The sequence below is a fragment of the Mycolicibacterium sphagni genome, assembly GCF_002250655.1.
GTDB lineage: Bacteria > Actinomycetota > Actinomycetes > Mycobacteriales > Mycobacteriaceae > Mycobacterium > Mycobacterium sphagni.
In genome coordinates, this window is the sequence record NZ_NOZR01000003.1 from 55,852 (window position 1) to 111,103 (window position 55,252).

The 55,252-nt window shown below is 65.8% G+C and carries 62 protein-coding genes and 1 tRNA gene (2 of these 63 running past the window's edge); 28 read left to right on the forward strand and 35 right to left on the reverse strand.

Annotated features, from left to right (window positions below; translation table 11 throughout):
• Window positions 1-190 carry the 3' portion of an NAD(P)H-dependent flavin oxidoreductase gene (locus CG716_RS04140; protein ID WP_094476761.1) on the forward strand. It extends 941 nt beyond the left edge of the window, so only the last 190 of its 1,131 coding nucleotides appear in the window; the start codon falls outside the window, past its left edge; the stop codon is at window positions 188-190.
• A 34-nt stretch (window positions 191-224) separates the two neighbouring features.
• Window positions 225-1,781 carry an acetolactate synthase large subunit gene (locus CG716_RS04145; protein ID WP_094476763.1) on the forward strand — a complete coding sequence of 519 codons (1,557 nt, stop codon included), beginning with the start codon at window positions 225-227 and terminating at the stop codon, window positions 1,779-1,781.
• Window positions 1,782-1,787: 6 nt separating this feature from the next.
• On the opposite strand, the gene fadD17 is transcribed toward CG716_RS04145, so the two are convergent.
• Genes fadD17 through CG716_RS04160 form a run of 3 tightly spaced genes read right to left on the reverse strand, consistent with a single transcriptional unit; the run spans window position 1,788 to window position 5,645 of the window.
• Window positions 1,788-3,320, reverse strand: coding sequence for a long-chain-fatty-acid--CoA ligase FadD17 (gene fadD17, locus CG716_RS04150; RefSeq protein ID WP_094476765.1), 1,533 nt, complete (start codon window positions 3,318-3,320; stop codon window positions 1,788-1,790).
• Between the two features lie 8 nt (window positions 3,321-3,328).
• A complete protein-coding gene (locus CG716_RS04155) occupies window positions 3,329-4,426 on the reverse strand; it encodes an acyl-CoA dehydrogenase family protein (protein WP_094476767.1) in 1,098 nt (365 codons plus the stop codon).
• A 34-nt stretch (window positions 4,427-4,460) separates the two neighbouring features.
• Complete coding sequence (locus CG716_RS04160) at window positions 4,461-5,645, reverse strand: acyl-CoA dehydrogenase family protein (protein WP_094476769.1); 1,185 nt, start codon at window positions 5,643-5,645, stop codon at window positions 4,461-4,463.
• A gap of 174 nt (window positions 5,646-5,819) precedes the next feature.
• On the opposite strand from CG716_RS04160, the gene CG716_RS04165 reads away from it, so the two are divergent.
• A complete protein-coding gene (locus CG716_RS04165; RefSeq protein ID WP_094477331.1) occupies window positions 5,820-6,011 on the forward strand; it encodes a ferredoxin in 192 nt (63 codons plus the stop codon).
• Between the two features lie 13 nt (window positions 6,012-6,024).
• Window positions 6,025-6,936: a 3-oxoacyl-ACP reductase gene (locus CG716_RS04170; RefSeq protein WP_094476771.1), complete on the forward strand. Its 912-nt coding sequence runs from the start codon at window positions 6,025-6,027 to the stop codon at window positions 6,934-6,936.
• Window positions 6,937-6,941: 5 nt separating this feature from the next.
• Here the strand turns inward: CG716_RS04170 and CG716_RS04175 are convergent, their stop codons facing one another.
• The 5 genes from CG716_RS04175 to CG716_RS04195 are packed head-to-tail and all read right to left on the reverse strand — an operon-like array spanning window position 6,942 to window position 9,846.
• Complete coding sequence (locus CG716_RS04175) at window positions 6,942-8,402, reverse strand: alpha,alpha-trehalose-phosphate synthase (UDP-forming) (RefSeq protein ID WP_094476773.1); 1,461 nt, start codon at window positions 8,400-8,402, stop codon at window positions 6,942-6,944.
• A 3-nt stretch (window positions 8,403-8,405) separates the two neighbouring features.
• Window positions 8,406-8,570: a hypothetical protein gene (locus tag CG716_RS30070; protein WP_094476775.1), complete on the reverse strand. Its 165-nt coding sequence runs from the start codon at window positions 8,568-8,570 to the stop codon at window positions 8,406-8,408.
• Window positions 8,571-8,601: 31 nt separating this feature from the next.
• Entirely contained in the window at window positions 8,602-9,036 is a 435-nt protein-coding gene (locus CG716_RS04185; RefSeq protein WP_094476777.1) for a hypothetical protein, read from the reverse strand.
• A 26-nt stretch (window positions 9,037-9,062) separates the two neighbouring features.
• The gene (locus CG716_RS04190) at window positions 9,063-9,449 is read right to left on the reverse strand and encodes an intersectin-EH binding protein Ibp1 (protein ID WP_094476779.1); all 387 of its coding nucleotides are present in this window, start codon (window positions 9,447-9,449) and stop codon (window positions 9,063-9,065) included.
• Window positions 9,450-9,501: 52 nt separating this feature from the next.
• Window positions 9,502-9,846, reverse strand: coding sequence for a hypothetical protein (locus CG716_RS04195; protein WP_094476781.1), 345 nt, complete (start codon window positions 9,844-9,846; stop codon window positions 9,502-9,504).
• Between the two features lie 511 nt (window positions 9,847-10,357).
• Here CG716_RS04195 and CG716_RS04200 point away from each other — a divergent pair.
• On the forward strand, window positions 10,358-11,188 hold the full coding sequence (locus CG716_RS04200) for an SDR family oxidoreductase (protein ID WP_094476783.1): 831 nt from the start codon (window positions 10,358-10,360) through the stop codon (window positions 11,186-11,188).
• On the opposite strand, the gene CG716_RS04205 is transcribed toward CG716_RS04200, so the two are convergent.
• Both CG716_RS04205 and CG716_RS04210 read right to left on the reverse strand, forming a co-directional pair.
• A complete protein-coding gene (locus tag CG716_RS04205; protein WP_094477333.1) occupies window positions 11,171-12,061 on the reverse strand; it encodes an NAD(P)-dependent oxidoreductase in 891 nt (296 codons plus the stop codon). The genes CG716_RS04200 and CG716_RS04205 overlap by 18 nt on opposite strands.
• A gap of 59 nt (window positions 12,062-12,120) precedes the next feature.
• The gene (locus CG716_RS04210; protein WP_094476785.1) at window positions 12,121-13,695 is read right to left on the reverse strand and encodes an LCP family protein; all 1,575 of its coding nucleotides are present in this window, start codon (window positions 13,693-13,695) and stop codon (window positions 12,121-12,123) included.
• 120 nt (window positions 13,696-13,815) lie between these two features.
• Here CG716_RS04210 and CG716_RS04215 point away from each other — a divergent pair, with 120 nt between their 5' ends.
• Both CG716_RS04215 and CG716_RS04220 read left to right on the forward strand, forming a co-directional pair.
• Complete coding sequence (locus CG716_RS04215) at window positions 13,816-14,691, forward strand: FAD binding domain-containing protein (protein WP_094476787.1); 876 nt, start codon at window positions 13,816-13,818, stop codon at window positions 14,689-14,691.
• A complete protein-coding gene (locus CG716_RS04220; RefSeq protein WP_094476789.1) occupies window positions 14,684-15,166 on the forward strand; it encodes a (2Fe-2S)-binding protein in 483 nt (160 codons plus the stop codon). The genes CG716_RS04215 and CG716_RS04220 overlap by 8 nt, the downstream gene beginning before the upstream one ends.
• Here the strand turns inward: CG716_RS04220 and CG716_RS04225 are convergent.
• Window positions 15,163-17,481 carry a xanthine dehydrogenase family protein molybdopterin-binding subunit gene (locus CG716_RS04225; protein WP_094476791.1) on the reverse strand — a complete coding sequence of 773 codons (2,319 nt, stop codon included), beginning with the start codon at window positions 17,479-17,481 and terminating at the stop codon, window positions 15,163-15,165. The genes CG716_RS04220 and CG716_RS04225 overlap by 4 nt on opposite strands.
• 170 nt (window positions 17,482-17,651) lie before the next feature.
• Between CG716_RS04225 and CG716_RS04230 the strand changes: the two genes are divergently transcribed.
• The 4 genes from CG716_RS04230 to CG716_RS04245 all read left to right on the forward strand — a co-directional run bounded on the left by CG716_RS04230 (window position 17,652) and on the right by CG716_RS04245 (window position 22,187).
• Window positions 17,652-18,152: a DUF427 domain-containing protein gene (locus CG716_RS04230; protein WP_094476793.1), complete on the forward strand. Its 501-nt coding sequence runs from the start codon at window positions 17,652-17,654 to the stop codon at window positions 18,150-18,152.
• A 122-nt stretch (window positions 18,153-18,274) separates the two neighbouring features.
• The gene (locus tag CG716_RS04235) at window positions 18,275-19,576 is read left to right on the forward strand and encodes an ammonium transporter (protein WP_094476795.1); all 1,302 of its coding nucleotides are present in this window, start codon (window positions 18,275-18,277) and stop codon (window positions 19,574-19,576) included.
• A gap of 84 nt (window positions 19,577-19,660) precedes the next feature.
• Window positions 19,661-20,335: a GAP family protein gene (locus CG716_RS04240; protein ID WP_094477335.1), complete on the forward strand. Its 675-nt coding sequence runs from the start codon at window positions 19,661-19,663 to the stop codon at window positions 20,333-20,335.
• A 76-nt stretch (window positions 20,336-20,411) separates the two neighbouring features.
• Window positions 20,412-22,187, forward strand: coding sequence for a molybdopterin-dependent oxidoreductase (locus tag CG716_RS04245; RefSeq protein ID WP_094476797.1), 1,776 nt, complete (start codon window positions 20,412-20,414; stop codon window positions 22,185-22,187).
• On the opposite strand, the gene CG716_RS04250 is transcribed toward CG716_RS04245, so the two are convergent.
• Genes CG716_RS04250 through CG716_RS04260 form a run of 3 tightly spaced genes read right to left on the reverse strand, consistent with a single transcriptional unit; the run spans window position 22,169 to window position 23,754 of the window.
• Entirely contained in the window at window positions 22,169-22,609 is a 441-nt protein-coding gene (locus CG716_RS04250; protein WP_094476799.1) for an arsenate reductase ArsC, read from the reverse strand. The genes CG716_RS04245 and CG716_RS04250 overlap by 19 nt on opposite strands.
• Before the next feature lies 1 nt (window position 22,610).
• Entirely contained in the window at window positions 22,611-23,336 is a 726-nt protein-coding gene (locus tag CG716_RS04255; protein WP_234817709.1) for an aquaporin, read from the reverse strand.
• On the reverse strand, window positions 23,317-23,754 hold the full coding sequence (locus CG716_RS04260; RefSeq protein WP_094476803.1) for an ArsI/CadI family heavy metal resistance metalloenzyme: 438 nt from the start codon (window positions 23,752-23,754) through the stop codon (window positions 23,317-23,319). The genes CG716_RS04255 and CG716_RS04260 overlap by 20 nt, the downstream gene beginning before the upstream one ends.
• Window positions 23,755-23,848: 94 nt before the next feature.
• Between CG716_RS04260 and CG716_RS04265 the strand changes: the two genes are divergently transcribed.
• Entirely contained in the window at window positions 23,849-24,208 is a 360-nt protein-coding gene (locus CG716_RS04265; RefSeq protein ID WP_094476805.1) for an Rv2640c family ArsR-like transcriptional regulator, read from the forward strand.
• Here the strand turns inward: CG716_RS04265 and CG716_RS04270 are convergent.
• Window positions 24,205-25,440, reverse strand: a complete 1,236-nt coding sequence (locus CG716_RS04270; protein WP_207760568.1) for a cadherin-like domain-containing protein — start codon at window positions 25,438-25,440, stop codon at window positions 24,205-24,207. The two genes, CG716_RS04265 and CG716_RS04270, sit on opposite strands and share 4 nt — an antisense overlap.
• On the opposite strand from CG716_RS04270, the gene CG716_RS04275 reads away from it, so the two are divergent.
• The 5 genes from CG716_RS04275 to CG716_RS04295 all read left to right on the forward strand — a co-directional run bounded on the left by CG716_RS04275 (window position 25,433) and on the right by CG716_RS04295 (window position 30,137).
• Window positions 25,433-26,038: a hypothetical protein gene (locus CG716_RS04275; protein ID WP_133066863.1), complete on the forward strand. Its 606-nt coding sequence runs from the start codon at window positions 25,433-25,435 to the stop codon at window positions 26,036-26,038. The genes CG716_RS04270 and CG716_RS04275 overlap by 8 nt on opposite strands.
• A 307-nt stretch (window positions 26,039-26,345) precedes the next feature.
• Window positions 26,346-27,143, forward strand: coding sequence for a DUF2127 domain-containing protein (locus tag CG716_RS04280; protein WP_094476811.1), 798 nt, complete (start codon window positions 26,346-26,348; stop codon window positions 27,141-27,143).
• Between the two features lie 93 nt (window positions 27,144-27,236).
• Entirely contained in the window at window positions 27,237-28,532 is a 1,296-nt protein-coding gene (locus tag CG716_RS04285) for an acyl-CoA dehydrogenase family protein (protein ID WP_094476813.1), read from the forward strand.
• Window positions 28,529-29,548, forward strand: coding sequence for a zinc-dependent alcohol dehydrogenase family protein (locus tag CG716_RS04290; RefSeq protein ID WP_165774018.1), 1,020 nt, complete (start codon window positions 28,529-28,531; stop codon window positions 29,546-29,548). Before CG716_RS04285 ends, CG716_RS04290 begins: the two co-directional genes overlap by 4 nt.
• Window positions 29,549-29,558: 10 nt before the next feature.
• Window positions 29,559-30,137 carry a TetR/AcrR family transcriptional regulator gene (locus tag CG716_RS04295; RefSeq protein WP_094476817.1) on the forward strand — a complete coding sequence of 193 codons (579 nt, stop codon included), beginning with the start codon at window positions 29,559-29,561 and terminating at the stop codon, window positions 30,135-30,137.
• A 3-nt stretch (window positions 30,138-30,140) separates the two neighbouring features.
• On the opposite strand, the gene CG716_RS04300 is transcribed toward CG716_RS04295, so the two are convergent.
• The 5 genes from CG716_RS04300 to CG716_RS04320 form a co-directional block, all read right to left on the reverse strand.
• Window positions 30,141-30,905 carry an SDR family NAD(P)-dependent oxidoreductase gene (locus CG716_RS04300; RefSeq protein WP_094476819.1) on the reverse strand — a complete coding sequence of 255 codons (765 nt, stop codon included), beginning with the start codon at window positions 30,903-30,905 and terminating at the stop codon, window positions 30,141-30,143.
• Window positions 30,902-31,921: a phosphotransferase family protein gene (locus CG716_RS04305; RefSeq protein WP_133066864.1), complete on the reverse strand. Its 1,020-nt coding sequence runs from the start codon at window positions 31,919-31,921 to the stop codon at window positions 30,902-30,904. Before CG716_RS04305 ends, CG716_RS04300 begins: the two co-directional genes overlap by 4 nt.
• Window positions 31,922-31,975: 54 nt before the next feature.
• Complete coding sequence (locus CG716_RS04310; protein WP_094476823.1) at window positions 31,976-32,296, reverse strand: EthD family reductase; 321 nt, start codon at window positions 32,294-32,296, stop codon at window positions 31,976-31,978.
• Between the two features lie 43 nt (window positions 32,297-32,339).
• Complete coding sequence (locus CG716_RS04315; RefSeq protein ID WP_133066865.1) at window positions 32,340-32,648, reverse strand: helix-turn-helix transcriptional regulator; 309 nt, start codon at window positions 32,646-32,648, stop codon at window positions 32,340-32,342.
• Between the two features lie 344 nt (window positions 32,649-32,992).
• Entirely contained in the window at window positions 32,993-33,595 is a 603-nt protein-coding gene (locus CG716_RS04320; RefSeq protein WP_165774019.1) for a TetR/AcrR family transcriptional regulator, read from the reverse strand.
• 79 nt (window positions 33,596-33,674) lie between these two features.
• Between CG716_RS04320 and CG716_RS04325 the strand changes: the two genes are divergently transcribed.
• The gene (locus CG716_RS04325) at window positions 33,675-34,424 is read left to right on the forward strand and encodes an MBL fold metallo-hydrolase (protein ID WP_094476829.1); all 750 of its coding nucleotides are present in this window, start codon (window positions 33,675-33,677) and stop codon (window positions 34,422-34,424) included.
• Window positions 34,425-34,435: 11 nt separating this feature from the next.
• Entirely contained in the window at window positions 34,436-34,903 is a 468-nt protein-coding gene (locus CG716_RS04330) for a cupin domain-containing protein (RefSeq protein ID WP_094476831.1), read from the forward strand.
• Window positions 34,904-35,746: 843 nt separating this feature from the next.
• Here CG716_RS04330 and CG716_RS04340 read toward each other — a convergent pair.
• Together CG716_RS04340 and CG716_RS04345 are read right to left on the reverse strand one after the other, a co-directional pair.
• Window positions 35,747-35,818: transfer RNA gene (locus CG716_RS04340), tRNA-Thr, on the reverse strand.
• Window positions 35,819-35,863: 45 nt separating this feature from the next.
• Window positions 35,864-36,610, reverse strand: coding sequence for a hypothetical protein (locus tag CG716_RS04345; RefSeq protein ID WP_094476833.1), 747 nt, complete (start codon window positions 36,608-36,610; stop codon window positions 35,864-35,866).
• A 128-nt stretch (window positions 36,611-36,738) separates the two neighbouring features.
• Here CG716_RS04345 and phoP point away from each other — a divergent pair, with 128 nt between their 5' ends.
• Both phoP and CG716_RS04355 read left to right on the forward strand, forming a co-directional pair.
• The gene (phoP, locus tag CG716_RS04350; protein ID WP_094476835.1) at window positions 36,739-37,458 is read left to right on the forward strand and encodes a two-component system response regulator PhoP; all 720 of its coding nucleotides are present in this window, start codon (window positions 36,739-36,741) and stop codon (window positions 37,456-37,458) included.
• A 38-nt stretch (window positions 37,459-37,496) separates the two neighbouring features.
• Complete coding sequence (locus CG716_RS04355) at window positions 37,497-38,933, forward strand: sensor histidine kinase (protein ID WP_094476837.1); 1,437 nt, start codon at window positions 37,497-37,499, stop codon at window positions 38,931-38,933.
• Here the strand turns inward: CG716_RS04355 and CG716_RS04360 are convergent.
• A complete protein-coding gene (locus CG716_RS04360; RefSeq protein ID WP_165774020.1) occupies window positions 38,926-39,330 on the reverse strand; it encodes an HIT family protein in 405 nt (134 codons plus the stop codon). The genes CG716_RS04355 and CG716_RS04360 overlap by 8 nt on opposite strands.
• A gap of 109 nt (window positions 39,331-39,439) precedes the next feature.
• On the opposite strand from CG716_RS04360, the gene CG716_RS04365 reads away from it, so the two are divergent.
• Both CG716_RS04365 and CG716_RS04370 read left to right on the forward strand, forming a co-directional pair.
• A complete protein-coding gene (locus CG716_RS04365; RefSeq protein ID WP_094477337.1) occupies window positions 39,440-40,660 on the forward strand; it encodes a bifunctional glycosyltransferase family 2/GtrA family protein in 1,221 nt (406 codons plus the stop codon).
• 5 nt (window positions 40,661-40,665) lie between these two features.
• The gene (locus CG716_RS04370) at window positions 40,666-42,648 is read left to right on the forward strand and encodes a glycosyltransferase family 39 protein (RefSeq protein ID WP_094476841.1); all 1,983 of its coding nucleotides are present in this window, start codon (window positions 40,666-40,668) and stop codon (window positions 42,646-42,648) included.
• Window position 42,649: 1 nt separating this feature from the next.
• Here the strand turns inward: CG716_RS04370 and CG716_RS04375 are convergent, their stop codons facing one another.
• The 9 genes from CG716_RS04375 to CG716_RS04415 all read right to left on the reverse strand — a co-directional run bounded on the left by CG716_RS04375 (window position 42,650) and on the right by CG716_RS04415 (window position 50,157).
• Window positions 42,650-43,525, reverse strand: coding sequence for an SDR family NAD(P)-dependent oxidoreductase (locus CG716_RS04375; protein ID WP_094476843.1), 876 nt, complete (start codon window positions 43,523-43,525; stop codon window positions 42,650-42,652).
• Complete coding sequence (locus tag CG716_RS04380) at window positions 43,518-43,949, reverse strand: nuclear transport factor 2 family protein (RefSeq protein ID WP_094476845.1); 432 nt, start codon at window positions 43,947-43,949, stop codon at window positions 43,518-43,520. The genes CG716_RS04375 and CG716_RS04380 overlap by 8 nt, the downstream gene beginning before the upstream one ends.
• A gap of 90 nt (window positions 43,950-44,039) precedes the next feature.
• The gene (locus CG716_RS04385) at window positions 44,040-45,167 is read right to left on the reverse strand and encodes an NDMA-dependent alcohol dehydrogenase (RefSeq protein WP_094476847.1); all 1,128 of its coding nucleotides are present in this window, start codon (window positions 45,165-45,167) and stop codon (window positions 44,040-44,042) included.
• A 171-nt stretch (window positions 45,168-45,338) separates the two neighbouring features.
• Window positions 45,339-45,887 carry a nuclear transport factor 2 family protein gene (locus tag CG716_RS04390; RefSeq protein WP_094476849.1) on the reverse strand — a complete coding sequence of 183 codons (549 nt, stop codon included), beginning with the start codon at window positions 45,885-45,887 and terminating at the stop codon, window positions 45,339-45,341.
• A gap of 11 nt (window positions 45,888-45,898) precedes the next feature.
• Window positions 45,899-46,102: a ferredoxin gene (locus CG716_RS04395; RefSeq protein WP_094476851.1), complete on the reverse strand. Its 204-nt coding sequence runs from the start codon at window positions 46,100-46,102 to the stop codon at window positions 45,899-45,901.
• A gap of 5 nt (window positions 46,103-46,107) precedes the next feature.
• Entirely contained in the window at window positions 46,108-47,466 is a 1,359-nt protein-coding gene (locus CG716_RS04400) for a lanosterol 14-alpha demethylase (protein WP_094476853.1), read from the reverse strand.
• Window positions 47,466-48,326, reverse strand: coding sequence for an SDR family oxidoreductase (locus CG716_RS04405; RefSeq protein ID WP_094476855.1), 861 nt, complete (start codon window positions 48,324-48,326; stop codon window positions 47,466-47,468). Before CG716_RS04405 ends, CG716_RS04400 begins: the two co-directional genes overlap by 1 nt.
• A gap of 14 nt (window positions 48,327-48,340) precedes the next feature.
• Complete coding sequence (locus CG716_RS04410) at window positions 48,341-49,555, reverse strand: cytochrome P450 (protein ID WP_094476857.1); 1,215 nt, start codon at window positions 49,553-49,555, stop codon at window positions 48,341-48,343.
• Window positions 49,552-50,157, reverse strand: coding sequence for a TetR family transcriptional regulator (locus CG716_RS04415; RefSeq protein ID WP_094476859.1), 606 nt, complete (start codon window positions 50,155-50,157; stop codon window positions 49,552-49,554). The genes CG716_RS04410 and CG716_RS04415 overlap by 4 nt, the downstream gene beginning before the upstream one ends.
• Before the next feature lie 175 nt (window positions 50,158-50,332).
• Between CG716_RS04415 and CG716_RS04420 the strand changes: the two genes are divergently transcribed.
• Genes CG716_RS04420 through CG716_RS04435 form a run of 4 tightly spaced genes read left to right on the forward strand, consistent with a single transcriptional unit; the run spans window position 50,333 to window position 53,882 of the window.
• Window positions 50,333-51,799, forward strand: a complete 1,467-nt coding sequence (locus CG716_RS04420) for an aldehyde dehydrogenase (RefSeq protein WP_094476861.1) — start codon at window positions 50,333-50,335, stop codon at window positions 51,797-51,799.
• A 33-nt stretch (window positions 51,800-51,832) separates the two neighbouring features.
• Entirely contained in the window at window positions 51,833-52,585 is a 753-nt protein-coding gene (locus CG716_RS04425; RefSeq protein ID WP_094477339.1) for an SDR family oxidoreductase, read from the forward strand.
• Window positions 52,582-53,442, forward strand: coding sequence for an NAD(P)-dependent oxidoreductase (locus CG716_RS04430; protein WP_094476863.1), 861 nt, complete (start codon window positions 52,582-52,584; stop codon window positions 53,440-53,442). Before CG716_RS04425 ends, CG716_RS04430 begins: the two co-directional genes overlap by 4 nt.
• A 2-nt stretch (window positions 53,443-53,444) precedes the next feature.
• On the forward strand, window positions 53,445-53,882 hold the full coding sequence (locus CG716_RS04435) for a carboxymuconolactone decarboxylase family protein (protein ID WP_094476865.1): 438 nt from the start codon (window positions 53,445-53,447) through the stop codon (window positions 53,880-53,882).
• Between the two features lie 14 nt (window positions 53,883-53,896).
• On the opposite strand, the gene CG716_RS04440 is transcribed toward CG716_RS04435, so the two are convergent.
• Together CG716_RS04440 and CG716_RS04445 are read right to left on the reverse strand one after the other, a co-directional pair.
• On the reverse strand, window positions 53,897-54,121 hold the full coding sequence (locus CG716_RS04440; RefSeq protein ID WP_094476867.1) for a hypothetical protein: 225 nt from the start codon (window positions 54,119-54,121) through the stop codon (window positions 53,897-53,899).
• A 68-nt stretch (window positions 54,122-54,189) separates the two neighbouring features.
• Window positions 54,190-54,576 (reverse strand): hemophore-related protein, encoded by a 387-nt coding sequence (locus CG716_RS04445; RefSeq protein WP_234817710.1) that lies wholly within the window; start codon window positions 54,574-54,576, stop codon window positions 54,190-54,192.
• Window positions 54,577-54,877: 301 nt separating this feature from the next.
• On the opposite strand from CG716_RS04445, the gene CG716_RS04450 reads away from it, so the two are divergent.
• Window positions 54,878-55,084 carry a hypothetical protein gene (locus CG716_RS04450; protein ID WP_133066866.1) on the forward strand — a complete coding sequence of 69 codons (207 nt, stop codon included), beginning with the start codon at window positions 54,878-54,880 and terminating at the stop codon, window positions 55,082-55,084.
• A 79-nt stretch (window positions 55,085-55,163) separates the two neighbouring features.
• Here CG716_RS04450 and CG716_RS04455 read toward each other — a convergent pair whose 3' ends face one another.
• Window positions 55,164-55,252, reverse strand: the 3' portion of a protein-coding gene (locus tag CG716_RS04455) for a response regulator transcription factor (protein ID WP_094476871.1). Its footprint extends 568 nt past the window's final position; the window shows 89 of its 657 coding nt (coding positions 569-657); its start codon lies off the right edge, out of view; the stop codon is at window positions 55,164-55,166.

A 55,252-nucleotide genomic window follows, 5' to 3' on the forward strand; every position in this document is an offset into this window, starting at 1 on the left:
GCAGAACGTGTTGGTCAGCGAGGCGCATCAGCGGATGAGTGAATCCTCGGACCCGACCACCGTCGCCATGCCGGTCGGCCAGATCGTCGGCCGGATGAACGAGATCCGCCCGGTCGCCGACATCATCGCCGAACTGGTCGCCGGCTTCGAGGACGCATCCCGGAAACTGGACACGATCCGCGACAGCTAGCTTGCGACCCAGCCGATCTGGCTATGCTCGGTCGGTGAACGGCGCACAGGCACTGATCACCGCGCTCGTCGACAACGGGGTGCGGGTCTGTTTCGCCAACCCCGGCACATCGGAGATGCACTTCGTCGCCGCGCTGGACACCGTGCCGGAGATGCGCGGCGTGCTCACCCTTTTCGAAGGGGTGGCCACCGGTGCAGCCGACGGCTATGCCCGGATCTCGGGCGACCCGGCCGCGGTCCTGCTGCACTTGGGTCCCGGGCTGGGCAACGGCCTGGCCAACCTGCACAATGCCCGCCGCGCCGTGGTTCCCGTGGTCGTCGTGGTCGGTGACCACGCCACCTATCACAAGAAGTACGACGCACCGCTGGAGTCCGACATCGACTCCGTTGCCGGCACCGTATCCGGCTGGGTACGGCGCAGCCTCTCGGTCGCCGATGTGGCTGCCGATGCCGGCGAGGCCATTGCCACCGCCCGCGCCAAACGGCACATCTCCACGCTGATCCTGCCCGCCGACGTCTCCTGGGACGAGGGCGCGACGCCACTGGAAAGTGCTGTGGTGCATCTGGATCCGCCTGAGGTCGATCTCGGGCAGGCTGAGGCCGCGCTGCAGTCGGGGGAGTCGACGGTGATCATGGTCGGCGGTGACGCCACCGGTGCGGCCGGTCTGTCCGCGGCGGTCAGGCTCGCGCAGGCGTGTGGTGCGCGCGTGCTGTGTGAGACCTTCCCGACCCGGCTGGAACGCGGGGCGGGCCTGCCCGCGGTGGAGCGGCTGGCCTATTTCGCGGAGGCGGCCGTCGCGCAGCTCGCCGGTGCACGGCACCTGGTGTTGGCGGGCGCGCCCCATCCGGTGTCGTTCTTCGCCTACCCCGGCAAGGCGAGCGACCTGGTGCCCGAGGGCTGTGCCGTGCACACGCTGGCAGGCCCGGTCGGTGCCGCCGCGGCAATCGAGGTGCTGGCAGACCGGATCGCACCGTCCGAGATCGCCGCCACCGCGGAGCCGGCGCGGCCTGCGCTGCCGCACGGGCCGCTCACCGCGGCGACCTCAGCCGACGTGATCGGGGCGCTGCTGCCGGAGCGGGCCATTGTCGTGGACGAGTCGAACACGTCGGGAGTCCTTCTGCCACAAGCGACGGCGGGCGCCCCGGCACACGATTGGCTCACGCTCACCGGAGGGGCGATCGGCTTCGCACTGCCGGTGTCCGTCGGTGCCGCGATCGCCGCACCGGACCGTCCGGTGCTGTGCCTGGAGTCCGACGGCTCGGCGATGTACACCATTTCGGCGCTGTGGACCCAAGCCCGCGAACGGCTCGACATCACCACCGTCGTCTATGCCAACCGCGCCTACGACATCCTGCGGATCGAACTGCAGCGGGTCGGTGCCGAGGCCGCGGGGTCCAGGCCAGGCCCAAAGGCCGAGTCGCTACTCGATTTGACCAGTCCCACACTGGATTTCGTCCGGATCGCCAAGGGTATGGGCGTACCCGCGCGCCGGGTCGGCACCGCCGAAGAACTTGCCGACGCCCTGCAATGGGCGTTCGATGAAACCGGACCGCATCTGATCGAGGCGGTCATGCCGTCGATGGTGGGTTAACGCGATTCAGCGCGCGATCTCAAACACTTGGTCGGTGCAGTCCAGCGCCTCGGCAGACAGCTGGCGCTTGATGATCTTGAACGTCTCGGTGCTCGGCAGTCCGGTACTCACCCGCACGAACGCCGGCCACTGCTTGGGGCCGAGATCGTCTTGGGCGGTGAGGAATTCGCGGAAGGCGGCCGGGTCGAACTCCGCGCCTTCCGGGAGCACCAGTGCGGCCATCACCCGATCCCCGACCGCAGGGTCGGGGATGGGGTAGACCACGGCCTCGGTGACGTCGGGGTAGCGCATCAACACCCGCTCGATTGGCGCGGTGCCAAGGTTCTCGCCATCGACCCGCATCCAGTCGCCCAGCCGGCCGGCGAAGTGCACGAACCCGTCGCCGTCCCGGTAGGCCAGATCGCCGCTGTGGTAGATCCCGCCGGTCATGCGCTCGGATTCGGCGTCGGGTGCGTTGTAGTAGCCGCGGAAGTTGCCGGGACCGGTGAGGTTCACCAGCTCGCCGATCACTCCGGGCGGGCACGGCTCTCCGGTGTCGACGTCGACGATCTCGAGGCCCTCGGGCAGCGGGCCGAGCGCACCCTCGGGGGTGTCCGGGGTGCGGGCGATGTTCACCCCGCCCTCGGTGGAGCCGAACCCGTCGACGACTGTCACGCCGAAACGCTCGGCGAAGCGGTCGATATCGCGCGGCGCGGCCTCGTTGCCGTAGACGATGCGCAACGGGTTGTCGGCGTCGTCCGGCCGCGCCGGAGTGGCCAGGATGTAGGACATCGGCTTACCGACGTAGTTGGCGTAGGTGGCATTGAACCGGCGCGCGTCAGGGATGAACTGTGAAGCGGAGAATTTGCGGCGCAACGCAATCGATGCTCCGGCAGCGACAGCCGGCGCCCAGCCGGCCATCACCGCGTTCGAGTGGAACAGCGGCATCGACAGGTAGCACGTGTCGGTCGGTCCCAGCCCGAATCGCTCGGCCAGCATCACTCCGGGAAACGCCACCTTCTCATGCGTGCACCGCACCGCCTTCGGGTCACCGCTGGTGCCCGAGGTGAAGATCAGCATGAAGAGGTCGTCGAAGGCGCTGGGCGCGAACGTGATCGGCGACCCACGGAACTGCCCGAGCTCGTGCGCCCATCCGGCTGTCCCCACGTCGATGACGGCCATGCCCTCGGGGGCGAACCCGGCGCCGTAGGCCTGCGGGCCCACGTCGTCGCCATCGGCGAGGACTAGCTGGCAGTCAGCCCGCTGGATGTCGCGCGCGAGCGCTTCACCGCGGCGGGTGGGATTCAGCCCCACCGGAACCACCCCGGACAGTGCGGCTGCCACCAGCAGCGACGAGAAGAACGGGGTGTTGCCCAGCAGCACGCCGACATGGGGCGGCTTGGCCGGATCGAGCCGGGCCTTCAAAGCGGACGCCAGGTCGGCGGCGTCCTGAATATGTTGGCGCCACGTCGAATACGAGCCGTCGTCGCCGTGGATTCCGCGATCGTCGACGTCAGCCAGCCGCACCAGCAGATCGGTGACGGTCGGCTGGTCGCTCACGGGTCCGGTCAAGCCGGCGTGTCGGCCAGCTCGCGGCCGATCTGCCGCAGCTGGGCGGTGGCGCCACCGAGCGCGAACTCGATCTGCTTGGCGGTGATGAAGTAGCGGTGCACCGGGTGGTCCATGTCGATTCCGACACCACCATGCACGTGCACAGTGGTGTGGGCGACGCGGTGGCCGGCCTCTGCCGCCCAGAACGCCGCGGTGGCCACTTCGACGTCGGCCGGCAGGTCTTCGGACAGCCGCCACGACGCCTGCACGAGTGCCAGGCCGAGGCCCTTGATCTCGATGTAGTCGTCCGCCAGCCGAGCGGAGACAGCCTGGAAGCTGCCGATCGGCCTGTCGAACTGCTCTCGGGTGCGGGCATATTCAGCCGTCAGCTCGAGCGCGCGCTCGAGCACACCAAGCTGGAAAGCCGTCTGGCCCAGTGTCTTGTGGGTGGTCAACCAGGCCAGGGCGTCGGCGTCGCCGACGATCCGGTCGGCGCCGACCTCGACACCGGCGAGGTCGAGCTCACCGGCACTGCTCAGGCCGGTGGTCAGCAGCGGCGTCACGGAGACGCCGGCGTCGGCTGCGGTCACCAGGAAGACCTTTGTGCCGGAATCGGTTTCGGCCGGAACCAGGAATGCGTCCGCGACCGGGCCGAACTCGACCTGGGTGCGGGTTCCGGTCAGCTTGAAGCCGGTGCCGGAGGTGGTGGCCTGCACCGGGCCCTGGCCGAGTTCCCCGTCGAGGGCCACGGTCAGGATTTTCTCGCCGGTCACCGCGGGGGCGGCCCACTGCTCACTCAGTTCCGGCGTGCCGAATCGGGCCACTGCCCCTGCTCCGAGGATCACCGACTGCAGGTACGGCACCGCGGACAGCTGGCGGCCCAGCGCGGTCAGGATCGCGGTCTGCTCCAAGACACCGAACCCGCCGCCGCCCACGGATTCCGGTGCGGCAGTGGACAGGATGTCGGAGTCGATGAGCTTGCGCCACAACTCCGTGTCGAAGCGCTGATCGAGATCATCGAGCGCGCGCTGGTGCTGGGGGGTGCACACCGCATCGACGATGGTGCCGACCAGCCCCGAGAGATCCTGCGCGGCTTCTGTTCTGGTGAAATCCATGTCAGTCCTATGTCTTTCAGGTCGCTGGTCGTCGTTAGCGGTTGACTCGGGGCAGGCCCAGCGCGACCATACCGATGATGTCGCGCTGGATCTCGTTTGTGCCGCCACCGAAAGTGAGGATGAGGGCGGCGCGGTGCATACGTTCGACGCGACCGCGCAGAAGTGCGCCGTGCGAATCCTGGCGCAGCGTGGCGGACGGTCCGAGGATCTCCATCAGCAGCCGGTAGGCCTCGGTGGCCAGCTCCGTGCCGAAGACCTTGGCGGCCGAGGCATCCGCGGGGTTGAGAGTGCCGCTCTTGGCGGAGGCCAGCTCCCAGTTGATCAGCTTGAGGTACTCAGCCTTGGCCAGTACGCGGGCGAGGTTGAGCTGCACCCACTCGGAGTCGATCAGGCGGTTGCCGTGGACATCCTTGGTGTTCTGCGCCCACTCGCGAACCTGGTTGAGCGCCAGGAAGATCGGCTGGGCGGACACCAGGGCGACGCGCTCGTGGTTGAGCTGGTTGGTGACCAGCTTCCATCCGCCGTTCTCTTCGCCGACGCGGCTGGACACCGGCACGCGCAGATCCTGGTAGTAGGTGGCGCTGGTGCCGACACCTGCCATCGTGCGCACCGGGGTCCACGAGAAGCCCTCCGCGGTGGTCGGGACGATCAGCACCGAGATGCCGCGATGCTTCTTGGCCTCGGTGTTGGTGCGCACCGCGAGCCAGACGTAATCGGCGTACTGGATCAGGCTGGTCCACATCTTCTGACCGTTGACCACGTAGTCGTCGCCGTCGCGAACCGCGGTGGTGCGCAGGCCCGCCAGGTCGGTGCCGGCGCCGGGCTCGGAGTAGCCGATCGCGAAGTGCAGATCCCCGGAGGCGATCTTGGGCAGGTAGAAGCTCTTCTGCTCGTCGGTTCCGTACGCCATAATCGTCGGCGCGACGCTGTTGATGGTCAGGAACGGCACCGGCGCCCCGGCGATGGCCGCCTCGTCGGTGAAGATCAGGGAGTCCATCGGGGCTCGGTTCTGGCCGCCGTACTCCGTCGGCCAGTTCAGGGTGAGCCAGCCGTCCTTGCCCATCTGGGACACGGTCTCGCGGTAGACGTTGCCGGTGCCGATCTCGCCGCCGGTGGTCGACATGAGCGCTTCCTGGCGCTCCGGGGTCATCAGCTTGCCGAAGTACGTCCGGAGTTCGCGGCGAAGCTCCTCTTGTTCAGGCGTGTAACTGATCCGCATCGGTTCGATCCTTCGCTGAGTTGGCAAGCTGGCGGCGACCCGCCGACACTCCTGGTTGTAACACGTTCTAGTCTTGTGGTCCAGCGCCGGTTCAGGCCAGCTATTGAATGGTCTGGTCGTATCGTGGTGCTGCGAATGCTCCCTTTGCCGGGTCTGTCAGCCAAGGAGGTTGTCATGCGAGTAGAAGTCGACCGTGATCGCTGTGAAGGTAACGCCGTCTGTGTGGGAATCGCCCCGGACCTGTTCGAACTCGACGACGAGGACTACGTCGTGGTGACCAAAGACCCGATCCCCGCCGACCATGAGGACGTGGCCGAGCAGTCCATCGCCGAGTGCCCCCGCGCCGCCCTGACCCGCAAAGACTAGAGGTATTCGTAAGTTGACTGCACAAGACGTGTCTGATCTGTCCGGACGGGTCGCCGTGGTGACCGGCGCCGCCGCGGGCCTGGGCCGCGCCGAAGCCATCGGGCTGGCCCGCTCCGGTGCGACGATCGTCGTCAATGACATGGCCAAAGCGCTCGATGAATCCGACGTTCTCGAAGAGATCAGCGCGGTGGGTTCCAAGGGTGTGGCCGTTGCCGGCGACATCAGCCAGCGCTCGACCGCCGACGAGCTGGTCGCGACCGCCGACGGACTCGGCGGGCTGAACATCGTCGTCAACAACGCCGGCATCACCCGCGACCGCATGTTGTTCAACATGACCGACGAAGACTTCGACGCGGTCATGGCAGTGCACCTGCGCGGGCATTTCCTGCTCACCCGCAACGCCGCGACCTACTGGCGCAACCAGGCCAAGGACTCCGGCGGGTCGGTGTACGGCCGCATCATCAACACCTCCTCGGAGGCTGCGATGTCCGGGCCGATCGGTCAGGCCAACTACGGCGCCGCCAAGGCGGGCATCAACGCGCTGACGCTGACGGCGTCACGCGCTCTCGGGCGCTACGGCGTACGGGCCAACGCGATCGCCCCGCGGGCGCGCACTGCGATGACTCTCGAAGTGCTCGGCGGCGTTCCCGAGCTCGCCGAGGGGGAGGTCGATCCGCTGTCGCCCGAGCATGTGGTGACTTTGGTGCGTTTCCTGGCCTCGCCGGCCTCGGACAAGATCAACGGCCAGGTGTTCGTCGTCTACGGACCGACGGTCACTCTGGTCGCGGCTCCGACGGCCGAGCACCGGTTCCACGCCGACGGCGACGCCTGGGATCCGGTGGCGTTGGGTTCGTCCATGCAGGACTACTTTGCCGAGCGCGACCCCGAGCGCACTTTCGGCGTCATGGGCCTGATGGGCGACTGAGGCATCTAGTCGGGATCGCCCTGGCTGTTGGCATTGGCCAGCACGTCGAGGAAGGACCGCGCCCAGCGGTCGACGTCGTGGGCGAGCACCTGGCGCCGAAGTGCCCGCATGCGCCGACGGCCCTCCTCGGGAGTCTGGTTGACGGCGTCTTCGATGGTGTCCTTGACACCCTCCAGATCGTGTGGGTTGGTCAGGTACGCCTGGCGCAGTTCGGCTGCGGCACCGGTGAATTCGCTGAGCACCAGGGCGCCGCCCAGATCGCTGCGGCACGCCACGTACTCCTTGGCGACCAGGTTCATGCCGTCCCGAAGGGGTGTCACCAGCATGACGTCGGCGGCCACAAAGAACGCGATCAACTCGTCGCGGGACACCGGCCGGTGTATGTAGTGCACCACGGGGTGGCCGACTTCGCCGTACTCGCCGTTGATGTGGCCGACCTGTTGCTCGATCTCATTGCGAAGGATGCGATAGCTCTCCACCCGCTCCCGGCTCGGCGTGGCCAGCTGCACCAAGACGGTGTCGTCGCGCTTGGCGCGACCCTCGGCGAGCAATTCCGAAAACGCCTTCAGCCGAACGTCAATGCCTTTGGTGTAGTCCAGCCGGTCGACCCCGAGTAGGACCTTGCGGGGATTGCCGAGCTCGGCGCGAATCTCCTTGGCCCGCCGCCGGATGTCACGATGGCGTGCCGTGCGGTCGAGGTCCGCGGAGTCGATGGAGATCGGGAAGGCGCCGACCTTCACCGTCCGGGAGCCCAGCTGCACTTCGCCGAACCGCGACCGCACACCGACGGAGGCGCGAGATGTGTTGGCGCCGACCAGCCGTCGCGACAGGAATAGGAAGTTCTGTGCCCCGCCCGGCAGATGGAACCCGACCAGGTTGGCGCCCAGCAGGCCTTCGATGATCTCGGTCCGCCACGGCATCTGCATGAACAGCTCCACGGGCGGAAACGGAATGTGCAGAAAGAACCCGATGGTCAGATCCGGCCGCAGCGTCCGCAGCATCTTGGGCACCAGCTGTAGCTGGTAGTCCTGGATCCACACGGTGGCACCCTCGGCAGCGGCCTTCGATGTCGCTTCGGCGAAGCGCCGGTTGACGTCGACGTAGCGATCCCACCACTCGCGGTGGTACATCGGCTTGACGATCACATCGTGGTACAGCGGCCACAGCGTTGCGTTGGAGAAGCCCTCGTAGTACTCGGCGACGTCGTCGGCGGACAGCCGCACCGGGAAGAGCTGAAGGTCGTCCTCGACGATGGGCTCCTCGGGGCCGTCGACGATGCCCGGCCAGCCGATCCAGGCGCCGCGCTGCTTGCGCAACAGCGGCTCCAGTGCGGTGACCAGACCGCCCGGGCTGCGTTTCCAGGTGAGGCTGCCGTCGGGCAGTCGCTCCATGTCGATCGGCAGCCGGTTGGCCACCACGACGAAGTCAGAGTCTCCGGAGCGGGCTACTTTCCTGCTCCCGGACACGGACTACGCCTCGAGCTTTGACGGTCCAATACCGAGCATCGACAAGAAGACCCGACATTCGTCGGCGTCGATTGCGTAGGCCGCGACCACGCGCCGGGCTTGGCGCGCGGTGCTGTCGGCCAGCGGTTCCACGTCGTCGATGTCCGTGGGATCTGATTTTGCAGGCATCTGTCAACCTTAGCGAAGGAGTATTTGGTGGTTACGGGCTCGATGAAATAGTCGACTTCGGCTGGACCGCCACTTCGTCTTGATCCTCGGAGTAGCAAACTGTCGATTCCCAGTAGCCGGAGCAGGGGTCGCCGTTGATATTGGGCACCAGGTCGGCGCCGACACCGGTATCCGAGGCCGAGGTGATGTCCTGCGTTGTACGCGTCGGCAGACCACCGGTGGCGTCATCGCCTTGGGTGTTACCCACCGACGACATGTCTGGCACGCAGTTGCCGTTTGACGAATCCATGGACTGGCCCGACGGGCAGCCCCCCGGACCACCCGGCTGGGACGCGACCGGCTGGGGTCCCACCGGCCCGGGTGAGGGGATTCCGCCGTCGGCATGCGCTAGCGGAGCCGCGGCGATCGCGAGCGCGAACAGGCCCCCGATGAACAGCGTTCTCGCCCGGGTGGAATGGACCGGCATCGTTGCCTCCCTGATGTACCCGCTGACTACGGGCTGGACGAAATGCTCGAGTGCGGCGAGACCGCCGGAACTTGGTCTTCCTGCAGACCGATGCATTGGCCAGTGTTGGCTCCCGTGCACGGAATGCCCTGAACCTCCGGCAGACTCCCGGAATCACCCGGCGTCGACAGCGACGTGGTTCCGCCGTTCGCCGCCGTGGGGTAATTGCCGCCCGGCTGGTTGGGCACCAACTCGGGAACACACACATCGGTGTAGAGATCCTCCGACTCGCCGGCCGGACACGACGCGACGGCCGGCCCAGGCGGTGCGCTCGGCCCAGACGCCAAGAACCCAACAGCAGGGGCGGCCGCGATCGCGATCGAGAATCCACCGGCGAGGAGAACTCGGCGGCCGACTGAGGCGGAAATCGCCATACTTCTCACTTCCTAAAGAAGTCGACGGAGTTCCGAAGCCGGCCCTCCGTTTCTACGGACTGGACGAGATGGTGGAGCGGGGTTGCACTGCTGCAGGCTGATCTTCCTGCAATCCTATGCACTGACCTGTGTTTGCGCCTGTGCACGGTATCCCCTGAACTTCGGGCAGGCTGTTCGAATCGCCGGGAGTCGAGTAGCTGACGCCGCCGGGCGGGGCGTCGGTGGGCTGAGCTTCACACGCGCCCGTTGCCGGATTGGCGGTCTGGCCGGGCGCACATGCCGCCACTGGGCCGGCGGACGGCACGGCGAAAGCCGCCAGCGTCGGCGCCGCCGCCACCACGAGCGCAAAGCCGCCCGCCAAGGCCAGGCGCTGCGCAGAATTCTTCAAATTAGCCATGATCGTGCCTTCTTCTTGCTATTTCGTTTGCTGAGTGGCCGTCAAGCCAGTGTATGGCGGCCTTCACCGTCCATGCAGTTGTTCAGCTAATTCATCGCAATTCACAGCTCGCCCGTTACATGGGGGTCAATATGCCCGGGACGGAAATGATCTCGGACCTTCGACCGTGTCTCATGACGGCCGATGTCAAACTCCCCGGCGTATTCGCGGCGGAATTTCGACGCGGTGCGGGCCAGGGGAGAATTGTCAATCAGTCCTGTTTTGGTGCAGCAATATCGGCGCGTCGAGCGGCGCGTGCGGGTCGGTCATTGCGGTCGAATTTCGCTCTGAGAGAAATTCGCTGGGGGAGCGATCGGGTTTCGGCAGGTTCCCACCTTTCCTGCCGTCCTGGGAAGGGGTGCGCGGCGGCCGGACCCGAGGTGGCGGGGGCAGTGAGACGGGCTCTATGCGACGACGCGGCCCCGTGGTTCTATACGTAGAACCTGTTTCAGTTTCGTGTGAGGAGTGCGGCGTGCAGCTCTCGTTCGAGGATCGGACGTACCTGGTCACCGGTGGTGGCAGCGGTATCGGCAAGGGCATAGCGGAAGGGCTGGCCAAAGCCGGCGCCAACGTCATGATCGTCGGCCGCAACGCCGACCGCCTCGCCGCGACAGTCGAAGAGATCAAGGCCGTCGCACCGGCGGGCAATGTCAACTACGAGCCCGCCGACGTCACCAACGAGGACCAGATCGCCGCCGTGGTGGACGCGACAACGGCGTGGAACGGCCGGCTCAACGGTGTCGTGCACTGCGCAGGCGGTTCGCAGACCATCGGCCCGATCACGCAGATGGACTCCGAGGCTTGGCGTGCGACGGTGGACCTCAATATCAACGGCTCGATGTATGTGCTGAAACATTCGGCGCGCCAGATGGTGCGCGGCGGCGGCGGCTCCTTCGTCGGGATCTCTTCGATCGCGGCCAGCAACACCCACCGCTGGTTCGGGCCGTACGGCGTCACCAAGTCAGGGCTGGACCACCTCATCAAGCTGGCCGCCGACGAACTCGGGGCGTCCTGGGTGCGGGTCAACGGCATCCGGCCCGGTCTGATCCGCACCGAGCTCGTACAGCTGGTGCTCGACTCACCCGAACTCAGCGGTGATTACGCCGAGTGCACGCCGCTGCCGCGTCCCGGCGAGGTCGAGGATGTCGCCAACACGGCGCTGTTCCTGCTCAGTGACGCCGCCCAGTGGATCACCGGTCAGATCATCGGCGTCGACGGCGGGCAGAACCTGCGCCGCGGGCCTGACTACTCGGCGATGCTCGAGCCCGCGCTGGGCGCCGAGGCGCTACGCGGAGTGGTCTGAGGCTCCCGCGTCCTGGGCCGCCAGTGTGCTGATCGCCGACCAGTCCAATTCGTCGCCGCCGGCGGCGAGCAGGCGCAGGAACCGGTCGCGCAGCAGGCTGGCGATCGGTAGCGGCACCCGCAGCTCCTCGGCGGCCGTCAACACCAGTCGAATGTCCTTGAGCCCCAGCGGCGCCGCGAACCCGGCCGGCTCGAACTGTTCGCTGGCGATCAGTCCGCCGTAGGTCTTGTACACCGGCGCCGAGAACAAGGTCGACGTCAGGATGTCCAAGTACTGGTGCTTGTCGACGCCGCCGCGATCGACCAGCGCCATCGCTTCACCGAGTGACTCGATCACCGAAGCGATGAGAAAGTTGCCGCTGAGCTTCACCAGATTGGCCGCCGACGGGTCTTCGGACACCACGAAGGTGCGTTGACCGATCGCGTCGAACACCGGTCCCAGCGCGTCAACGGTGTCGGCCGGCCCGGCGGCGACGACGAACAACGCTGCCGCCGCGGCGGCCTCCGGACGCCCGAACACCGGGGCCGACACGAACCCGCCCCCGGCGGCGGCATGTGCCTCGGTCAGGCGTTTGGACAGTTCGACACTGATCGTGCTGGACGATATGTGAACGGTGTGCGGTCCCGCCGACGTGATGATTCCGCCATCGCCGAATGCCACCGCGGCCACCGCGTCGTCGTTGGCGAGCATCGTCAGCACGACGTCACCCCTACACGCGTCGGCGACGCTGTCGGCCGGCGTGGCGCCCTGGGCCGCCAGCGCGTCCACTTTCGGCCGGGACCGGTTGTAGACGGTCACTTCGTGACCCGCCTTGATCAGATTCGCGGCGATGCCCGCGCCCATATTGCCCAGTCCGACGACTCCTACGCGCATGACGTACATCGTGACTATGCGGGCTGGGAAGCGCCAGGGTCAGTTTCGCGGCACCAGCCTCAATTGACGCAGGGAACCTTGCCGCCGTCGATCGGGGCGCCCTGGTCGGGGGTGGGGGTGACGGTCAGGTCGTACCAGGTGTTGCGGGTTGTCGCGGTGGTCGAGGCGCCATCCTGGGTCTGCGGCTGCTCCTGCGGAACGTCGTAACCCTGGCCCAGCACGACGCGGACGTGGCCGGCGGCCAGCGCGCTGGTGGCTTGCGGCGCGTTCTCCACACCGAGCAGGGAGGCCACCGAGTGCGCGTCGGTCTCCGCCCCGGGGCCGTAGGTGATCACGGTGTCGATCGGCTCGCCGGACTCGCGGTCACGGACTTCGTCGATGGTGAAGTTGTGCTTGCCCAGCAGTGAGGACGCCTGCGAGGCCAGGCCCGAGGTGTCGCTGGCATTGACGATGCTGACGACGGTCTGCGGGCTGGGTGGTGGGATCGGTTGCGGCGCAGCGGTTGTGGTCGAGGTCGCCGCGTCGCCGCCGATGGCCTTGGCAATCTCGGCGCGAATCTTGGTCGGGTCGACGATGTTGACGTCCTGGCCGTTGATGTTGTCGTAGCGCACCACCGGCAGCGTCCGGAACTCGACATCGCCACCGGCCAGCGCAGCCATCCGGCGGAACTGGTCCTCGCCCCAGCCCTCCGAGAGCACGATGTCCTGGCGGGCGACTCCCATCAGCTGCTTGAACTTATCCAGGTCGGTGAATGAGCCGGACTCCTGCAGCTGATACATCACCGACAGCAGGAAGGCCTGCTGTCGATGGGTGCGGTCGAGGTCGCCGTTCTCCAGTCCATGCCGTTGCCGCACGAATGCCAGGGTCTGGGCGGCATCGAGGGTTTGAGGGCCGGCCGGGAAGTTCGCTCCGGAGTAGTCGTCGTGCACCGCATGGTTCAGACAGACCTCGACGCCGCCGAGGCTGTCGGCGAGGTGGTAGAAGCTCGCGAGATTGACCTCGGCGAAGTAGTCGATGGGCTGGCCGGTCAGATTGCGCACCGCGCGGATGGTGGCCTTGCGCCCCGCCTCGCGGCCTGCACGCTCCAGCTCGGCGCGATCGGAGATGCCCTCGTCGACCAGTTTCTGTTCGGTCTGCGCCTTGGTCAGCCCGTAGGCTTCTTTGATCTTGATGTGGTTGTAGCCCTTGATGCCGCTTACCGCCACGTAGTCGTCGCGCGGGATCGAGAAGGCGACGACGTGGTCGTCGGCGCTGATGTGGACGAGGATCAGGGTGTTGGTGTTGTAGCCGCCGGCGTCGGAATCGCCTGCGTGCAGCTTGTCCAGGAGTTCGTCGGGCAGCTCGTTACCCTGCTGGTCTTTGCGGGAGTCCAGCCCGATCAGCAGGATGTTCATCGCGCCGCCGGAGGAGCGCGGTTCGTCGGCCCCCAGCGCCTGGGACACCGTGATTCCGCTGAGGAGGCCGTGGGCCTGTGAATAGGCCAGGCCGGTGAGCATCACGATCACGACCGAGACCAATCCGATCGTGGATCGGACGACGATTCGCAAGGCCCGCCGGCTGGTGTCGGACCGCCCGCGATGACGACCATGGCGGTTGCCCGCCACGGCCGCCGGCGGGGGCGGCGACGGATCCATGACCGACAGTATGCGGGCAAACGCTGGCGCGGCCCCAGCGAGGCCGACTCTGCAGCGCTTGCCGCACCACGGCCGTTATGCTGTGCGCGTGCTTAGCATGATGCGTGGTGGCGGCCGTCGATGAAGCCGGCGCAATTCGACTACCACCGGCCGGACAGCGTCGCCGAGGCGGCGCAGATGCTGACCGAGTTCGGCGACGACGGCAAACTGCTGGGCGGGGGACAGAGCCTGGTTCCGATGCTGTCGATGCGTCTGGCGTTCTTCGACCATCTGATCGATATCTCGCGCCTTGCGGAGTTGAAGGGCATCGAGGCACGCGACGGCGAAATCTGGATCGGTGGCGGCACCACGCATGCCGCCGTCGGGACCGACGAGCGGGTGCGCGCGGGCGTGCCGCTGCTGACCCGGGCCACCCCGTTGATCGGGCATTTCCAGATTCGCAGCCGGGGAACCATCGGCGGCTCGATCGCACACGCCGACCCCGCCGCCGAATACCCGGCCGTCGCATTGGCGCTGGACGCGACGATGGAGACGGTGTCGACCTCGGGCCGCCGCGAGATCGCGGCTGATGAGTTCTTTTCCGGCGTGTGGGAAACGGCGATGGCGCCCGACGAGATCCTGGCGGGTGTGCGGTTCCCGGTCTGGTCGGGCCGGGTCGGATTCGGGGTGGAAGAATTCGCCCGTCGCCACGGCGATTTCGCGATCGCGGGCGCGGCGGCGGCTGTCGAACTCGACGACGACGACCGGGTTCGGCGCAGCGGCATCGGGTTGCTGGGGTTGTCGGCCACACCGCGGCGGGCATCGGCCGCGGAGGCGGCGATCGCCGGTCGCAAGGTTGGTGAAGTCACCGCTGAAGAGATCGGTGAGCTCGCGATGAGCGGACTGGACGACATTCCGGCCGACCTGCACGGTTCGGCCGATTACCGACGCCGGGTCGGGGCGGCGATGGCCGCGCAGGCGTGGCGGGCCGCGGTCAAGGAGGCATTCGATGCATGAGCGACCGATTCATCTGTCGGTCAACGGAATTCCCGTTGAGTCGATCGTCGAGCCGCGGCTGACCCTGGCTGATTTCCTGCGCGAGCGGTGCGGCCTGACCGGCACGCACCTTGGTTGCGAGCACGGCTCGTGCGGCGCCTGCACCGTGCTGCTCGACGGGGCTGCGGTGCGGTCCTGTCTGGTGTTCGCGGTGCAGGCCGAGGGTGCTGAGGTGTCGACCGTCGAGGGGGTCGCCTCACCGGGCGGGGAGCTGTCAGCGGTGCAGGCTGCCCTACGTGACTGCCATGGTCTCCAATGTGGTTTCTGCACACCAGGTTTCGTCATGTCGATCACGGCACTGCTGCGAGATAACCCCGATCCCACCGATGAGCAGATCCGCGAGGGTCTGTCGGGCAACTTCTGCCGTTGCACCGGGTATCAGGGCATCATCAACGCGGTGCATCAAGCCGCTGAAACCGGTGTGGCGCAGGCCTAACCGGCTGCGGCCGCCTCGATCAGGGCCACGATCTGCGACGGTGTCGCGGGCAGCTTGGTGACAGTCACTCCGAGTGGCGCCAGGGCGTCGTTGATCGCATTGATCACTGCCGGAGTGGATCCGATGGCCCCACCCTCACCACAGCCCTTGTAGCCGCCGACGCCGGGGCCCGGCACCTCCAGGTGGCCGTACTCGATGGGGGGCACCTCGGTGGCGGTCGGCAGCAGATAGTCGACGAACGTGGTGGCCAAGGGGTTTCCGTCGTCGTCGTAGACCAGGTTCTCCAGCAGCGCGCCGCCGATGCCCTGCACGGTCCCCCCGGCGATCTGCCCCTCCACGATGTTGGGGTTGATCATCGGGCCGACGTCCTCGCTGACTATGTAGCGGGTCAGCGTGACCCGCCCGGTGGTGACGTCGACCTCGCAGGTGCACGCGTGAGTGGCGTTGGCCCAGTGGATCATCGTCTGCGACGTGAACCGCGCGGTCGCCTCCAGCGTGGCCGCCATCCCCGGCGCCAGCTGCTGGGGTTCGTAGTAGGAGCGGTACGCGAGATCGGCGAAAGTGACGCTCTTAGAAAAGTCTTCGCGTGAGGTGGCCCTGGAGTTGGCGAGCTCGATGTCAGCCTCGTCGACACCGAGTGTGTGGGCAGCCATCGCCACGAGCTGCCCGCGCAGGATGGTGCCCGCCTCGTTGACCGCACCGGCGGTCATCGGCCCGCTGCGGCTGCCCTGCGTGCCGGCGCCGTACGGAGTGACCGCGGTGTCGCCCTGGATCGTCGACACGTCAGCGATATCGGCGCCCAGCGCGTCGGCGGTGAGCTGCACGACGGTGGTCTCGATGCTATTGCCGCTCGAGCCGCCGTTGACGTAGACATTGATCTTGCCGGTGGGCTCCATGCGGATGGTGCAGCCCTCGGTGGCCAGGTGGCCGGTCGCGGCGCCGGTCGGCTCGATGTAGGCCGAGAACCCGAGGCCGAGGTAACGGCCCTGGGCTAGCGCCTCGGCCTGCTCCTTGCGGAACCCTTCGTGGTCGAGGATCTTGACCGCCTGCTCGAACGTCTCCATCGGGGCGCAGTGGTCATAGGGCATACCGTTGGGGTTGAAGTAAGGCATCTCGTCGCGGCGCAACAGGTTCTTGCGGCGCAGCTCAACCGGATCGATGCCCATCTTGCGGGCCGCGATGTCGAGAAGTATTTCACGCGTGAGGGTTTCGTACTGCCATGGCCCGCGGTAAGCGACCAGTCCGGCGGTGTTGGTGAATACCGTCTTGTAGTTGAAGCTGGACTTGGGCACCCGGTAGGGCCCGGGAAAGAACATTCCGATCGCCGCGGTGGTCAGCACCGGGTACGGCGTGGGGTAGGCCCCGATGTCCTGAAGGAAGTCGATCGCGACGGCGGTGATGGCCCCGTCGGCGTCGAACGCCATCCGGGCGCGGCCATCCACGTGGCGGGCCTGCCCGGCGGCCATCAGGTTCTCGCGGCGGTCCTCGATCCACTTGAGCGCCGTGGGCACCTTGCGGGCAGCCAGCATGATGCACATGTCCTCGCGCATCGGGACGACCTTCTGGCCGAAGCCGCCGCCGGTGTCGCGGGTGATGACGCGGACACCTTGGGCCGGGATGCCGAGCAGTCGTGCGGCGAAAGCCCGTAACTCGTGCGGGGTCTGGGTGGACGCCCACAGGGTGAGCTCTCCGGTAGTGGCCACCCATTCGACGACCAGGCCGCGGGTCTCGATGGGCACCGGCACATGGGTCTGCTGATAAATCTGTTCGTCGGCCACGTAGGCCGCCGCGGCGAACGCCTCTTCGTCGGGTGGGGCTCCGGCAAGACCGCCGGCGACGTTGTCGGGGTAGGCGTCGTGGACTACCGCGTCGGCGTTCACGGCCTGGGTGAAATCGGCGATGGCGGGCAGCGGGTCGTAGTCGACGTCGACCAGTTCGATGGCGTCCTCGGCGATGTACCGGTTCGCGGCGATGACGATGGCGACCGGGTCCCCGACGAACTTCACCTCACCCTCGGCCAGCGGGGGGCGGGGCGTGTCGGCGACGTCCTTGCCCGCAACGGCGTGCCACGCCTCTTTGACGTCCGGGTTCAGGTCCGCGGCGGTGAGTACGGCGTGCACGCCGGGTAGTGCCAGCGCCGCCGAGGTGTCGATGCTGTTGATCCGGGCGTGCGCGAACGGGCTGCGCACGAAGCAGGCGTGCAGCATGCCCGGCCGGACGATGTCGTCGACGTAGGTGCCGTGCCCGGTGAGCAGGCGAGTGTCCTCGACCCGCGCGACGCGCGTCCCTGCGTAACGGGTGACAGGTGCGGCCATGGCAGGGGCTCCAATGCATCGTCGACGAGCGGCTCGCGACAAGCTAAGCAGTCGCTCAGCGGAGCGTACCGAAGCGTGCGGGTGCCGTCACCAAGAGTTGGTCATACCGGTCGGGCAATCCGCACAGCCGGGGCGGTGCGGACAGCGTCCATACTTCGTATCGTCGAGGCATGAGTAATTGGCCGGAACCGGCGCAAGCTGACGAGGGCCAGGAATCAGTGTGGGATTTCCCGCGTCCGCCCCGGCTCGAACCGTTCGCCGGCGCGATCACCATCGAACTCGGCGGTCGCGTCATCGCGTCCACCACCCGGAGCTGGCGAGTGCTCGAGACCAGCCATCCCCCGACGTACTACCTGCCCCGCGAAGCGTTCGAGGCCGGTGTCCTTCGTGACGCGCCGGGTGCGTCGATGTGCGAATGGAAGGGGCAGGCGCGCTACTACGACCTGGTGGCCGGCGCCACGGTGGCATCCAGAGCGGCGTGGACCTACCCCCGGCCGACGCCCGCGTTCGCCGAGATCGCGGGGGCCATTGCGGTGATGGCCGGCCAGGTCGATCGGTGCACCGTCGACGGCGAAACGGTCGTGCCTCAACCGGGCGGCTTCTACGGCGGGTGGATCACCAGCCGGGTGGTGGGCCCGTTCAAGGGAGTCCCCGGCTCGATGGGTTGGTGAAACGGACTGAATCCCCGGGTGGCTTCGCTCCTGCCCACCCGCGAAACACGGTGGAAACACAAACGCCGCATCCAGGAAACACCGCGCCGACATTCTCGTCGGGACCGTCGAAGGAGCCGGACTTGCACGCGATCGATCCCGCCGCCACCGCGTGGCTGCTGGCCAGCACAGCACTCGTCTTGTTGATGACCCCCGGGTTGGCTATTTTCTACGGCGGCATGGTCCGCACCACCGGTGTGCTCAACATGATCATGATGAGCTTCATCTCGATCCCGCTGGTCACGGTGGCGTGGCTGCTGTTGGGCTACACCCTGGCGTTCTCCGGAACCAGCGTGGGCGGTTTCATCGGCGACCTGTCGCATATCGGGATGGCCGGCATCGGGCCGGACACGGTGCACGGCTCGGTTCCCGAATTGCTCTTCTCCACCTTCCAGCTCACCTTTGCGATCATCACCGCCGCGCTGATCAGCGGCGCGATCGCCGACCGGGCCAAGTTCGCCGCGTGGATCGTCTTCGTGCCAGTCTGGTCCATCGTGGTGTACGCCGTTGTGGCGCACTGGGTTTGGGCGCCCAGCGGTTGGCTGTTCAAGCTCGGTGTGCTCGACTACGCCGGCGGGTTGGTCGTCGAAATCGTCTCAGGGTCCTCAGCGCTGGCGCTGGCCCTGGTGCTCGGGCCGCGCATCGGATTCAAGGTCGACGCGATGCGCCCACACAACTTGCCCTTCGTCCTGCTGGGCGTCGGACTGCTGTGGTTCGGGTGGTTCGGCTTCAACGCCGGGTCCGCGCTGGCCGCAAACGGCACGGCCGCGGCGATCTTCCTCAACACCCTGGTCGCCGGCTGCCTCGGCATGCTGGGCTGGCTGTCGGTCGAGCAGATTCGCGACGGGCGCCCCACCACCTTCGGTGCGGCCTCCGGTGTGGTCGCCGGGCTGGTCGCGATCACGCCGTCGTGCGGCACCGTGAACACCCTCGGCGCCGCGGTGGTCGGCGTCGCGGCGGGTGTCGTCTGCTCGTTCGCGATCGGGCTCAAGTTCCGATTCGGCTACGACGACTCCCTGGACGTGGTGGGGGTGCACTTCGTCGGCGGGGTGGTCGGGGTGCTGTTGATCGGCTTCCTGGCCACGGCGGTGATGACCGGCGGGCCTCAGGGGCTGTTGTACGGCGGCGGCGTCACGCAGCTGGGCAAGCAGGCGCTCGCGATGATCGTGGTAGCGGCATACGCCTTCATCATGTCGTTCGTACTGGCCAAGCTGATCGACCGGGCGATCGGCTTCCGGCTCAGCCCCGAGGACGAAACCGCGGGGGTGGACTTCACCCAGCACGCCGAAACCGCCTACGCCGAGGGAGTGCACGGGCATCAGCCGCTTCGGCGGCCGCTGTTCGGCGAGCTGCGTCCACGGCCGGATACCACCGACGAGGAGTGACCTCCGTCTCGAAACTGCGCTGCGCGCAATGCTGGCGTCCTCGGGGCGGACTGCGTAGCTTGGCGCTGCTGAGCGGAGGTGGTCGTGTCGGGTGATGGTGCGTCGGTGTTTGCCGAGCTGATCCCACTGGCGTTGGTGGTGGCGTTATCGCCGGTGTCGGTGTTGCCGGCGCTGCTGCTGGTGCTGTATTCGGCACGCCCCCGGGCGGCCGGGCTGGCCTTCGCCGTGGGGTGGGTGGTCGGCCTGACAACGTTGACGGTGCTGTTCGTCAATGTCCCGAAACTACTGGGAGCGTCGGCGGACACCACGTCGTCATCGCAGCTGTGGCTGCGCATCATCGGCGGCGCCGTATTGATCGTCAGTGGCGCGGTGTTGTGGCTGCGCCGCAAGCAAGCGGCGCGCTCCGCGCGGTGGCTGGACGCAGTCGGCAAGCTGTCGCCGGCCCGCACCGCGCCGATCGGACTGGTCCTGGCGCTGGTGAACCCGAAGATCATCGTCGCCTGTGCGGCAGCAGGTTTAGCCATCGCCGTTGCGCCGCTGGGCACGGTCGGCCGCGGTGCCGCCGCCGTCTACTTCGTCGTGCTGGCGGGATCGAGCACGCTGCTGCCGGTGCTGGCCCATGTGGTGGCGGCCAACCGCTTCGATCACGTGCTGGACCAATTGCGCTCCTGGATCCAACGCCGGCAGGCCGAGATCAGTGCCGTCGCCCTGGTCGTCATCGGCGTGGTGCTGATCCTCACTACGCTGGGCGGACGCTAGGGCCGATTCATCAGGTCTGTTGCGGCCCATCGGGAGTTCGCCGGGTCTAACATGACCGGCAACGATAGGGGGCCCGATGAATCCTGGCGATCCCGATCCGCTGCGTGGATCTCTGCAGCCCTACTACAACCAAGGCCATCATGACGGCTCGATCGTCGTCGACGACTGGGCGGGCGGAATCCCGGAAACTCGGGCACAGCTCCCCTCGGTGCGGATCGGCCGACGCTGGTTCAGCACTCTCTGGCTGATTCCGCTGGGTGCGGTCGGCCTGGTGCTATCGATCGCGGTGGTACGCGAAATAGCGCACTACCAGTGGTATCACGAGTTCATTGCGGCTTATCCCGGGACCTCGATGCAATACGTGCAACCCGTGGAGTCCGGGTTCCCGTGGTGGCTGCGCTGGCAGCACTTCTTCAACCTGCTTTTCATGATGTTCATCATCCGGGCCGGGCTACAGATACTCGCCGATCATCCACGTTTGTACCTCAATGCCGGCAGCAAGCCGGACACCGAATGGATGCGGCTGCGCGGCCCCGTGCCCGCCGACCGCCGCGACAGTGCCGACGCCGAGAACATCTGGACCGCCAAGGAAGACTCGGTGGCACTGCCGAAGCAGTTGGGAATACCGGGTTTTCGACACTCCATTGGCCTTGCCCGCTGGTGGCATTTCAGTTTCGACCTGTTGTGGTTGATCAACGGGCTGATCTTCGTCGTGCTGCTGTTCAGCACCGACCAGTGGAAGCGGTTGGTGCCCACATCCTTTGACGTCTTTCCCAATGCAGTATCGACTGCGCTGCAATACCTGTCGCTGCAGCTGCCCGAGAATGCCGGATTCAGCACCTACAACGCGCTTCAGTTGATCGCGTACTTTCTTACGGTGTTCATCGCCGCCCCGCTGGCGTTCATCACCGGTCTATTGCAGGCGCCGTCGATCGCCGGCAAGTTCGGTACCGGCGCAGGATTGCTGAACCGTCAGGTCGTGCGCACAATCCATTTCGGTGTGCTCGTCTGGATGCTGATCTTCATCGCGATGCATACGCTGATGATCTTCATCACCGGCTTCGTGGGCAACGTCAATCACATCACCCTGGGGACGAACACCAATTCCTGGTGGGGCGTTGCGCTGTACGTAGCGTGGATGGCCGTCGTGGTCGGGTTCTGGTGGGTCGCTTCCCCACTGACAACCAAGCACCCCAGGCTGATTCAGCGAGCCGGTCAGGCAACCGTCGGCTGGCTCAAAGGTCTCTTGGAACGAACCAACCCCAGCGCCGACTATTCCGAAGATGACATCTCGCCGTACTTTTGGACCAACGGCGAAAAGCCCGAGTCCGAAGAGTTCCGGCGCCTCAAGGAGACGGACTGGGCGGACTACCGGCTGCGGGTGGACGGGCTGGTGGACAACCCGCTCGAACTGTCTTACCCACAGCTGCTGGCCTTGCCGCATCAGGACCAGATCACCCAACACTTTTGCATCCAGGGCTGGTCGGGCATAGCCAAGTGGTGCGGAGTGCCGATGAGCGTCATTTGCGAGATGGCCCGGCCGCAGGCCGAGGCCAAGTGGGTGGTCTTCTACTCCTTCGCCGACGGCCCCGAGGGCGGTCGGTATTACGATTGCCACCCGCTGGCCAACATGTTTCACCACCAGACGATCCTGGCGTACGAGATGAACGGCGAGCCGCTGAACGTATCGCACGGTGCCCCGCTGCGGCTTCGTGACGAGGTCGAGCTCGGCTTCAAACAGGTCAAGTGGATCGAATCGATAGAATTCGTGGCATCTTTCGATCATCTGGGTGCGGGGCAGGGCGGGTACAACGAGGACCAGGAGTTCTACGGCTACCGCATGCCTATCTGAGCCGGGCCATCTGGGTGCACACCCAGTTCGCCTAGCAGAGTTCGCACGCGCCTTTCGATCTCATCGCGGATCGGTCGAACGGCGGCAACGGATTGGCCCGCCGGGTCAGGGAGAATCCACTCCTCGTAGCGGCGGCCGGGCAGCACCGGGCAGGTGTCACCGCACCCCATCGTGACGACGACGTCGGCGGCCTCGACCATGTCGGGCGTCCACCGTCTCGGTTGCTCCGCGGAGATGTCGATGTGCTTCTCGGCCATCGCGGCGACAGCCGCCGAGTTGACCTGTTGGGCGGGCTCGGAGCCGCCGGAATAGACATCCGCCTGACCGGCCGCGAGATGCTCGAAGAAACCCATCGCCATCTGTGACCTGCCGGCGTTGTGGGTGCAGAGGAAAAGGACAGCAGGCCTGGATTTTTCGGCCATCTCAGTTCCCGTCTTGTGCGATCGGCGTTGTGGCCGTGAGGGGATACAGGACGACAACCACCGCCAGCCCGGCGAGTCCGCCGATCGCCTGAGCCGCGACGAACGCGGGTATCGAGCTCGGTGCGATCCCGGCGAAGGTGTCGGAGAACGCGCGCCCCACCGTAACGGCAGGGTTGGCGAACGACGTAGAACTCGTGAACCAATAGGCAGCACCGATATAGGCGCCGACCGCTGCCGCCGACTGCGCCGCACGTCCGGTGCGGGCCAGCGCGAAAATCAGCGCGATCAGGCCAGCTGTTGCGACCACCTCTGCGACGAAATGCCCGCCGGTGAGCCGGTTCTTGGTAGAGAGTTCCAGGACTTGCCGATCGAACATGAGATTGGCGAGCAGGGCGCCGCAGACACCTCCGATGATCTGAAAAATGCTGTAGGCGAGCACTTCCTGCAGAGATAGCCCGGCCTTGGCGGATCGGCCCAGTAGCCAGTCGACGGCCGAAACCACGGGATTGAAATGAGCCCCCGACACCGGACCGAAGAGCAGAACGAGAACTGCCAGGCCCAGCGTCGTGGCGATCGAGTTCTCGAGCAACTGCAACCCGACGTCGTTGGGGGAGAGTTGGGCTGCGGCGATGCCCGATCCCACGACGACTGATACCAATAGCGAGGATCCCAGAAACTCCGAGACCAGCCGGCGGGGCAGGGGAAGGTCAGCCTCCCGGCGTGCCACAGCACGAACTCTCAGTCGCGGCTTCTCGGTGCCCCGACTCGGCCCCGAAGATGTCGGAGTCAGCGAGAACGGTGTAGATCTCCCACCTTTCACCATCGGGTCCGGTGACCCAGACCTTGTCCTGGGTGGCAAAGCAACATGTGGTGCTGATTTCCTTTTCGATGGACAACCCTGCATCAGCGAGCCGGGCGATCTCGGAGTGAACCGAATTGCTTGATCCGACCTCGACTCCGAGGTGGTTGATGGTCGCGCCGTGTCCGGGATTCTCGACGAGCACCAGTTTGAGTGGTGGATCGCTGATGGCGAAGTTGGCGTAGCCATCCTTGATTTTGGCCGGCGTCGCATCGAACAGCTTGGCGTAGAACGTGATGGCCTCGTCGAGGCTGTCGACGTTGATTGCGAGCTGGATGCGGGACATGACGACTCCTATACCTGTGTGGCTTATGTCGAAACCCTGCGAACCATAATGGCACCTCTTCGATATATGTCAATAGCCGTGGCATGATGGTTTTATGCCCAAGGCCCTGCCCACGGTCGACATCTCCACCCCGCTGTGTTGCTCGCCCGTCGCCGCGGGCCCGATCACCGACGACGCCGCACTAGAAATTGCGTTGCGCCTCAAGGCATTGGCGGATCCGGTGCGGGTCAAGCTGGTGTCATTGTTGTTCGGCAGCATGGAGGGTCAGGAGTGCAGCCGCGACCTCGCCGCTGCAGTGGGCCTCGGCGAGTCCACCGTGAGCCATCACCTCTCGCAATTGCGGCGAGCGGGTCTGATCGATTCGGAGCGTCGAGGCATGGCTGTGTACCACCGCCCGCGCCGCGACTCGCTGATCGCGTTGTGCGCAGTGTTGGATCCGAACTGTTGCCGTTAGGCGGCGACGGCAACGCGCTGCTTGCGACGGCGAACGTACATCACACTGATGAGCAGCACTCCGCCGACGGCGGACTGCGACACCATGGTGTATCCGAGATCCTTCATGATGCCGATCTCGGCGGCGCTGAGCGTCCTGACGCCCATTCCGGTGTCGGAGGCGGCGTTCATCAACTGCTCAGCGTGGCCAGCGGACCCGTTGAACGTTTTGTCGTCCAGGTGCGAGATGGAACTTCCGGACTCCCACGGGTTCGGGGTGAACAGAGGCACTCCTGTGCCGTAGGCAGCGACCGCGTTGGTGCCGCCGAAGTACAGTCCGCCGTTGCCGCCGGTCAGGTTGGTGTTGTAGGCCGTGTTGAACGTCGTGCCGTTCCACACCGAGGTTCCGTTCGACGTGGTGATGAAGCTGTCGAAGGTCGTGTAGTTCGATCCGGTGTTCTTGCCGGCGCTGTCCACTACGGAGATGAAGCCGAAGGTGTGCAGCAGCTCGTGCATCGCCGTGGACTCGAAGTCGTACTGGCTGCTGCTGACCGAATTTCCAAGGCCCCAGGGATAGCCGAAGTTCCAGGTGATGGTGCCGTCAGCGGCCGACCCGTTGGAGTCCACACCGGTCAGAATCTTGTTCTGCACCACCGTCGGATAGAAGCCGGCGTCAGAACTGGTCAGATCGCTGCCGGCGAACGCAAGCGTCGAGCCTCCCAGCGAGTACTGGCCGGTGACGTTGTAGGTGACGTCGACGTTATGAGTGGCGACAAAATAGCTCGACAGATAGATCGCCGTCGCCGCCAACTCGGCCCGCGCGGCACTGGACCACCACTGAGACCCGTTGACGTAGTTGAACGTGAACGTGATGCGGTCGGTGCCGGCAGGCTGCTCGTAGACACCGACTGCGGTGGAAGTGCTTGCGCTGCGGAACCAATTGAGCAGATTGATATGTGTGCCGGTGTCGGTGACGGCGACGGTGAACGAGTCGATGCCGTTGAAGGTCGAGTTTGGGGTGTAGGTGTAGGAGCCGGTGTTGGGATCGATCGTGACAGTGCCGTAGTGGGGTTGCTCGGTGACTTTGTAGACAAGCTTGTCGTGTTCGGGATCGGTCGCCACCACCCCGCCGTTGAGGGGCCCCGTCGTCTCACTGGAGACCAGCTGCACCGCTGAGACGGTCGGGGCTTCGTTGAAGAAGGTGCGCCGGACCAGGAGCGCCGCGCCTTCGAGGTAGCCCTGCAGTGTGTTCACCAGTGCGGTGATCGGATCGGCCACCGTGGACGCGGAATTCCTGGCGGACGTGCTGACGGCCGTCATCTCGGCGGTGCTGGTGGCGGCGGCCGGTGTGCTGGTCGTGGTTACCGCGTCGGTGGTCGAGGTTGTCGACGACGTCGACGAGCTGCTCGACGATCCTGTGGGTGCCTGTGTGGTCGTGGTGGTCGCGGCGGTTTCCTGCGCGCCGGTCGACTCGCCGGTGCTGGCGGTCGAGCTGGCTGACGTCGTCGTCGTGTCGGTCGTAGCCCGTTTCGAATGCGCGGTGGCCGACGGGGTGGAGGAGGTAACGGCTCCGCTCGCCGTACGTGCGGCTGACGCGGTCGACGATGTGCCGCTGGTGGTGCTGGTCTCAGCGGCGGACGATGACGCGGTTGTGGTCCCGGTTGCGGCTTTGGGGCTGCGGGCGGTGTGCCCGGTACCAGCCTTTGAATTTCCTGTGCCCGAAGTTGCCGAACTCGATGAGGATGAGGTTGAACTTTGGCCAGTGCCGTCTGCGCTGGCAACTGCGACGACGGGACCCGCCAGCGACAGTCCGAGTATGAGTGCGGCTACTCCCGCACGCGCGCCACGCTGAACGTTCGCCACCAATGCACCGCCTTCGCGCAGTTTGTGTGTTGCCCGTGAAGTCGGTGAACTTCCGGCAAACCCCCGTTGGGGCGCCAATCCGGTCACGCCGGAAGGCACCCGTTTGCTTTCTCAGCGAATCCTAAGCTCTGGCGGCGTTCGGAGGGAATGTTTGCGCGGGATGTTTGCGGATGACCGTCTCAGAAACCTCGCTTCGGAGGTTGGCCCACTACATGGTGCGCGGCACGTGGTCGACGACTGACGCGAGGATGCGGCGGTCGTAGACCTCAGTCGCGGTCGCGGGACATGATGGGCTGATGTCGGAAGTGAAGAAGCGCGAGACTGCTGCGCGAGCGCACCACGGTGGCAACCGGTGGGAGCTGTTCACGTGCGCGCGCCGAGGGCACGTTACCTATGCACCCGACGACATCGCGCTCGCCGACCGGTTGAGCGGAACGACCGGATTGGGCGAAGTCTGGCGATGCCTGCGCTGCGGTGAGTTCGTCCTCGGAGCTCCGCACGGCCGCGGCCCCGCAGACCACGCACCGCTGGTCCGTCGGGGTCGTGCTCTGCGACAGGCGATCATCGTGCGTGGGCTCGCCGTGGAACGGTGGTTCAGAGCGCTGTTGATCGCGCTCGCGGCGTGGGCGGTATGGAAGTTTCGCGGCGCACAGGGCTCGATCCAGGCAACCGTGGAGCGCGACTTGCCACTGCTTCGCGCCTCGGGGATCAAGGTCGATCAGATGACCGCGATCCACGAGCTGGAAAAGGCGTTGGCCACCAAGCCCAGCACGTTGATCCTCTTGTTCGTCCTGCTCGCGCTCTACGCGCTGCTGGAGATCGTCGAAGGTGTCGGATTGTGGTTGCTGGCCCGATGGGGCGAGTACTTCGCCGTGGTGGCGACGTCAATCTTCTTGCCGCTGGAGGTATATGACTTGGCCAGCAAGGGCATCACGCTCACCCGCGCGGGGGCATTCGTGATCAATGTGGCGGCCGTCGTGTATCTCCTTATTTCCAAGCGGCTCTTCGGCATCCGCGGCGGTCGCGAAGCCTACGACGAGGAACGGCGCGGTGAGCAACTTGTCGATGTCGAACGAGCCGCCCTCGCCGATTAGGCAACAGGGGCAGTTCCGGCCCCGGCTGTTGCGCCAATCGATCACCCCATGATTACACTGTGATCCGCAGCCACCGGAAGGACCTGATTGGCCATGGCGTGGGATTTCGAAACCGACCCGCAGTTCGCAGCACAGCTGACGTGGATGCGCGAATTCATCGACGGTGAAGTGATCCCGCTCGAGCCGATTCTCGGCGAACTTCCGGCCGACGAGTGGTCGGCGGTCAAACGGCACCTGCAGCAGCGGGTGAAGAACCAGGGCCTGTGGGGAATGTTTCTCGATCCCAGCCTCGGGGGTCCCGGCGCCGGCCAGCTCAAACTGGCCCTGATGTCGGAGATCATCGGACGCTGCATGATCTCGATGGAACTGTTCGGTGTGCAGGCCCCCGACAGCGGCAACATGGAACTGCTCGCCCACGGTGCCGACGAAGCGCAGAAGCAGCGCTGGCTGTTCCCGAACCTGCGCGGCGAGATCTCCAGCGCTTTCGCGCTGACCGAGCCCTTCTTGGCCGGTGCCGACCCCACTGTCATCGCGACAACCGCGGTGCTCGACGGTGACAGCTGGATTATCAACGGGCACAAGTGGTTTACCACGAACGCGTCGTGCGCCGACATCATTCTGGTGGTCGCCGAAACCGATCCGAACAAGCGGCCGCATCGGCACGCCTCGATCTTCGTGGTGCCGACCGATACGCCCGGCCTCGAGATCGTGCGTGAGATCCCCACGATGGCGCACGCCTATCCGGAGTATGGCCGCCGCGGCAACCACGCCGAGGTGATGTTCCGTGACTGCCGGGTGCCGGCCGATCATCTGATCGGGGATCGCGGTGCGGGATTCCTGCTTGCCCAACAGCGGCTCGGCGGCGGCCGAATCCATCACGCCATGCGATGGCTCGGGCAGGCGCAGCGTGCGCTGGACATCATGGGGGAGCGTGCGGTGTCGCGCCCGTCCCACGGCCGGCTGCTCGGCGAACACCAGATGGTGCAGGACTATATCGCTTTGTCACACACCGAGATTCAAGCCGCCCGGCTGTTGACTTTTCACACCGCATGGCAGATGGACCGCGTCGGAGCCGCCGCGGTGCGTGCCGAACTGGGCATGGTCAAGGCCCACGTGTCCAAGGTCGTGCTTGCGGTGCTCGACCGCACGATCCAGGTCTGCGGTGCGCTGGGCTACTCGGGCGACCTGCCCGTCGAGCAGTGGTACCGGATCACGCGATTCGGCTCGATCGGCGACGGGCCTGACGAGCTGCACAAGTCGGTGCTGGCCCGCCACGTTTTGAAGAAATACCAGCCGGTCAAGGGGTGGCCGACCGAACACCTGCCGTCGCGTCGCCCTGCCGCGCAACGCAAATGGCAACAGCTGCGACAGGAGGCGGGAATCGCGTGAGCGACGAAGGAACCCAGGTTGCCTTGGTGATGGACGCCCAAGGGGCGACCCCCGAACCCGACCGGCGAACGATCCCGACTCCGGGCGCGGGGCAGGTACTGGTGAAAGTCGCTGCGTCGAGTGTCAACTACCACGACATGGTAAACCTGGCGGGCCTGATCTGGGGTGAGTGGCCGCGGGTTCCGATGTCCGACGGCGCCGGCGAGGTTGTGGCGGTCGGGCCGGACGTCACCGATTTCTCGGTGGGGGACCGCGTGATGGGCGCGTTCCACCCTGATTGGCAGGACGGTCCGCCCACGCCGCAGGCCAAGGCCGAGTTGCCTGGGGACAGCGGGGATGGCTGGTTACAGCAGTACCGGGTCGCTCCGGTGACCGGACTGGTCGCCACACCCGTGCACCTCACCGACCTCGAAGCTGCCACCTTGCCGTGTGCCGGCGTCACGGCATGGAATGCCTTGCTGGAGGCCGAGATCGGGGCAGGCGACGTCATCGTCACCCAAGGCACGGGCGGGGTCTCGCTGTTCGCCGTGCAGTTCGCCCGCGCACTCGGCGCGGACGTCATCTTGACCTCGTCATCGGATGAGAAGCTCAAGATCGGATCACGGCTTGGCGCAACGCATCTGATCAACTACCGCAGCACGCCGGACTGGGAGAACGAGGTCAAGCGGATCACCGACGGCCGCGGTGCCGATCTGGTGGTCGACCTCGGCGGTCCCGAAACGCTCGCGCAATCCGTGCGTGCCACCCGCATGGGCGGCACCGTTGCGGTGATCGGCGTGCTCACCGGGTTCGACCACGCGCCGGTGCCGGTCGCGGACGTGATGCTCAACAACATTCGTATCATCGGGATCACCGTCGGCAGTGTGCTCAGCTTTGTAGAACTGTGTGAGCTGATCACCACGGCGCAGATCAGGCCGCACATCAGCCACGTCTTCGACTGGACCGATCTCACCGAGGCGGTCCGCGTGTTGCAGGCCGGCGAGCACGTCGGGAAGATCGCCCTGAGGATCACATGATCGGCTCGACGTGACCGCCGAATTCGATTTGCGCCCTGAACAAATCGTGGCCGCCGCTGTGGACATTCTGCGCCAGAACGGCCTCGATGCCGTGAGCATGCGCAGCGTGGCCAGCCGCCTGGGTGTGACGCCGCCGCCGGTTTATGCGCGTATCGGCAACAAGGACGCACTCCTAGATGCGGTCGCCGACCATTTCCTGGCCGACCTTGCGCCTGCGCTGCAGCGCGGCGAACTATGGCCGGACTATGCGCGGCGATGGACTGGGCAACTGCGCCAACGGCTTACTGAAGCTGCCGACAGCAGGCTCTTTCTCCAGGTGAAGCGCCCGGCGTATCTGGAGGCGTCACGGCCGTTGCTCAAATGCATGCGGCGCGATGGCATGGACCGCGACCGTGCGGTGCGTGCCTGCCGGCTGCTGACCTGGGCAACGGTGGGTTTCGTCGCGATGGACCATCCGCCTGTGGAAGCTCCTCGACGCCGGAATCGCCTGGCCGGTAGTGATCCGGCCGGGGTGACGGCCGACGAGGTCGACGAATTATTCTGCGCGCACATCGATTATCTGATCGACGGCATCCGCCGCGACAGCTGACGGTTATCCTGCGACGCCGCCGTCGATCGTCATCAACGATCCCGTGGTGTAGCTCGACGCATCGGACAGCAGGTAGACCACTGCGCCGACGATCTCGTCCGGGCGGCCGACTCGGCCCAGCGCAATCGGTTTCACGACCTCGGGCAGCGTGTCCGGGTTGCGCACGAATCCTGAGGCTGCATCGGTGTCGAATGTTCCGCAGATGATGCAGTTGACGCGCACGCCGACGCCGGCGTATTCCAGGGCGGTAGCTGTGGTCAAGGCGTTGAGGCCAGCCTTGGCGGCGCCGTAGATCGGGGCGACCGGGGTCTGCTTGACCGAGGCCAGTGAGCTGATGTTGATGATCGAGCCGCCACCTGTTTGCGACATGGCGGCCGCGGCCAGCGCGGTCAGCCGTGTCGGGCCTTTGAGGTTGACCCCGATCACCTTGTCGAACAACGTCTCCGACGTCTCCAGCAGCGAGGGGGCCAGTGGGCTCATGCCCGCGTTGTTCACCAGGCCATCCAGCCTGCCCCAGCGTGATGCGGCGGCGTCGACGACGGCGTCGAGCGACTCCCACTCGCCCACATGGCATTGCAGTGGGTAGGCCTGCCCGCCGGAGTCGGCGATCTGGGCGGCGAGCTCCACGCAGGATTCCAGCTTGCGGCTGGCGATGACCACTCGCGCCCCGCGGGTGGCCAGACCGAGGCTCATCGCCGCGCCCAGGCCGCGGCTGCCGCCGGTGATCAGCACCATCCGGTCGGAGACATCAAAGAGCGGGTCGGTCATTGAGCAAACCTCCGAGCGCGGATGAGCAGGTCGTCGACGATGGCGCCGAAAACCTCGTGGACCGGGTTGCGGGATTGGCCGCGAACATGTTTGGCGTAGGAGCCCTCCAGCACGATCGCAAGTTTCCACGCGCTGAAGACCTGGTACCAGTCGAAGGCGGACAGGTCGCGCCCGGTCGCGGCGGCGTACCGGTCGACCAGCTGTGACGGCGTTTGGCAGTGGTCGGTATCGATGCCGTTCGGGGTGCCGGGGGCCGCGAGCGCGATGGGGTTGCCCTGCTCGGGCCAGAAGATCATCGCCCACGCGAGATCGACGAGTGGGTCTCCCACCGTGGTCATTTCGAAGTCCACGACGCAGGCGATCCGCGGCGGGGCGGTGGGTGCCCACATGACGTTGTCCAGTTTGTAGTCGCCGTGCATGACGGTCAGGTCGCCGCGCTGCGGCAGGTGCGCGCGCAACCACGACGCAAGCTCGTCGATGCCGGGTAGGTCCCGGACCCGGTAACTGTCGAGCTGGCCCAGCCAGCGGTTTACCTGCCGGTCGAGGAATCCGTGCGGGCGGGACATCTCTGCGAGTTCGGTCGAGGCCCAGTCCACGGCGTGTAATTGCACCAGGGTGTCGATGAGTTGTTCACCGATGCCGTCGTTAGATCCGGGATCGTTGCGCAGTGCCTCGGGCAGTCCGTCGCGGCGGATGACGTCGCCTTCGACGAAGGACATGACGAAGAACGGTGCGCCGAGGATGCTGGGGTCTTCGGTGCGTGCCAGTATCTGGGGAACCGAAATCCCTTGTGATCCGAGGATTTCCATGATCCGCGCTTCTCGGATCACCTGGTGGGCGGTGTCGGAGACAGTGGCCGCGGGAGCGCGTCGCACCACCCATGATCGGCCGAGCCGGTCGACACGGAACATCTCGCAGCTGCCGCCGCCGCGGATCGCCGTCACTGTGATGTCGGAACGCTCGCCGGTGACCTCGCCCAGCCACTGGGTGAAGCGGGGGACGTCAAAGTCGGTCACCACTCAAGCGTTGTACACCTTGGGAACTGGTGGTGTCACCACGCCAGTCTCACATCAGTGTTGCGGTACCTCGATATCGGAGAACAGTACGCGCACACCGCCGGTGGACAGCCGCGCCATGGCTTCGAAGAATGCGCCGGCTTCCGGCGTGGTGACGGCTGCGCTGGCAGCGTCGTAGTCGGGGTAGTACAAGTCGATCGAGCGGTACGCGGGCGTGGGGCTGCCGTCTTCCTTCGGCCACACCTTCGACGCCTCGAATCGGATGTATCCCGGAATCCGGCGGGCCGCCTCGAGCTGCTCGGCGCCGTACGCGGCCTCGAAGGCCTCGGGGTCGGTGGGGTTGTCGTAGATGACGGTGATCTTGGTTTCGGACATCGACTCAGCTCCTCGCGCGCGGGCAATCCAGGTAAGTCAGACGTTAGCCGCTCTCGCAGTGGGCCGTGGGGCTGGCGGAGAACCAGCGCGGGCAGGCCCGGGTCAGCACGGATTGTTCGGAATAGCCGAGTAGCCGGGTGAAGTGATCGAGGCTGATGTCGGTGTCGCGCGGGTAGCGTTGCGTGGTTTGGCGGCGGAGGTCGCCGATGAGCACGGCGAAGCTGGTGTTTTGGGTGGCGAGACGACGCTGGCCTACTGGCAGACCTACGACATCACCGCGCTGGCCGCCTTCGACGAAGTCGAGGGCATTCACCTGGCTGATCCGCACCGGCCAGTACATGGGTCCGGTCAACGGGTTCTACAGTATGGTCGGCGGCGGCACGGCCGGCTCCAATCCGTTCAATCTCATGGAGCTCATCCGGCGCGCCCCACGGCTCCAGCTTCACCTACCAGTCGGTGTTCCGTTTGGTGCGGCCGATCTCGACCCTCTGCATCGCCCTGGGGCAACATGTGCGGGCCATGTCCCGTGGGGTGGTGTATGAGCGTTCGCGTGAGGCGCTGTGGTTGTTCGCTATGCCGTGAGAGCCGCTGTGGGGGCAATGGTCAATGCGGCACAGGGAAATCGGCGAACGCGGTGATATCAGTGCCTTTCTGACGGCCTTTCTGACGTCTGATTCATTGCGGGCCACTGACCGGTCAGCGGGTTGGTGGAATCATCCTCATCAGGAGTGCGTCGAGCAGGGTTTCGATGGGGGGCCACGGGAAGCTGGGCTTGTTGATGCGAAGTGACACGAGGCCGTGCAGTCCGGCCCAGATCAGCGTCCCCAATTCATCAACGTCGTCGGAGCTGCAGTCGGAGATCAGGGCCAACAAGCCGCGGCGGAGCTCGTAGCCCGGAAGGTCGGTCAAAGGGGCCTCTACCTGTTCAGCAGACCAGCTTTCGAAGAGCACCCGATAGTGACCGGGATGAGTGAGTCCGAAGCGGCAATACGTCAGGCACCACGCGCGGAGCCGGTCGTACGGTCGATCGAATTGTGCTGCGGCCCGGGTGGTCTCGGCGGTCAAGACGCCGAACAGGTGCTCGAGGACGCTCCACACCAATGCGCGCCGGTCTGCGAAATGTGGGTAGAGGGCTGTCGCGCTGACGCCGGCCGAGCGGGCCACCGCACGCAAGCTCAGCACCTCCACCGGCTGCTCCTTGAGCAGGTCCTCGGCGGCGGCGATGACATCGCCGCGGAGCCGGTCGCCGTGACCGCGAGGGTTTCGCGTCCGCGTCTGCTGCCTCGCCGCATCGGCCATGATTTCCTCCTTGACACCGATGAGTTTACACATGCAAACTTACGGCTGTAAGTTAACAGGTGACAACATAGGAGCGCGAATGGCCACCACCACCCTCACCCGCGTCGCACACGCGAGTGTCCTGCTCGACTTTGACGGGCACACCATCCTCACGGACCCCTGGTTGAGCGAGAAACCAGGCTATTACCAGGGTGAACGGCGTGCGTTCGAGTCCGCTGCCGACTTGCCTGAGCTAGCCGGCGTCGTCGTCAGCCACGGCCATTACGACCACTTCGACATGGATGCCTTCGCTGCGTACCCGGACAAATCAGTTCCCATGGTGCTCAAGAGGGGTTTGGCTGCCCAAGCCCGAGCTCACGGCTTCACCAACATCACCGAGCTGGACGCATGGGAGAGCACCACGGTCGGACCCGTGCGCATTACCGCTGGGCCGGCCAAGCACAAGGTCCCCGAGGTCACCTATGTCCTGGAAGGTGCGGGCAGCCGGGTCTTCTTCGGCGGAGACACCATGCGCATCGCCGAACTCGACGACATCGCCCACCGATTCGGTGACATCGACTTAGCCCTGCTGCCGATCAATGGCCTGACCATCCGACCCTTGCTCAACAAGCAGGTGGTGATGAACGCGGTGGAGGCCGCGGATCTGACCCGGGCGCTGCGCCCACGAATGGCCGTCCCGATCCACTACTCTTTCACCGGCGGTCCGCTGCGCGACAAGCTGCTGCTGAAAACCGATGGGCGTCCCGAAGTGTTCGTCGACGCCGCCGCCGAGGCCGCACCCGACACCGACGTCCGGGTGCTCGAACCCGGCGAACTACTGGCCCTGTAAACGGGCCACTCATGACCGACATCCTCAATGCCGGCGACGGTGACATCATTGAGCTCCCCGGGGCACACCTGCTGATGAAAGTTGCCGCGACCGACACCAACGGGCGCTACGCGCTGCTTGAGTGCCGGAACGACCCCGGATGGGAAAGCGAACTCAACCGACACGCCCGCGACAGCAAAACCATTTACGTGCTCGCCGGGACCTATACGGTGTATCTCGACGGTCGTTGGGGCACAGCATATCCCGGTGACACACTGCTGATCCAGGCAGGGAGCGTGCACGGTTTCAGAGCCGGACCCGACGGCGGGGTCGCCCTGGTCATCTACCCCGGCAACGCCGCGAATTGGTTCACGTCCCCCGCTCAGAGTCCGCGACACCAATCCTTCAACAACCCCTACCCGAACCCCTACCCGCTACCCGACGTCGAATCCCTCGGACCGCTACCGCAGCGAACAACATGCACACCGCACGACGGCTAAAGGGCACCAAGGCCAGTCCCGTGGAGTGGTGCAAGAGTGTTCGCGTGAGCCTCTGTGGTTGTCCACTATGCCGTGAGAGCCGCTGCGGGGGCAATGGTTTCGGCGCTATGGGTGTTGACGGTTCCTCTCGGTAGTGATCCTTGGTCGTTTCACCACAGAGACTCACGAGATGGCCCCTCTACATCGGCACGACACGCCGCCGCTACTTACACCACCCCGCGGGATGTTCCCCATGTGCGCGCTGGCTTGGCTGCCGCCCAATCGCGAAGTGGGACAACGAGGTGTCCTCACCTACGAGACCGACGGACACATCCGCACGGCGGGTGGACCACCTCCGGACCCAGATACGTTCTCTAGGGTTAGGTCTGGCGCCGAAGTCTCTGTCGCACAACTAAATTCCTGTCGGTGCCTAGGTATAGCGTCAGCGCATGCCGACCAAATGTGTCGGGTGCGGGATCGAAATCAACAGCCGTCAGGCGAGGGTCTTCTGCTCGAACGCATGCCAACAGGTGCACCGGCGCAGCTTGCTGCTGAAAGCCTGGCTCGAAACTGGAATGTGTGGCCGCACGTCTTACCAAGGTCACTTCGTTCGGGATTACCTGCACGCGGAGCAGGGCGGGTGCTGTGCGATCTGCGGAATCGAGAGCAAGTGGAATGGCTGCCGACATACAAAGCCAAGAATCGCGGAATTGGGCGCTACTACCGACGGCAGCGGTACGCCGACGGGAAGTCATTCTGATCATTGTTTGCTGGATTGTCGGGCCGTGGCGGGCCAAGCGGTCTAATGGATGTTGATGCAGCGCCAGATAGTGCCGTTAAGCTGCAGATATACTGCAGCATGCGAGCCCCCTATCGGGATTGAACCGATGACCTACATATTACAAGTATGTTGCTCTACCACTGAGCTAAGGAGGCGCGGCAGGCCCAAAAAGGGCTGAACCGTCTTACAGACTAGCGAAGTCACTGCTCGTCGTCGTCGATGACCAACCGGTCGCTGCGTACTCGTTCGGAGCTGATCGTGCGCGGCGGCGTATACCCGCGCCGACGGCCCGGCAGCGGGATCCGGTCGGCGATGTTGCTCAACGGGTTGACCACCAGGCTCAGCGTGGTCACCGCCTCGCGCAAGGTCTCGATCGTCGGCGCCAGCGCCTCAAGCCCCGGCGCCAAGCGGTTGAGGGTGTCGGCGACGTCGGCCAGTTGCTCCAAGGGCCCGTTACGTGCCGTCAGCTTGTCGACCAGACCACCGTCGGCCAGCAGCCGGTCAGCCAGCCCGTCCTCACCCAGGATCCGCTCGATCAGGCCTTCCTCGTCGAGCAGCTGGTCGACCAGGCCGCCCGGCGCCAGTGAGCGCTCCAGTCCGCCGCCCTCGGCCGTGAGCCGGTCCAGCACGCCATCGGGCGCCGTGACCCGATCGATCAGGCCGCCCGGCCGCATCAGCCGGTCCAATGGACCGTCCGGAGCCAGCGCCCGGCCCAGCGGTGCGTCGTCGTCGAGCAACTGTGCGAGCTTGTTCGCCCGCGCGATGGTGTCCTCCAGGCCGAACATCTGCGCCACCGAACTCGGCGACCCAGGCACCCCGGACTCGCCCAATGTCCGTTTGGTGAGGTCAATGCCCAATTTGGCGACATCGAGCCCGGCCTCCGCCGCGGCCAGCCCCACCCGTACCGGTGTGGTCGCGATCCCTACCAGGGTCTTCGCCAGGTCCATGTCATGAGTGTAGGAGGGGGCAAAGTTTGGAACCGGAGGTATCGGATAACCCACCAAGAGACCAACTCACAGCAAGTCCACAGGGGGTATACAGCCCTATTTCACCAGGGTAAGAGGAAATTGTCAGCATGGCCGCACCAGCAACACCCGAAGTCAAGCCCGAGGCGCGCGTTCTTGTTGTGGACGACGAGACCAATATCGTCGAACTGCTGTCGGTAAGTCTGAAATTCCAGGGTTTCGAGGTCCACACCGCTTCCAGCGGGCCCGCCGCCCTCGACCGGGCTCGTGAGGTGCGTCCCGACGCCGTGATCCTCGACGTGATGATGCCGGGCATGGATGGTTTCGGTGTGCTGCGCCGGCTGCGCGCCGACGGCATCGACGCCCCCGCGCTGTTCCTGACCGCCCGCGACAGCCTCCAGGACAAGATCGCCGGACTCACCCTCGGTGGCGACGACTACGTCACCAAGCCGTTCAGCCTCGAAGAGGTTGTCGCCCGGCTGCGCGTCATCCTGCGCCGCGCCGGCAAGGGCGTCGAGGAGCCGCGGAACTCGCGGCTCGTCTTCGCCGACATTGAGCTCGACGAGGACACCCACGAGGTGTGGAAGGCCGGCGAGCCCGTCTCGCTGTCACCGACCGAATTCACCCTGCTGCGCTACTTCGTCATCAACGCCGGCACCGTGCTGAGCAAGCCGAAGATCCTCGACCACGTCTGGCGCTACGACTTCGGCGGCGACGTGAACGTCGTCGAGTCATACGTCTCCTACCTCCGCCGCAAGATCGACACCGGAGAAAAGCGCCTCCTGCACACCCTGCGCGGGGTCGGATACGTGCTACGGGAGCCGCGGTAATCCGGCGCGGCGCGCCGTTCGGCGCGAACAATAGAGAAATGCCCAGTCCGTACCACCGAGCGCTGCCGCTAAGAGTCGGCCTGGTTGCCGCGATGTTGCTGCTCGTCGGTTGTGGCCTGCTGGCCTCCGGGATCGCGGTCACCTCGACCCTGCAGCACGATCTCATCGACCGCGCCGATCAGACCCTGCTGGACGCTTCCCGGGGCTGGGCGCAGGCCCCGCGCCGCATGCCCCCGCCCGACGAAGGTCCCAACCCGGCCCGCCCGCCGTCGAACTTCTACGTGCGCGGGGTCGACGCCGACGGTCACATCTGGATGGCCGTCAACGACCGCGATGCCGAACCGGCACTTCCCGAGGACAACGACGTGGGATCCGCGCCGGTGACCGTCGGCTCACTCGACCACTCGGCGGTCCAGTGGCGCGCGGTGTCGGTACGCGGGCCCAGCGGCGAACTGACCACCGTGGCCATTGACCTATCCGACATCCAGTCCACCGTCCGCAGCCTGGCCTGGTCACAGGTCGCGATCGGCACCGCGGTCTTGGTGATCCTCGGTGTCGCCGGCTACTGGGTGGTCCACCGCAGCCTCCGGCCCCTCGTGGAAGTCGAGAAAACCGCCGCGGCGATCGCCGCCGGACAGCTCGATCGCCGTGTGCCGGAACGTGATCCACGCACCGAAGTCGGCCGGCTCTCCCTCGCGCTCAACGGCATGCTCGCCCAGATCCAGACTGCGATGGCGTCGTCGGGCGAATCCGCCGAACAAGCGCGCACGTCGGAGGAACGCATGCGCCGGTTCATCACCGACGCCAGCCACGAGCTGCGCACCCCGCTGACCACCATCCGTGGATTCGCCGAGCTCTACCGGCAGGGCGCCGCCCGCGACGTCGAGATGCTGATGTCCCGCATCGAAAGCGAGTCGCGGCGAATGGGCCTGCTGGTGGACGACCTGCTGCTGCTGGCTCGCCTCGACGCCCAGCGCCCGCTGGAACGACGCCGGGTCGACCTGCTGGCACTGGCCACCGACTCCGTGCATGACGCCCAGTCGATCGCCCCTAAACGCACCATCACCATGGAGGTCTTCGACGGGCCCGGCACCCCCGAGGTCCTCGGCGACGAGGCCCGGTTGCGTCAGGTGCTGGGCAATCTGGTGGCCAACGCTCTGCAGCACACCCCGGAGACCGCGCGGATCACTGTCCGGGTAGGTACCTCCTCCGACGACGCGGTGCTCGAGGTCGTCGATGAAGGCCCGGGCATGACGCGCGAGGACGCGCAACGGGTGTTCGAGCGGTTCTACCGGACCGACTCCTCCCGCGCCCGCACCAGTGGCGGCACCGGGCTGGGCCTGTCGATCGTGGACTCGCTGGTATACGCCCACGGCGGGCGGGTCACCGTGCGGACCGCGCCAGGGCAGGGCTGCTGTTTCTCGGTCAGCCTGCCGCGGATCGCGGACGTGCCGGCCCCGGTCCCGTCTAACTGAGTTCGGCCAGCGCGGCCTTGATCTTGACCTGTGCCTGGTCCAGCGACTCCGGCGACGGGTTGCGGTTGACGTTGGCGAACCCGAAGTCGGCCAGATTTCGCGCCGGGAACACGTGCACGTGCAGGTGCGGAACTTCCAGCCCGGCGATGATCAACCCGGACCGCTCGGCGCCGAACGCAGCGCATACCGCCTTGCCGATCCGCTGTGACACCGCCATCACCTTGTTGAACAGGGCCGGGTCGACGTCCTGCCAGTTGTCGACCTCGTCGCGGGGCACCACCAGAGTGTGCCCCGGGGTCATCGGCTCGATGGTCAAGAACGCGACGACCTCGTCGTCCTCGTAGACGAATCGCCCCGGCAGTTCGCGGTTGATGATCTTGGTGAAGACGGAGGCCATGGCGCCAAGCATATGAGGAGCGCACCGCGGCAGGTTATGGAGCTGGCTCACAGCAACTTGTCAGATCCGGCCCAGTGCTACGGCAGCTTGAACCCTCACCATCATGGACATGACCGACACCCTGCCGGCCGAACAGCGCACTGCTGAGATCAGCCCGAGGGGTCGCTACATTCTCGACATCGTCATCCCCGTCTACAACGAGGAGAACGACCTGCCGGCCTGCGTTCGCCGGCTGCACCAGTTCCTGCGCGACGAAGTTCCTTACCGTGCGCGAATCCTGGTGGCCGACAACGCAAGTACCGACAACACGCTTGCGGTGGCGCGTCAGCTCAGCGAGGACCTGCCCGACGTCGAGGTGCTCCACCTCGACGCCAAGGGCCGCGGCGGGGCACTCGCCGCCGCATGGGGGTCCTCGCCGGCCGACGTGGTGGCCTACATGGACGTCGACCTGTCGACAGACCTGTCCGCGCTGATGCCGCTGGTGGCCCCGCTGGTGTCCGGGCACTCGGACATCGCCATCGGGTCGCGGCTGGCCGCGTCCTCACGGGTGGTGCGGGGTGTCAAACGCGAAGTGGTGTCCCGTGGCTACAACCTGCTGCTGCGCGGATTCCTCGGCGCCCGGTTCTCCGATGCGCAGTGCGGCTTCAAGGCTCTGCGTTCCGATGTTGCCCGTCAACTGCTGCCGCTGGTCGCCGACACCGGCTGGTTCTTCGACACCGAACTGCTGGTGCTGGCCGAGCGGGCCAACCTGCGCATCCACGAAGTGCCGGTCGACTGGATCGACGACCCCGACTCCCGCGTCGACATCGTGGCCACCGCGATCGAGGATCTCAAAGGCTGCTGGCGGGTGGGCCGCGCACTGGCCACCGGCGCGTTGCCGCTGCGCGATCTGCAGGCCGCGCTTGGCCGCGAACCGCTGGTGCCTGGGGTGCCCCGCGGCATGGTCGGCCAAATGGTCCGCTTCGGTCTGATCGGCATCGCCAGCACCATCGCCTTTGCGCTTCTGTATCTTTCGCTGCATCCCGCCCTAGGTGCGCAGGCCGCCAATCTCACCGCGCTGCTGCTGACCGCGCTGGCCAACACCGCGGCCAACCGGGCGTTCACCTTCGGCATCCACGGCCGCGCCGGCGCCGCGCGCCATCACGTACACGGCCTGCTGATCTTCGGATTCGGACTCGCGATCACCAGCGGCTCGCTCTATCTGCTCCATCGCTTCGACCCGACAGTCGGCAAAGGTGTCGAACTTTCGGTTCTCGTCGTCGCGAATCTCATCGCCACCCTGGTGCGCTTCGTCGCGCTGCGCCGGGTGTTCGGCGCCTCGACACGCTAGATGCCATGACGGCTACCGCCGAGCCGGCGACAACCGGCACAGCTGCGGCCATTCCACGGCGGGGGCAGCTCACCCCGCACCGGTGGGCGCTGCTGGTGCTGTTGGCCGCGACGGCCGTGCTCTACCTGTGGGATCTGGACCGCTCGGGCTGGGCCAACGCGTTCTACTCCGCGGCTGCGCAGTCCGGCGCGGCGTCGTGGAAGGCTTTCCTGTTCGGATCCTCCGACGCCGCGAACTCGATCACCGTCGACAAACCGCCGCTGGCGCTGTGGCTTCCGGCCCTCGGGGTACGCATCTTCGGGCTCAACTCGTGGAGCATCCTGGTGCCCCAGGCTCTCATCGGGGTTGGCGCCGTAGCCCTGCTGTGGGACACCGTGCGCCGCCCCTTCGGCGAGACCGCCGGGTTGATCGCCGGCACGGTCCTGGCGCTAACCCCGGTGGCCGTCACGATCTTCCGCTACAACAATCCCGACGCGCTGCTGGTGCTCCTGATGATCGCCGCGGTGTGGGCGCTGCAGCGGGCCGTCACCGACGGGCGGGTGCGGTGGCTGCTGCTGTGCGGGGTCTTTCTGGGCCTGGGATATCTGACCAAACAGCTCGAGGTGGCGTTGGTGATCCCGGCGCTGGCCATCACCTATCTGCTGGCCGGGCCACGATCATTGCTCGGCCGGGCCGGCCAGCTTCTCGCCGGCCTCGGCGCCGCGGTGGTCGCCGCCGGCTGGTGGGTGCTGCTGGTGCAGCTGTGGCCGGCCGGGAAGCGCCCGTGGATCGGTGGCACCCAGACCAATTCGATTCTCGAGCTGACCTTGCGCTACAACGGCTTCGGCCGGCTCAACGGTGACGAGCCGGGCAGCACCGGCTCACCGGGCTTCGTCTCGCCTGTCCACCTGGGTGGCCGGACCTCGGCGCACCCTTGGGGCGAGCCCGGAATCGGCCGGTTGTTCGAGCCGGAGCAGATCGGCGGCATCGGCTGGCTGCTGCCCGCCGCGCTGGTCTTCGGGATCGCGCTGCTGGTGTGGCAGGCCCGCGCCCCGCGGCGTGACCCGCAGCGCGCGGCCGTGGTGCTGTGGATGGTGTGGCTGGTGACCACCGCGCTGGTATTCAGCTACATGGCCGGTATCTTCCACGCGTACTACACGGCGGCGCTGGCCCCTTCGATCGCGGCGGTGATCGGTATTGGCGCCACGACATGCTGGCGCGAACGTGAAAAGACCTGGGCCAAAGCCGTATTGGCGGTAGCTCTGGTACTGACCGCGACGACATCGGTGCTGGTGCTTCGGCACGTGCCCGACTACCACCCGTGGTTGCGCTGGGCCGTCCCGCTGGGCGCGATCGTCCTATTGGGCTGGCTGGTACAGACGGTGAGGGGAACCGACCGCATCCCGACGCCCTTGATCATCGCGGTCGCGGCACTGGTGGCCCTCAGCGGCCCGGCGGCCTACAGCGTCACGACGGTGATGCGAGGCAACGTCGGCGCAATGCCGATTGCCGGGCCCGTTCCCCGGGTCGTGACCGCGATGACCAAGGGCGTCGGGCCGGTCCAGCGTGCCCAGATCAAAGTCGCCAGCGGCCCCGGATTCCTGCTGCCCGCAGGGTCTCCCGGTGGCGGCATGCATCTGGCCGGGTGCTCGCTACTTGACTCGGGAGTACCCGACCAGCAGCTGGTCGACCTACTCGACGCCAATGCCGATCGATACACCTGGGTGGCCGCCACGATCGGATCGGTTTGTGCGGCCGGCTACCAACTGGCCTCCGGGCATCCGGTGATGCCGGTCGGTGGCTTCAACGGCACCGACCCGTCGCCGGCACCCGACGAATTCCTGCGCCTCGCGCTGTCCAAGCGGATCCACTATTTCATCGTCACCAACCCTGTCCACGAGGATAAGTGGGGGCACCTGGACACCAATGCGCTGATCCAGCAATGGGTTCAGCGCAACTTCACCCCGACCATCGTCGGCAGGGTGATGGTCTACGACCTGACGACCTAGTTCAGGCCAGCATCTCCGCAATCTCGTCGATCGACCAGGGCGGGGTGCCGTTGTGCTCCCGGTAGCCGATGAAGCTCGGGGTAGGTCGGTCGAAGCGGCCAACGAAATTCCCTGCGGCGATGAAGATCTGGCCGGTGATCTTGCTGGCGAGGTTGCTGACGAGGTAGGCGTACGTCGGGGCGACATACTCCGGCGGCGCGGCATCGACCGCGCCCTGCGCGCTGACCTCGTCGAGTAGGCCGCGCCGCTGCAGCGACGCGATCTGTTCCTCGAAGTCGGGCCCGGTCGACAGCCGGGTCTTGGCGCCGGGGCACACCACGTTCGCCCGGACCCCGTGTTCGGCGAGTTCGGCCGCGATGGCCATGGTCAGTCCGTTCACCCCGCCCTTGCCGGCCGGGTAGCCGGTGCCACCGTAATCACCAAGGAATGCGAAGGAACTGGTGTTGACGATCGCACCACGGCCCCTGGCCACCATCTTCGGTGCCGCCGCACGGCACGTGGCGAACGTGGTCAGCAGGTGGATGTCGATCAGGTGGCGGAATTCTTCGGTGGTGACGTTGAGGATCGAGGATCCGGGCGGTTCGGGTGCTCCGGCGCAGTTGACCAGTGCGTCTACGGCACCGAATTCCTTCTCGCACAGGTCGATCAGATCCGCGGCGACCGCGTCGTCGGAGGCTGAGCCGGCGTGTGCGACGGCTCGGCCCCCGGCTTGGGTGCTGTTGATGGTGGCGACTGTCACTTCGGTGGCCGCCGCATCGCGCCCGTTGACCACCACATTTGCGCCGCATTGGGCCAGTAGCGCCGACACTGCGGCCCCGATACCCCGAGAACCGCCTACGACTACCGCGCCGAGTCCCTGCAGCGGCCGGTCACTCACCGTCGGCGGGCGCCTGGCCGAACTGCATGCCGTCCATGTTCCAGTAGCCGCGCATGTTGATGATCAGGCCGGCGTCGTTGACCTTGTAGGTGAATACGCCGCGCACCGTACTGGTCAGGCCGCCCTCGAACTGGCTCCGCAGCACCAGGATGTGCGCGACTTCGTTGGGCGAGCTGGACGGGAACGTCTCTTCGCAGGTGACCCGGAGGTTATTGATCGAGATGTTGGCGTCGTAGAACGCCGCGACGGCTTCCTTGCCGCGCACGCCGTCACCGTCGGGGTTGGTGATCGCCTGCCCGATCGGATCCTCGACGACGACGTCGTCGGCCATCAGGGCCAGCCATCCCTCACGGTCGTGCGACATCACGGCCTTCCAGGATGCCTGCGAAGCGGCCAGTGCCGGTGTCTGCTCGGTAGTGGTCATGATTCGTCTCCTTGAATGATTTCCGGGCCGTGCCCGCGCCCTAAGGCAAGGCGGGCACGGCCCGGAAGGTCCTCCGACGACACGCTTAGGTCAGCGGTCCTCGTCGGTGTAGCGGATGACGCCACGGATGTTGCGGCCCTCGAGCATGTCCTTGTAGCCGTCGTTGATCTGTTCGAGCTTGTACTGCCTGGTGACCATGTCGTCGAGGTTGAGCTTGCCCGCCTTGTACATCGACAGCAGCTGCGGAATATCGAAGTGCGGGTTGCCGCCACCGAAGATGGTGCCCTGCAGGTTCTTCTGCATCAGGGTCAGCATCGCCAGATTGATCGTTGCCTCGTTCTCCATGATGCTGCCCATCGCGGTCAGCACGCAGGTGCCGCCCTTGGACGTGATGCCCAGATAGCTGTCGACATCCTTGCCGTGCAGCTCGCCGACCGTGACGATGACCTTGCGGGCCATCAAGCCCCAGGTGGCCTCGGCAATGCCGGCCGCGGCCGCTTCGATGTCGGGATAGACGTGCGTGGCACCGAATTTCAGCGCCTGATCGCGTTTCCACTCGACCGGGTCGATCGCGAAGATGTAGCGCGCACCGGCGTTGACCGCACCCTGCAGCGCCGACATGCCAACGCCACCGATGCCGACGATCGCGACGTCCTCACCGGGACGGACGTCGCCGCTGCGGACCGCTGAGCCGTAGCCCGTCGTGACGCCGCAGCCCACCAGGCACGCCACCTCGAACGGGATGGACTTGTCGATCTTCACCACCGAGCTCTTGTGCACCACCATGTACGGGCTGAATGTGCCCAGCAGGGTCATCGGGAAGACGGGCTGACCCTTGGCTGTGATGCGGTGGGTGCCGTCGGAGACGGCCTGTCCACCGAGCAGCCCGGCGCCCAGATCGCAGAGGTTGCGCATGCCGGCCTGACAGGACGGACACTCTCCGCAGGACGGGATGAACGAGAGCACAACGTGATCGCCGGGCTCGAGGTTATCCACGCCGGGACCGACCTCGGTGACGATACCGGCGCCCTCGTGGCCGCCGAGCACCGGGAAACCGAACATCGGGATGCCACCGGTGACCAGATGGTGGTCCGAGTGACACATGCCCGAAGCTTCCATCTGGATCTTGACTTCGTCCTTGACCGGATCGCCGATTTCGATTTCCTCGATCGACCACGGCTGGTTGAACTCCCAGATGAGAGCACCTTTTGTCTTCACAGCGAACCTCCACTCGCGAAACCCGGCCCCGGTCTCCTCCAGGGCGGCCGGCTGTGCCGGATGGTCAATCTAGGCCAAAATTAGAACGTGTTCCTGTCCTGCGGACCATTATGACCTCCGTCACCTATTAAGTCACTGCCGGGGGCCGGTTTCTTGACGGCTGTCGAGTATTCACCAGATCGGGACGGGGGCCTCACCGAGGGGGTAGTAGCCGGGTAGCTTCTCGCCGGCGAGGCTGCGCTCGATGCGCTTCTGCATGGTCGCAGTCAGGTCTCCCGAGGAGATGAGGTTGACGAACGCCTTCTGCACGTGGCCGAAGTCGAAGAAGTCGCGCTGCCATTCGATCAGCAGATCGTCGTTCAACCGGAACCAGCTGCCGCCGATGCCGTAGATCTCGTCCTTGGTTCCGTCGGACTTGTTGGCGATCTGCTTCCAGAAGCCGACGATCTCGTTCTGCTTCTCGTCGATCAGCACCTTCTGGTACTCGTAGACCCAGTTCTCCAGGCCTTCCATCTCCAGGCCCAGCGCGACGTCGCGGATCTGGTCCTTACCGACGCACATGACGTCTTCCTTGGGGCCGATGTTCCAGCCGTAGGTGGCGTCGTCGGTGTAGAACTCCGCCAGATTCGTCCAGTCGCCGGCCTTCTCGCTGTCCTTGTTGGCCTGCAGCCAGCGCTGGACCCAGTCGTCGAGTGCTTCTCGTGTGGAGGATGAAGTCATTGTTCCGCCTTCTATTTCTCGGTGATGGATAGGGCTCGGGTGGGACACATCTCTATGGCGCGCTCGACGTCATCGCGTATCTCGTCGGGTGGCTCGGAATCGACGATCTCGACAACGCCGCGCTTGGGCACCTTGAAGACGTCGGGCGCCTCCAGTTCACACATGGCGTGTCCCTGGCACAGATCCTCGTCGAGTTCGACTCGGTAGCAGCCCACCGGAATTACGCCTTCACACGCTTGCGGTAGCGGGCTTTTGCCGGCCTGGCCAACTGGACCACCATCTTGGAGTGGTCGTTCTGGTAACTCTCCGCGGGCTGCGCCATCTCGAACTCGTACTCGCGCAACAGGACCGAGAAGATCGCCTTGATCTGCATCTGTGCGAACGCCGCGCCGACGCAGCGGTGTTTACCTGCGCCGAACGGAATCCACGTCCACCGGTTCGCGATGTCGGCCTGTTCCGGCTTGTTGTAGCGATCGGGGTGGAACGCGTCGGGGTCTGGGAAGTCCTCCGCGATGCGGTTGGAGATCGCCGGCGAGGCTGCGACGAAGTCGCCTTTGTGAATCGGATAGCCCTGCACCTCGAACTCGTCCTGAGCGACGCGCATCAGGATGATCAGCGGTGGATGCAGGCGAAGCGTCTCCTTGACGACGTTGTCCAGCTTCGGAATCTGGCGCAGCGCATGGAAGCTCACCTCCTGGCCGTCGGCGTACAACTCGTCGAGCTCGCTGCGGACCTCGGCGTAGGTATCCGGGTGGCGGATCAGTTCGATCAGCGTCCACGCCGAAGTACCCGAGCTGGTGTGGTGACCGGCGAACATCAGCGAGATGAACATGCCGGTGACCTCGTTGGCCGAGAAGCGGGGATTGCCGTCCTCGTCCTTGATCGACACCAGGACGTCGAGAAGGTCGCGATCCTCTTTGCCCTTGGGCGGGTTGGCGATTCGACCGTCCATGATCTCCTGCACCAGCGCGACGAGTTTGGCGCGCGACTCGTCGCGAATGCGGAAGCTCTCGATGTCGAGATAGGGGTCGACGTAGCACAGCGGATCGGTGCCGCGTTCGAGGTCGTGGTAGTACTCGGCGAACCGGCGATCCAGCTGCTCGCGGAACTTCAGCCCGATCAGGCACGCCGTCGAGGTGTAGATCGTCAGCTCGGAGAAGAAGTCCAGCAGCTCGATCTCGCCTTCGTCACCCCAATCGGCAACGATTTTTTTGACCTCGTCCTCGATGGTGGCGGCGTGGCCCTTCATCTGCTCGCCGCGCAGTGCGGTGTTGTGCAGCATCTCGGCCCGGCGTTCCGGGTCGGCGTCGAACACCACACCCTCGCCGAAGATCGGCGTCATGAACGGGTAGGCCTCGGCCTGGTTGAGCTCGGCGTCGCTGGAGCGGAAGAAGAACTCGTTGGCCTCGGCGCCCGACAGCATGACGACCTGCTTGTCGACGAGCTGGAACCAGCCGACATCCCCGCACTCCTCGCGGACGCGTTTCATCAGGCCGATCGGGTCGGTGCGGAATTCCTCGAGGTGGCCGTGCTCCTCTGCGCCACCGGAGACCCGCTGAACTTCTTTGGTGATCGTCACTAGATCGATTCCCTTCTCGCTTCGCTCGCGCCCGCCGGACCGGGCATTCCTTCCTCGCCGAGGGCGAGCTTCTGACGAGATGTGTTGTCGGCCAGCGGAGCTTCGGGCTGGAGCTCCATGTTCGCGATGAAGCTGCCGCGGGGGGTCTCCGCGACAAATGTGATGGCGCGCGCGAGGTCGGCGGCGCGCATGAAGTAGTCATGTCGCGCTTGGCCCCACTTGGCCCAGTCTTCCAGTGCAGGTCCGATGAGTTCGGCCGGCAGGCTCCAGCCCATCGAGGTCTTGGTCGGGCCGGGATGGACGATGGAGGCGCGCACCCCGGTGCCTTCCAGTTCCATCTGGTAGTTGGTCACCATCGAAACCAGGGCGGCCTTGGCCGCACCGTAGGCGCCCATGTGGGGCCGTGGCCGCAGCGACACATCAGATCCCACGAAGATCAGGTCGCCGCGCTGCCGATCGAGCATGCCCGGCAGGACTGCGGAGGCGACCCGGTAGGCGCCGACCAGATGGATCTGCATCTGGGACTCGAACTCGTCGATGCTGATCGAGTCGAGCTTGCCGAAGTACGTGTCACCCGCACCGGCCACCAGTACCTCGATCTCGCCGAGTTCGGAAGTGGTCTGCTCCACGGCGGCCTTCACCGAGTCGGGGTCGGTGACGTCCAGGTGCACCGCGATTGCCTCGCCACCGTCGGCACGGATCTTCTCGACGATCTCCCGCAGCTTGTCCACCCGACGGGCGCCGAGAGCGACGGGAAAACCGTTGGCGGCGAGCTTGATCGCGGTGGCTTCACCGATTCCGGATGACGCACCCGCGACCAGCGCGGGCCTGCGGTCGGGAAGAGGATCGAAACGTGGCAATTCAACGGCTCCTTCTAGCGAGACTGCACTGTCATGGGCAGATGGGCGAAACCGCGGACGTTGCTGGAGTGGACGCGCACCGAATTGGCCTCGTCGACTTCATATCCGCGGATACGTTTCAACAACTCTTCCAGGGCTACCCGGGCCTCCATGCGAGCCAGGTGGGCGCCGAGGCAGAAGTGCGCGCCGCTGCCGAAGCTCTGCAGCTTGGCGCCGATGTCGCGGCCGATGAGGAAGTCGTCGGGATTCTCGAAGGCCCGCTCGTCGCGATGCGCCGACCCCGGCAGGAGCAGGACCACATCGCCGTCGGGAAGGACAGTGTCGTACAGGGTCAGATCGCCAACCACGGTACGCGCCAGGATCTGGCTCGACGTGTCGTAGCGCAGCGTCTCCTCGACCCACAGCGGCACCCGGGACAGGTCGGTGTAGACGTCGGTCAGCTGGTCGGGGTTCTTGTGGCCCCAAAAGGCCGCGTTGGCAAGCAGTTTGGTGGTGGTCTCGTTGCCGGCGATCACCATCAGGAACATGAATCCGAGGACCTCGTCGTCGGTCAGCCGGTCGCCGTCGATCTCGGCGTCCAGCAGGGCCGTCGTCAGGTCGTCGCCTGCGCTCTTACGCCGCTCCTCGACCATCGCCTGGTAGTAGACGATCAGGTTGAGCGACGCCTCGACGGCCTCCGGCGGAACGTCGGTGACCCCTTCGTCGCGGTGCATCACGCCGTCGGCCCAGGCCCGGACCTGCACGCGGTCGGCCTCGGGCACGCCCATCAGCTCGGAGATCACGTCCATGGGCAGCTTGCCTGCGAACTCGTCGACGTAGTCGACGGTCTCGCCGGCAGCCGCCTTCTCGAGCATGGTGTCGAGGTGCTTGACCGCGATCTCGGTGACTCGGGGCTCGAGTTCGCGAATCCGCCTGGGCGTGAACCCTTTCGAGACCAGCGTGCGCAGGCGTAGATGGGAGGGATCGTCCATGGCGAGGAAGGACATGGTCTTCGATGCGTGTGGCCCGCGGGACGCCGGATCCAGTGAGACGCCGAACTTGTTCGAGAGCGTGGTGCTGTTGCGGAAGCCCTGCAAGACATCCTGATGCCGGGACAGCGCCCAGAACTTGAGCTCTTCGTTGTAATACAGCGGTGCTTCGTCGCGCAGACGCTTGTAGTACGGGTACGGGTCCTCGTGGAAGTCGTAGTTGTAGGGATCCAGCGTCACGTCTGGAGTCTGTACGTTCATTCGTTCTCTCCCACGTGGTCTCCTAAAATGAGTCCCGCGACGTACCCGATCCGGTCGGCGACCTGGCGGTAGCTCATGGTGCCGGTGCCGGCGTGCACGAGCGCGCCGTAATACGTCATCTCCAGCGCGGACACGATCTGCGGGTCGGCGTCCGGCCCCAGCGCCGATTTGATCCGTTTGTGGATTTCGGCTCCGATGCGTTCGCGTGCCGGGAGTACCCCGGCGTCGTTGCTCAACATGGCGGTGGTGCACGCCGCAGCGAACTCCGGCTCGTCGGCGATCACCAACGCCAGGCTGCGCAGTGACTGCTCGACGCGCTGCAGGCGGGTGTCGTTGACGTCGGTGAAGTAAGGGACCTCGCGCATCAGGTCGAGGTAGACCTCGGCGATCAGATGGTTCTTCGAGGAGAAGTAGGTGTAAGCGGTCGCCGGTGCCACCTTCGCGCGGGCGGCGACCGCGCGGACCGTCAGATCGGTGTAGGAGGACTCGCGCAGCATCTCCAGGCCGGCACGCAGCACCTTGCGGAACGTCTCCTCCTGGCGGCGATTGCGCGGCGCGGCATCGTCACCTGGGGTGACGGCAAGCACGGCATCGCTGGACACATGTCCAAGTTATCGGACAGGCACCGCCGTAGGCAAGTGATTGCATTGAAGTCCCATGTCACAGGCTTGACGTGAGTTCGCTTCGCGAAGAACCTTGCGCCACCGAGGCGTCTGTGGCTATGGTGCGAAAGACAGAATCTCGGACACGTGTCCAATGAAGCAGACGGGAGTCGGGATGGCGATTGCGGCCGACAAGAACAGCGATCTCTTCATCGACGGCAAGCTGGTGCCAGGCGGCAACGGCCGATACCCGACGATCAACCCGGCGACCGAGGAGATCTTGGGCACGGCCGCCGACGGGAGTGCCGAGGACATGGGTCGCGCCATCGAGGCCGCGCGCCGTGCCTTCGACACCACCGACTGGTCCACCAACACCGAACTGCGGGTGCGGTCCATCCGTCAGCTGCGCGATGCGATGAAAGCCAACATCGAAGAACTGCGCGACATGACCATCGCCGAGGTCGGCGCCCCGCGCATGCTGACCTCGGCCGCCCAGCTCGAAGGTCCGGTCGACGACCTGTCGTTCTGTGCGGACACCGCCGAGAACTATTCCTGGCGGCAGGATCTCGGCGTTGCCTCGCCGATGGGCATCAAGACCCAGCGCACCATCGCCCGGGAGGCGGTCGGCGTCGTCGGAGCGATCACCCCGTGGAACTTCCCGCATCAGATCAACCTGGCCAAGCTCGGTCCCGCGCTCGCGGCGGGCAACACCATCGTGCTCAAGCCGGCACCCGATACCCCTTGGTGCGCCGCGGTTCTCGGCGAGCTGATCGCCGAGCACACCGACATTCCGCCGGGTGTGGTCAACATCGTCACGTCCAACGACCATGCGGTGGGGGCGCTGCTGTCCAGCGACCCGCGGATCGACATGGTGTCGTTCACCGGCTCGACCAACACCGGCCGCGCCGTGATGGCTGCCGGCGCAGCCACCATCAAGAAGGTCTTCCTCGAACTCGGCGGCAAGTCGGCGTTCCTGGTGCTCGACGACGCCGACCTCGCGGGCGCCTGCTCGATGGCGGCGTTCACTGCGTCGATGCACGCCGGCCAGGGCTGCGCGATCACCACCCGGCTGGTGGTGCCCAAGGCGCGCTACGACGAAGCCGTCGAGGCGGCCGCCGCCACCATGGCCGGGCTCAAGCCTGGCGACCCGACAAACCCCGGAACCATCTGCGGGCCGGTCATTTCCGAGCGTCAGCGCGACCGCGTGCAGTCGTATCTCGATCTGGCGATCACCGAAGGTGGACGGTTCGCCTGCGGCGGCGGGCGTCCCGCCGACCGCGACACCGGCTACTTCATCGAGCCGACCGTCATCGCCGGGCTGGACAACAGCGCCCGGGTCTCGCGTGAAGAAATCTTCGGGCCGGTGCTCACGGTCATCGCCCACGACGGTGACGACGACGCGATCCGCATCGCCAACGATTCGCCATACGGCTTGTCGGGGACCGTGTTCAGCGGCGACAACGAGCGTGCGCAGGGTGTCGCGAACCGGCTGCGGGTCGGCACCGTCAACGTCAACGGCGGGGTGTGGTACTCCGCGGACGTGCCATTCGGTGGATACAAGCAGTCCGGTGTCGGCTCCGAAATGGGTGTCGCCGGCTTCGAGGAATACCTGGAACTGAAAGTCATTGCCACGGCTGTCTAGATGCGGCCAGCACCAGAGGAAGAGCAGAAGAGCATGGGACAGTTCGACAACAAGGTCGCCATCGTCACCGGTGCCGGTGGCGGCATCGGGCAGGCGTATGCCGAGGCCATCGCCCGGGAGGGCGCGGCAGTGGTGGTCGCCGACATCAATACCGAAGGCGCGCAGAAGGTTGCCGACGGCATCAAGGGTGAGGGGGGCACCGCGATCGCACTGCCCGTCGACGTCAGTGACCCGGTGTCGGCCAAGGCGATGGCTGACCAGACGTTGGCCGAGTTCGGCGGGATCGACTACCTGGTGAACAACGCCGCGATCTTCGGCGGGATGAAGCTCGACTTCCTGATCACGGTGGACTGGGACTACTACAAGAAGTTCATGAGCGTGAACCTCGACGGCGCCCTTGTGTGCACCCGGGCGGTGTACCGGAAGATGGCCAAGCGCGGTGGCGGAGCGATCATCAATCAGTCGTCCACGGCGGCGTGGCTGTACTCGAACTTCTATGGCCTGGCCAAGGCCGGGGTCAACAGCCTCACCCAGCAGCTGGCCACCGAGCTCGGCGGCCAGAACATCCGGATCAACGCGATCGCGCCCGGCCCCATCAACACCGAGGCAAACCGCACCACTACACCGCAGGAGATGGTCGCCGACATCGTCAAGGGAATTCCGTTGTCGCGCATGGGTGAAGTCGACGATCTGGTGGGCATGTGCCTGTTCCTGTTGTCGGATCAGGCCAAGTGGATCACCGGTCAGATCTTCAACGTCGACGGCGGACAGATCTTCCGCTCATGAGTGATATCAAGGTCGGCTACATCGGGCTGGGCAACCAGGGCGCCCCGATGGCCAAGCGGCTCGTCGAGTGGCCCGGCGGTCTCATCGTGTTCGATGTGCGCACCGAAGCCATGACGCCGCTGGCTGAACTCGGCGCCGAATTAGCGGACAATGTGGCTGATGTTGCGAAAGCCGATGTCATCGAAGTGACGGTGCTGAACGACGCGCAGGTTCGCGATGTGGTGGGCCAGCTCGCCGAGCACGTCAAGCCGGGCACGGTCATCGCGATCCATTCCACGATCGAGCCGGACACCGCCGCCGAGCTGGCGGAGCAGTTGGCCCCCAAGGGTATTCGTATCGTCGACGCGCCGGTCAGCGGCGGTGCCGGCGCGGCCGACAAGGGTGAGCTGGCCGTCATGGTCGGCGCCGACGACGAGGCCTACGAACTCGTCAAGCCGGTGTTCAAGCATTGGGCGTCGATGGTGGTCCGTGCCGGCGAGCCCGGTGCCGGAACCCGGATGAAGATCGCTCGGAACATGTTGACCTTCATCGGTTTCACCGCCGCGACCGAGGCGGCCAGGCTTGCCGAGGCGGCCGGAATCGACCTGCAGAAGCTGGGCCGTGTGGTGCGGCACAGCGACGCGCAGAGCGGCGGGCCCGGTGCGATCATGGTTCGGGACGACACCAAACCGCTTGCGCCGGACCATTTCGTCTACAACATGTTCATGCACACCCGCGGGCTGGCCGAGAAGGACCTGAAACTGGCGCTGGCCCTGGGCGAAGCCACCGGCGTTGAACTGCCGCTGGCCGAGATCGCCCTGCGGGACTTGGCCGAGGGTCTCGGTGTACCGCATACCTCTTCGACCGCGAAGGACTAGTGATGGACGAGCTGCGCCGCAAGGGCCTGGACAAGATGAACGAGGTCTACGGCTGGGAAATGCCGGACTCGCCGGGCGACTATTTCGCTCTGACGGCCGACCACCTCTTCGGCACCATCTGGACGCGTCCGGGATTGACCATGCGGGACAAGAGGATCATGACGCTGACCGTCGTGACCGCGCTCGGCATCTCGGACCTGGCCGAGATCCAGGCCAACGCCGCCCTGCACAACGAGGAGCTCACGCCCGAGGAGCTCAAGGAGATGGCGATCTTCTTGACGCACTACCTCGGTTTCCCGCTGGGTTCGAAGCTGGACGGAGTGGTCACCAAGGTCACCGCCAAGCGCAAGAAGGCTGCCGAAGCGGGCCAGGGCGAGGACAAGAAGGCCAACGTCAACGACGCGCTGAAGATGCACAGCGGCAAGACGCTGGACGGCTAGCTGCCCGGGCGGCCCTAGGTACCGGCGATGACGTGACCCACCCCGCGAACGATGCGCCGCCGCAGAGTGATCCGGGACCCCGTCAGCGTTCTGGCAAGCGCCAGCCGGGCATCGACGATTGCTTTGCGCCGAGTTGCCCGGGCCACCAGCAGCTCGTCGACGAGATGCGCCCAATCGGGGACGGCGAGCGTTTCAGGTTGAGCAGTTGCCGCTTCTCCCGATCGTTGTCCACTGTCCATCGGTAACTCCTCTCTGCACTGCGTTCGATGCGGCCGCGTGGCTACTGCGTTGGGGCCGCAGCAGTTTCTCAGTATTGGTTGCAGGTGTTGGCGACTTGAATCACGGTGTTTTCGTACTGTTGTCCCTGCGCAGTGCCGACTCGCTGATTCAGCTGAGCCTCCCACTGCGGGTGCGCGGCGCTGGCCTGCTGCAGTATCTGCTGGCGTTGGTTGACCGGCGCGGCGAGGAAGCTCTGAAGCCGGGACTCAGCTTGCGGGAACTGTGAGAGCTCCTTTGCCAGATCCGGAGCCTGCGCATTGAGCGCCGCCACCACCTGCGAGTAGTTACACGTCGTGTTGACCAACGGACTCAAATCGGGCGCTGCGTAGGCCGGCGCGCTCACCGCGGCGAGAGCCATTCCGACCACCGACGCGCAGACTACCGCCATACGTTTGCCCCATTGCGCTGTGACCATATCCGAGCCTCCTGATCGATATTCCTAAGCCGTTGGGAACGGTCGACATTCACTTCATCACTTGCCGTGTTTGGTCTCTGCTAGGAATCGCCTGCGTTTGACGTGAATCACCGGTGAGTGCTGCTCGCCTCGATCGTTGGTCGGTTGCACACCAACGACGACCTAACAGCGTCGGTGTTGCACTGCTTGTGGTGGACCGTTCATCCTCGGCCGACTTGTGCTAAGTGGTTGACGCCCAACAGTTTCGACCGATGTTCGGACGATCCGCCGCCGATGTGAAGTCGCCAGAAAGGAAAACGAAATGTCGAATACACGAACCAGGGCTGCAGTGCTGATCGGTGCGCTCGGTGTATCAGTACTGAGCGCGTTCGCCGCTCCGGCGGTGGCCTCGGCCGATCCGTGGCTGCCGTACTGGTCGGGTCCCGAGCATCCCGTGCGCCACTACGTCGGCGATGCCGAACACCCGATCTGGGCGTTCACTCATCCCTTCCGCGCGCTGACTCCCTGACGGGGAGCGGAGCTCGCCGCCGAGTCGGCCCGCTGCCCGGTCAGATAAGACGGGTGGCGGGCTCGGTGGCCGGCAGCGATCACGGAATCCGATAACCCGATCCGGTTTCGGTGTCGATGATCGGTGGTGGCCCGAGTTTTCGACGCACCATCATGATGGTGTAGCGCA

Coding starts and splice junctions, on each gene's coding strand:
- CG716_RS04155 (WP_094476767.1), bottom strand. CDS start 4,426: ATGGATTTCACCAGAACAGAAGCCGCGCAGGATCTCTCGGGGCTGGTC.
- CG716_RS04160 (WP_094476769.1), bottom strand. CDS start 5,645: ATGCGGATCAGTTACACGCCTGAACAAGAGGAGCTTCGCCGCGAACTC.
- CG716_RS04165 (WP_094477331.1), top strand. CDS start 5,820: ATGCGAGTAGAAGTCGACCGTGATCGCTGTGAAGGTAACGCCGTCTGT.
- CG716_RS30070 (WP_094476775.1), bottom strand. CDS start 8,570: ATGCCTGCAAAATCAGATCCCACGGACATCGACGACGTGGAACCGCTG.
- CG716_RS04185 (WP_094476777.1), bottom strand. CDS start 9,036: ATGCCGGTCCATTCCACCCGGGCGAGAACGCTGTTCATCGGGGGCCTG.
- CG716_RS04190 (WP_094476779.1), bottom strand. CDS start 9,449: ATGGCGATTTCCGCCTCAGTCGGCCGCCGAGTTCTCCTCGCCGGTGGA.
- CG716_RS04195 (WP_094476781.1), bottom strand. CDS start 9,846: ATGGCTAATTTGAAGAATTCTGCGCAGCGCCTGGCCTTGGCGGGCGGC.
- CG716_RS04205 (WP_094477333.1), bottom strand. CDS start 12,061: ATGCGCGTAGGAGTCGTCGGACTGGGCAATATGGGCGCGGGCATCGCC.
- CG716_RS04210 (WP_094476785.1), bottom strand. CDS start 13,695: ATGGATCCGTCGCCGCCCCCGCCGGCGGCCGTGGCGGGCAACCGCCAT.
- CG716_RS04215 (WP_094476787.1), top strand. CDS start 13,816: ATGAAGCCGGCGCAATTCGACTACCACCGGCCGGACAGCGTCGCCGAG.
- CG716_RS04220 (WP_094476789.1), top strand. CDS start 14,684: ATGCATGAGCGACCGATTCATCTGTCGGTCAACGGAATTCCCGTTGAG.
- CG716_RS04225 (WP_094476791.1), bottom strand. CDS start 17,481: ATGGCCGCACCTGTCACCCGTTACGCAGGGACGCGCGTCGCGCGGGTC.
- CG716_RS04230 (WP_094476793.1), top strand. CDS start 17,652: ATGAGTAATTGGCCGGAACCGGCGCAAGCTGACGAGGGCCAGGAATCA.
- CG716_RS04245 (WP_094476797.1), top strand. CDS start 20,412: ATGAATCCTGGCGATCCCGATCCGCTGCGTGGATCTCTGCAGCCCTAC.
- CG716_RS04250 (WP_094476799.1), bottom strand. CDS start 22,609: ATGGCCGAAAAATCCAGGCCTGCTGTCCTTTTCCTCTGCACCCACAAC.
- CG716_RS04260 (WP_094476803.1), bottom strand. CDS start 23,754: ATGTCCCGCATCCAGCTCGCAATCAACGTCGACAGCCTCGACGAGGCC.
- CG716_RS04265 (WP_094476805.1), top strand. CDS start 23,849: ATGCCCAAGGCCCTGCCCACGGTCGACATCTCCACCCCGCTGTGTTGC.
- CG716_RS04280 (WP_094476811.1), top strand. CDS start 26,346: ATGTCGGAAGTGAAGAAGCGCGAGACTGCTGCGCGAGCGCACCACGGT.
- CG716_RS04285 (WP_094476813.1), top strand. CDS start 27,237: ATGGCGTGGGATTTCGAAACCGACCCGCAGTTCGCAGCACAGCTGACG.
- CG716_RS04300 (WP_094476819.1), bottom strand. CDS start 30,905: ATGACCGACCCGCTCTTTGATGTCTCCGACCGGATGGTGCTGATCACC.
- CG716_RS04310 (WP_094476823.1), bottom strand. CDS start 32,296: ATGTCCGAAACCAAGATCACCGTCATCTACGACAACCCCACCGACCCC.
- CG716_RS04320 (WP_165774019.1), bottom strand. CDS start 33,595: ATGGCCGATGCGGCGAGGCAGCAGACGCGGACGCGAAACCCTCGCGGT.
- CG716_RS04325 (WP_094476829.1), top strand. CDS start 33,675: ATGGCCACCACCACCCTCACCCGCGTCGCACACGCGAGTGTCCTGCTC.
- CG716_RS04330 (WP_094476831.1), top strand. CDS start 34,436: ATGACCGACATCCTCAATGCCGGCGACGGTGACATCATTGAGCTCCCC.
- CG716_RS04345 (WP_094476833.1), bottom strand. CDS start 36,610: ATGGACCTGGCGAAGACCCTGGTAGGGATCGCGACCACACCGGTACGG.
- phoP (WP_094476835.1), top strand. CDS start 36,739: ATGGCCGCACCAGCAACACCCGAAGTCAAGCCCGAGGCGCGCGTTCTT.
- CG716_RS04355 (WP_094476837.1), top strand. CDS start 37,497: ATGCCCAGTCCGTACCACCGAGCGCTGCCGCTAAGAGTCGGCCTGGTT.
- CG716_RS04360 (WP_165774020.1), bottom strand. CDS start 39,330: ATGGCCTCCGTCTTCACCAAGATCATCAACCGCGAACTGCCGGGGCGA.
- CG716_RS04365 (WP_094477337.1), top strand. CDS start 39,440: ATGACCGACACCCTGCCGGCCGAACAGCGCACTGCTGAGATCAGCCCG.
- CG716_RS04370 (WP_094476841.1), top strand. CDS start 40,666: ATGACGGCTACCGCCGAGCCGGCGACAACCGGCACAGCTGCGGCCATT.
- CG716_RS04380 (WP_094476845.1), bottom strand. CDS start 43,949: ATGACCACTACCGAGCAGACACCGGCACTGGCCGCTTCGCAGGCATCC.
- CG716_RS04390 (WP_094476849.1), bottom strand. CDS start 45,887: ATGACTTCATCCTCCACACGAGAAGCACTCGACGACTGGGTCCAGCGC.
- CG716_RS04410 (WP_094476857.1), bottom strand. CDS start 49,555: ATGAACGTACAGACTCCAGACGTGACGCTGGATCCCTACAACTACGAC.
- CG716_RS04420 (WP_094476861.1), top strand. CDS start 50,333: ATGGCGATTGCGGCCGACAAGAACAGCGATCTCTTCATCGACGGCAAG.
- CG716_RS04425 (WP_094477339.1), top strand. CDS start 51,833: ATGGGACAGTTCGACAACAAGGTCGCCATCGTCACCGGTGCCGGTGGC.
- CG716_RS04430 (WP_094476863.1), top strand. CDS start 52,582: ATGAGTGATATCAAGGTCGGCTACATCGGGCTGGGCAACCAGGGCGCC.
- CG716_RS04435 (WP_094476865.1), top strand. CDS start 53,445: ATGGACGAGCTGCGCCGCAAGGGCCTGGACAAGATGAACGAGGTCTAC.
- CG716_RS04440 (WP_094476867.1), bottom strand. CDS start 54,121: ATGGACAGTGGACAACGATCGGGAGAAGCGGCAACTGCTCAACCTGAA.
- CG716_RS04445 (WP_234817710.1), bottom strand. CDS start 54,576: ATGGTCACAGCGCAATGGGGCAAACGTATGGCGGTAGTCTGCGCGTCG.
- CG716_RS04450 (WP_133066866.1), top strand. CDS start 54,878: ATGTCGAATACACGAACCAGGGCTGCAGTGCTGATCGGTGCGCTCGGT.